The sequence below is a fragment of the Sphingomonas melonis genome, from assembly GCF_013409985.1.
Classification (GTDB): Bacteria; Pseudomonadota; Alphaproteobacteria; order Sphingomonadales; family Sphingomonadaceae; genus Sphingomonas; species Sphingomonas melonis_A.
Genome location: NZ_JACCBY010000002.1, coordinates 457,273 through 514,943, shown reverse-complemented (window position 1 = coordinate 514,943; position 57,671 = coordinate 457,273). Strand labels below are relative to the sequence as shown.

Annotated in this window: 50 protein-coding genes and 1 tRNA gene (2 of these 51 only partly in view); 25 read left to right on the top strand and 26 right to left on the bottom strand. The window is 68.8% G+C overall.

Features of this window, described 5'->3' with window-relative positions; translation table 11 throughout:
* Positions 1–1,374 carry the 5' portion of a TonB-dependent receptor gene (locus HD841_RS08980; RefSeq protein ID WP_179508522.1) on the bottom strand. It extends 1,203 nt beyond the left edge of the window, so only the first 1,374 of its 2,577 coding nucleotides appear in the window; its start codon is at positions 1,372–1,374; the stop codon falls past the left edge of the window.
* Positions 1,375–1,593: 219 nt separating this feature from the next.
* Between HD841_RS08980 and HD841_RS08975 the strand changes: the two genes are divergently transcribed.
* A complete protein-coding gene (locus HD841_RS08975) occupies positions 1,594–3,783 on the top strand; it encodes a TonB-dependent siderophore receptor (protein ID WP_257015380.1) in 2,190 nt (729 codons plus the stop codon).
* Between the two features lie 10 nt (positions 3,784–3,793).
* On the opposite strand, the gene yghU is transcribed toward HD841_RS08975, so the two are convergent.
* Entirely contained in the window at positions 3,794–4,663 is an 870-nt protein-coding gene (gene yghU, locus HD841_RS08970; protein WP_179508521.1) for a glutathione-dependent disulfide-bond oxidoreductase, read from the bottom strand.
* Between the two features lie 133 nt (positions 4,664–4,796).
* On the bottom strand, positions 4,797–5,084 hold the full coding sequence (locus HD841_RS08965) for a hypothetical protein (RefSeq protein WP_179508520.1): 288 nt from the start codon (positions 5,082–5,084) through the stop codon (positions 4,797–4,799).
* 140 nt (positions 5,085–5,224) lie between these two features.
* Between HD841_RS08965 and HD841_RS08960 the strand changes: the two genes are divergently transcribed.
* The 4 genes from HD841_RS08960 to HD841_RS08945 all read left to right on the top strand — a co-directional run bounded on the left by HD841_RS08960 (position 5,225) and on the right by HD841_RS08945 (position 10,109).
* Entirely contained in the window at positions 5,225–5,713 is a 489-nt protein-coding gene (locus tag HD841_RS08960; protein ID WP_179508519.1) for an RNA polymerase sigma factor, read from the top strand.
* Positions 5,714–5,789: 76 nt separating this feature from the next.
* A complete protein-coding gene (locus HD841_RS08955; protein ID WP_179508518.1) occupies positions 5,790–6,737 on the top strand; it encodes a FecR family protein in 948 nt (315 codons plus the stop codon).
* 103 nt (positions 6,738–6,840) lie between these two features.
* The gene (locus HD841_RS08950; RefSeq protein ID WP_179508517.1) at positions 6,841–9,354 is read left to right on the top strand and encodes a TonB-dependent receptor; all 2,514 of its coding nucleotides are present in this window, start codon (positions 6,841–6,843) and stop codon (positions 9,352–9,354) included.
* Positions 9,355–9,380: 26 nt separating this feature from the next.
* Positions 9,381–10,109 (top strand): TonB family protein, encoded by a 729-nt coding sequence (locus tag HD841_RS08945; RefSeq protein ID WP_179508516.1) that lies wholly within the window; start codon positions 9,381–9,383, stop codon positions 10,107–10,109.
* Between the two features lie 312 nt (positions 10,110–10,421).
* Here HD841_RS08945 and HD841_RS08940 read toward each other — a convergent pair whose 3' ends face one another.
* Positions 10,422–11,048, bottom strand: a complete 627-nt coding sequence (locus tag HD841_RS08940; RefSeq protein ID WP_179508515.1) for a LysE family translocator — start codon at positions 11,046–11,048, stop codon at positions 10,422–10,424.
* A gap of 140 nt (positions 11,049–11,188) precedes the next feature.
* Here HD841_RS08940 and HD841_RS08935 point away from each other — a divergent pair, with 140 nt between their 5' ends.
* Both HD841_RS08935 and HD841_RS08930 read left to right on the top strand, forming a co-directional pair.
* On the top strand, positions 11,189–12,112 hold the full coding sequence (locus HD841_RS08935; protein ID WP_179508514.1) for a LysR family transcriptional regulator: 924 nt from the start codon (positions 11,189–11,191) through the stop codon (positions 12,110–12,112).
* A 109-nt stretch (positions 12,113–12,221) separates the two neighbouring features.
* The gene (locus tag HD841_RS08930) at positions 12,222–13,274 is read left to right on the top strand and encodes an NAD(P)-dependent alcohol dehydrogenase (RefSeq protein ID WP_179508513.1); all 1,053 of its coding nucleotides are present in this window, start codon (positions 12,222–12,224) and stop codon (positions 13,272–13,274) included.
* A 66-nt stretch (positions 13,275–13,340) separates the two neighbouring features.
* Here HD841_RS08930 and HD841_RS08925 read toward each other — a convergent pair whose 3' ends face one another.
* Positions 13,341–14,552 carry an alginate export family protein gene (locus HD841_RS08925; RefSeq protein ID WP_373562990.1) on the bottom strand — a complete coding sequence of 404 codons (1,212 nt, stop codon included), beginning with the start codon at positions 14,550–14,552 and terminating at the stop codon, positions 13,341–13,343.
* Positions 14,553–14,812: 260 nt separating this feature from the next.
* On the opposite strand from HD841_RS08925, the gene HD841_RS08920 reads away from it, so the two are divergent.
* On the top strand, positions 14,813–17,239 hold the full coding sequence (locus HD841_RS08920; protein WP_373562975.1) for a TonB-dependent receptor plug domain-containing protein: 2,427 nt from the start codon (positions 14,813–14,815) through the stop codon (positions 17,237–17,239).
* Positions 17,240–17,755: 516 nt separating this feature from the next.
* Here the strand turns inward: HD841_RS08920 and HD841_RS08915 are convergent.
* Positions 17,756–19,135 (bottom strand): FAD/NAD(P)-binding protein, encoded by a 1,380-nt coding sequence (locus tag HD841_RS08915; protein ID WP_373562974.1) that lies wholly within the window; start codon positions 19,133–19,135, stop codon positions 17,756–17,758.
* Positions 19,136–19,267: 132 nt separating this feature from the next.
* Here HD841_RS08915 and HD841_RS08910 point away from each other — a divergent pair, with 132 nt between their 5' ends.
* On the top strand, positions 19,268–19,966 hold the full coding sequence (locus HD841_RS08910; protein ID WP_179508510.1) for a TetR/AcrR family transcriptional regulator: 699 nt from the start codon (positions 19,268–19,270) through the stop codon (positions 19,964–19,966).
* Between the two features lie 118 nt (positions 19,967–20,084).
* The gene (locus tag HD841_RS08905) at positions 20,085–20,690 is read left to right on the top strand and encodes an RNA polymerase sigma factor (RefSeq protein WP_179508509.1); all 606 of its coding nucleotides are present in this window, start codon (positions 20,085–20,087) and stop codon (positions 20,688–20,690) included.
* 23 nt (positions 20,691–20,713) lie between these two features.
* Here HD841_RS08905 and HD841_RS08900 read toward each other — a convergent pair whose 3' ends face one another.
* On the bottom strand, positions 20,714–23,110 hold the full coding sequence (locus tag HD841_RS08900) for a DUF3772 domain-containing protein (protein WP_257015378.1): 2,397 nt from the start codon (positions 23,108–23,110) through the stop codon (positions 20,714–20,716).
* 394 nt (positions 23,111–23,504) lie between these two features.
* Between HD841_RS08900 and HD841_RS08895 the strand changes: the two genes are divergently transcribed.
* Complete coding sequence (locus tag HD841_RS08895) at positions 23,505–24,938, top strand: MATE family efflux transporter (protein ID WP_179508508.1); 1,434 nt, start codon at positions 23,505–23,507, stop codon at positions 24,936–24,938.
* 192 nt (positions 24,939–25,130) lie between these two features.
* Here the strand turns inward: HD841_RS08895 and HD841_RS08890 are convergent, their stop codons facing one another.
* On the bottom strand, positions 25,131–26,021 hold the full coding sequence (locus tag HD841_RS08890) for a diacylglycerol/lipid kinase family protein (protein ID WP_179508507.1): 891 nt from the start codon (positions 26,019–26,021) through the stop codon (positions 25,131–25,133).
* 88 nt (positions 26,022–26,109) lie between these two features.
* Here HD841_RS08890 and hemB point away from each other — a divergent pair, with 88 nt between their 5' ends.
* Genes hemB through HD841_RS08875 form a run of 3 tightly spaced genes read left to right on the top strand, consistent with a single transcriptional unit; the run spans position 26,110 to position 29,850 of the window.
* Complete coding sequence (gene hemB / locus HD841_RS08885; protein ID WP_179508506.1) at positions 26,110–27,102, top strand: porphobilinogen synthase; 993 nt, start codon at positions 26,110–26,112, stop codon at positions 27,100–27,102.
* Positions 27,095–27,643: a GNAT family N-acetyltransferase gene (locus HD841_RS08880; RefSeq protein ID WP_179508505.1), complete on the top strand. Its 549-nt coding sequence runs from the start codon at positions 27,095–27,097 to the stop codon at positions 27,641–27,643. The genes hemB and HD841_RS08880 overlap by 8 nt, the downstream gene beginning before the upstream one ends.
* On the top strand, positions 27,640–29,850 hold the full coding sequence (locus HD841_RS08875) for a fused MFS/spermidine synthase (RefSeq protein ID WP_179508504.1): 2,211 nt from the start codon (positions 27,640–27,642) through the stop codon (positions 29,848–29,850). Before HD841_RS08880 ends, HD841_RS08875 begins: the two co-directional genes overlap by 4 nt.
* On the opposite strand, the gene HD841_RS08870 is transcribed toward HD841_RS08875, so the two are convergent.
* The gene (locus HD841_RS08870) at positions 29,847–30,344 is read right to left on the bottom strand and encodes a hypothetical protein (protein ID WP_179508503.1); all 498 of its coding nucleotides are present in this window, start codon (positions 30,342–30,344) and stop codon (positions 29,847–29,849) included. The genes HD841_RS08875 and HD841_RS08870 overlap by 4 nt on opposite strands.
* An 82-nt stretch (positions 30,345–30,426) precedes the next feature.
* Here HD841_RS08870 and HD841_RS08865 point away from each other — a divergent pair.
* Both HD841_RS08865 and HD841_RS08860 read left to right on the top strand, forming a co-directional pair.
* Positions 30,427–30,503 (top strand) — tRNA-Arg (locus HD841_RS08865).
* Between the two features lie 102 nt (positions 30,504–30,605).
* Positions 30,606–31,631, top strand: a complete 1,026-nt coding sequence (locus HD841_RS08860) for a bile acid:sodium symporter family protein (protein WP_179508502.1) — start codon at positions 30,606–30,608, stop codon at positions 31,629–31,631.
* On the opposite strand, the gene HD841_RS08855 is transcribed toward HD841_RS08860, so the two are convergent.
* The 10 genes from HD841_RS08855 to HD841_RS08810 all read right to left on the bottom strand — a co-directional run bounded on the left by HD841_RS08855 (position 31,621) and on the right by HD841_RS08810 (position 42,308).
* A complete protein-coding gene (locus tag HD841_RS08855) occupies positions 31,621–32,370 on the bottom strand; it encodes a 3'(2'),5'-bisphosphate nucleotidase CysQ (protein WP_373562973.1) in 750 nt (249 codons plus the stop codon). The two genes, HD841_RS08860 and HD841_RS08855, sit on opposite strands and share 11 nt — an antisense overlap.
* Positions 32,367–34,280 carry a sulfate adenylyltransferase subunit CysN gene (gene cysN / locus HD841_RS08850; RefSeq protein WP_179508500.1) on the bottom strand — a complete coding sequence of 638 codons (1,914 nt, stop codon included), beginning with the start codon at positions 34,278–34,280 and terminating at the stop codon, positions 32,367–32,369. Before cysN ends, HD841_RS08855 begins: the two co-directional genes overlap by 4 nt.
* 163 nt (positions 34,281–34,443) lie before the next feature.
* Positions 34,444–35,343, bottom strand: a complete 900-nt coding sequence (cysD, locus tag HD841_RS08845; protein WP_179508499.1) for a sulfate adenylyltransferase subunit CysD — start codon at positions 35,341–35,343, stop codon at positions 34,444–34,446.
* 58 nt (positions 35,344–35,401) lie between these two features.
* On the bottom strand, positions 35,402–35,620 hold the full coding sequence (locus HD841_RS08840) for a hypothetical protein (protein WP_179508498.1): 219 nt from the start codon (positions 35,618–35,620) through the stop codon (positions 35,402–35,404).
* A 77-nt stretch (positions 35,621–35,697) separates the two neighbouring features.
* Positions 35,698–36,936, bottom strand: a complete 1,239-nt coding sequence (locus HD841_RS08835; protein ID WP_179508497.1) for an N-succinylarginine dihydrolase — start codon at positions 36,934–36,936, stop codon at positions 35,698–35,700.
* A complete protein-coding gene (locus tag HD841_RS08830; RefSeq protein ID WP_179508496.1) occupies positions 36,930–37,946 on the bottom strand; it encodes an arginine N-succinyltransferase in 1,017 nt (338 codons plus the stop codon). The genes HD841_RS08835 and HD841_RS08830 overlap by 7 nt, the downstream gene beginning before the upstream one ends.
* On the bottom strand, positions 37,943–39,148 hold the full coding sequence (locus tag HD841_RS08825; protein ID WP_179508495.1) for a hydrolase: 1,206 nt from the start codon (positions 39,146–39,148) through the stop codon (positions 37,943–37,945). Before HD841_RS08825 ends, HD841_RS08830 begins: the two co-directional genes overlap by 4 nt.
* A gap of 686 nt (positions 39,149–39,834) precedes the next feature.
* Positions 39,835–40,767 (bottom strand): DUF481 domain-containing protein, encoded by a 933-nt coding sequence (locus HD841_RS08820; protein ID WP_373562972.1) that lies wholly within the window; start codon positions 40,765–40,767, stop codon positions 39,835–39,837.
* A gap of 48 nt (positions 40,768–40,815) precedes the next feature.
* Positions 40,816–41,316, bottom strand: coding sequence for an RNA pyrophosphohydrolase (locus HD841_RS08815; RefSeq protein WP_179508494.1), 501 nt, complete (start codon positions 41,314–41,316; stop codon positions 40,816–40,818).
* Entirely contained in the window at positions 41,313–42,308 is a 996-nt protein-coding gene (locus HD841_RS08810) for an alpha/beta hydrolase (protein ID WP_179508493.1), read from the bottom strand. Before HD841_RS08810 ends, HD841_RS08815 begins: the two co-directional genes overlap by 4 nt.
* Before the next feature lie 54 nt (positions 42,309–42,362).
* Here HD841_RS08810 and HD841_RS08805 point away from each other — a divergent pair, with 54 nt between their 5' ends.
* Together HD841_RS08805 and HD841_RS08800 are read left to right on the top strand one after the other, a co-directional pair.
* A complete protein-coding gene (locus HD841_RS08805; protein WP_179508492.1) occupies positions 42,363–43,259 on the top strand; it encodes a histone deacetylase family protein in 897 nt (298 codons plus the stop codon).
* A 43-nt stretch (positions 43,260–43,302) separates the two neighbouring features.
* The gene (locus HD841_RS08800) at positions 43,303–44,493 is read left to right on the top strand and encodes an SAM-dependent methyltransferase (RefSeq protein ID WP_257015376.1); all 1,191 of its coding nucleotides are present in this window, start codon (positions 43,303–43,305) and stop codon (positions 44,491–44,493) included.
* Positions 44,494–44,648: 155 nt separating this feature from the next.
* On the opposite strand, the gene HD841_RS08795 is transcribed toward HD841_RS08800, so the two are convergent.
* Together HD841_RS08795 and purF are read right to left on the bottom strand one after the other, a co-directional pair.
* Complete coding sequence (locus HD841_RS08795) at positions 44,649–45,356, bottom strand: SDR family NAD(P)-dependent oxidoreductase (protein WP_179508490.1); 708 nt, start codon at positions 45,354–45,356, stop codon at positions 44,649–44,651.
* Positions 45,357–45,359: 3 nt separating this feature from the next.
* Positions 45,360–46,817: an amidophosphoribosyltransferase gene (purF, locus tag HD841_RS08790; protein WP_179508489.1), complete on the bottom strand. Its 1,458-nt coding sequence runs from the start codon at positions 46,815–46,817 to the stop codon at positions 45,360–45,362.
* A gap of 124 nt (positions 46,818–46,941) precedes the next feature.
* Between purF and HD841_RS08785 the strand changes: the two genes are divergently transcribed.
* The gene (locus HD841_RS08785; protein WP_179508488.1) at positions 46,942–47,193 is read left to right on the top strand and encodes a DUF7218 family protein; all 252 of its coding nucleotides are present in this window, start codon (positions 46,942–46,944) and stop codon (positions 47,191–47,193) included.
* A 482-nt stretch (positions 47,194–47,675) separates the two neighbouring features.
* Here the strand turns inward: HD841_RS08785 and HD841_RS08780 are convergent, their stop codons facing one another.
* The 3 genes from HD841_RS08780 to HD841_RS08770 are packed head-to-tail and all read right to left on the bottom strand — an operon-like array spanning position 47,676 to position 51,243.
* Entirely contained in the window at positions 47,676–49,049 is a 1,374-nt protein-coding gene (locus HD841_RS08780) for a cell wall hydrolase (RefSeq protein ID WP_445013692.1), read from the bottom strand.
* A gap of 2 nt (positions 49,050–49,051) precedes the next feature.
* Positions 49,052–49,972, bottom strand: a complete 921-nt coding sequence (gene cysK, locus HD841_RS08775) for a cysteine synthase A (protein ID WP_179508487.1) — start codon at positions 49,970–49,972, stop codon at positions 49,052–49,054.
* Positions 49,969–51,243 carry an MFS transporter gene (locus HD841_RS08770; protein WP_179508486.1) on the bottom strand — a complete coding sequence of 425 codons (1,275 nt, stop codon included), beginning with the start codon at positions 51,241–51,243 and terminating at the stop codon, positions 49,969–49,971. Before HD841_RS08770 ends, cysK begins: the two co-directional genes overlap by 4 nt.
* Positions 51,244–51,836: 593 nt before the next feature.
* Here HD841_RS08770 and hisI point away from each other — a divergent pair.
* From hisI to HD841_RS08750, 4 genes are read left to right on the top strand one after another with little or no spacing between them, the layout of a single operon-like run.
* On the top strand, positions 51,837–52,196 hold the full coding sequence (gene hisI, locus HD841_RS08765) for a phosphoribosyl-AMP cyclohydrolase (protein ID WP_179508840.1): 360 nt from the start codon (positions 51,837–51,839) through the stop codon (positions 52,194–52,196).
* Positions 52,193–52,687 (top strand): hypothetical protein, encoded by a 495-nt coding sequence (locus tag HD841_RS08760; RefSeq protein ID WP_179508485.1) that lies wholly within the window; start codon positions 52,193–52,195, stop codon positions 52,685–52,687. Before hisI ends, HD841_RS08760 begins: the two co-directional genes overlap by 4 nt.
* Before the next feature lie 37 nt (positions 52,688–52,724).
* Positions 52,725–53,150: a MerR family transcriptional regulator gene (locus HD841_RS08755; protein WP_179508484.1), complete on the top strand. Its 426-nt coding sequence runs from the start codon at positions 52,725–52,727 to the stop codon at positions 53,148–53,150.
* Between the two features lie 5 nt (positions 53,151–53,155).
* Positions 53,156–54,958 (top strand): acyl-CoA dehydrogenase C-terminal domain-containing protein, encoded by a 1,803-nt coding sequence (locus tag HD841_RS08750; RefSeq protein WP_179508483.1) that lies wholly within the window; start codon positions 53,156–53,158, stop codon positions 54,956–54,958.
* A gap of 292 nt (positions 54,959–55,250) precedes the next feature.
* On the opposite strand, the gene HD841_RS08745 is transcribed toward HD841_RS08750, so the two are convergent.
* On the bottom strand, positions 55,251–55,505 hold the full coding sequence (locus HD841_RS08745; RefSeq protein ID WP_179508482.1) for a hypothetical protein: 255 nt from the start codon (positions 55,503–55,505) through the stop codon (positions 55,251–55,253).
* Complete coding sequence (locus HD841_RS08740) at positions 55,502–56,506, bottom strand: SDR family oxidoreductase (protein ID WP_179508481.1); 1,005 nt, start codon at positions 56,504–56,506, stop codon at positions 55,502–55,504. The genes HD841_RS08745 and HD841_RS08740 overlap by 4 nt, the downstream gene beginning before the upstream one ends.
* 101 nt (positions 56,507–56,607) lie before the next feature.
* On the opposite strand from HD841_RS08740, the gene HD841_RS08735 reads away from it, so the two are divergent.
* Complete coding sequence (locus tag HD841_RS08735; protein WP_179508480.1) at positions 56,608–57,189, top strand: ClpP family protease; 582 nt, start codon at positions 56,608–56,610, stop codon at positions 57,187–57,189.
* Positions 57,190–57,269: 80 nt separating this feature from the next.
* Positions 57,270–57,671 carry the 5' portion of a succinate dehydrogenase iron-sulfur subunit gene (locus HD841_RS08730; protein ID WP_163958972.1) on the top strand. Its footprint extends 384 nt past the window's final position, so only the first 402 of its 786 coding nucleotides appear in the window; the start codon lies at positions 57,270–57,272; its stop codon lies off the right edge, out of view.

Genomic DNA, 57,671 nt, shown 5'->3' with positions numbered 1-57,671 from the left:
GCCCGTTTCGAACTTCTTGGCGACCGACAGATTGATCTGGTTCGAGTAGAATTTGGAGTGGATGTCACGGTATTGCGCCTGCATCACAAGACCGGATGCAGCGTACGGGTCGTAGATCGTGTTGGTACCGGCGAGGAAATAGCGGAACGACGCGACCGGGCCGAATGCCTGAATCGCTCGGCTCAGATAATCATTCGGCCGCGGCGCGTTTGAACTCGGAAACGCATTCGCGTCGGCCGGATTGGTCGTCGAGTACAAGGCCGTGAAATCGAGCTTGCCCATCGTGAAACCGGCCTTGGCGGAGACCAGCCAGCCGTCGAACTCGGCGTCATATTGCGTGCCGACGTTGAACATCTGCATATGGCGGCCGTCGCCCAGGTCGCTTGCCTCGTTCTGCACGACGCCGGCACCATTGCGGTAGCGCAGGTTGACGTTGCGCAACGCCGGCGAGTTCAGCGTGCCGTGGAAATAGTCGATGTAGCGATCGAGCGACACCGACGGGTTGCGCGGGTCGGCGGTCGGGATCGGCAGATAGAAGACGTTGTGGTCGTTGACGTAGTTGACGCTGACGCGCAGCGAGCCGTTGTCGAGGTCGTGCTTGATGTTGGCGCGGAACTGGCCGCCCTTGTCGTTGGGGAAGCCATTGTCGCGGTAGCCGTCGTGATAGCGGACGAACCCGCCGAGCGCATAATAGGTGCGGTTGCCGAGCGGGCCGGACTGGACGAAGTCGCCGCGATACAGGCCGGTGTCGCCGAGCGTCAGCTGGGCCTTGCCGCGCATCGTATCGCGCCCTGTAACCTCGATCGCGTTGACGATCGCGCCCGAATAGCTGGCATAGACGGGCGCGGGGCCGCCGCGGACCACCTCGACGCGCTCGGTCATCAGGTCGGGCTTGAGGAGCGCGTCGCCGCGGAAGAAGACGCCGTCATTCTCGTGGAACAGCGGCAGGCCGTCCTGCTGGAAGCTGACGAAGCCGCCGTCGTTCGGCAGACCGCGGATGCGATAGATATTCTGCACCTCGCCGCCGGTGATCTCGGTCTGGAAACCCGGCAACTGGCCGATCAGGTCGGCGAAATTGACCGGGGCGATCTTCTCCATGTCGGTCTGCGTGACCGTGTTGATCGCATAGGAGGCGTCGAAGCGGCGCTGCGCGCGGGTCGATCCGGTCACGATGATGTCGCGATCCGCCGGCTCCGGCGTAGTGGCCCCGGCCTGCTCGCTCGCCGCTGTCGTCGCGGACGTGTCGCTCGGTGCCGCATCGCTGGTCTGGGGAGTCGTGGTCTGCGGCGTCTCGGTCTGGGCCCGGGCCGGGGCGGCAAAAGCCACGCAGAGCGCGGCGAGCGCCGTGCTGGTGGCGAGAACGGATTTGGACATGGATCCCCACTGATAATCTATTGATCGGCTGATCGTCGCCGCCGTTGCGGCGTGCAGCGCCCCCTTGGTCAAGGAATGTGACATTCCCGCTTAAATGTACAAAAAACTTTCCAGTCGCCGCCGCGCCTTGCCCCCAATCCGCCGCCGTGACGCGCTGTCCGCTATTGCGAATGCTTAGCATCGGAGTAGGGCGCGCCGTTTGCAGGGGGAATGGCAGGAATGAACATGTGGGGCGGCGGCCTGGTGGTCGCGGGCTTGGCGCTGGCGTCGCCGACTGCGGCAACGGCCGGAGCGGCGGCGGGCCTCGCGCCCACGGACGATCGTCCGGCGGCGGCCGACATGGGGCAGGATATCGTCGTCACCGGCCGCGCGTCGCCCGCGCCGAAGGCTTCCGACGACCGCTACAAGCCCACCCCCGATGCCTCGACGTTGCGCTCGTCGGCGGCAACGCTCGACACGCCCCAGGCGGTCAACATCGTCCCCGCGCAGGTGATCCGCGATCAGCGTCCGCGCTATCTCGACGACGTGCTCGCCAACGTCAGCGGCATCACGCAGGGCAATACGCTCGCCGCGACGCAGGATACCGTCCTGAAGCGCGGCTTCGGCGGCAACCGCGACGGATCGGTGATGCACAACGGCATGCCGCTGGTGCAGGGCAGGGGCGTCAACGCCGCCGCGCAGAGCGTCGAGGTGCTGAAGGGGCCAAGCTCGCTGCTCTACGGCATCATGGACCCGGGCGGCGTCATCAACATCGTCAGCCGCAAGCCGCTGCTCGTCGCCGGCGGGTCGGTCGCCCTGACCGGTTCGAGCTATGCCGCGGGGCGCGCCGGCCTGCAGGCGACCGCCGACCTCACCGGCGCCATCGCCGGCAACCTTGCCGGCAGGATCGTGCTGGATCATCAGGACGAGGATTATTGGCGCGTCTTCGGCACGCGTCGCGACACGTTGATCGCGCCATCGCTCGGCTGGTACGGCCGCACCACGCAGGCGGTGCTGTGGTATGAATATCGCCGCTTCGATTATCCGTTCGACCGCGGCACCGCCCTCGATCCGCGCACGCTGACGCCGCTCGCGATCCCGCGCCGCCGCCGGCTCGACGATCCCGTCAACCGCATGTGGGGCGACAGCCATCTGGTCCAGCTCGCGGTCGATCATCAGCTCGGCGGCGGCTGGGCAGCGCATCTGGCGAGCAGCTTCAACAGCGAGGATTATGACGCCGGCCAATTACGCGTGACCGGCATCGACCCGGTCAAGACGATCGTCGCGCGGAGCAACGACGCCACGCGCGGATCGCTCAGCACCGACGCCTATGTCCAGGCCTATGCCGACGGCCATTTCGGCCTGCTGGGCGCCGAGCATCACGTCATCGTCGGGGTAGAGGGCGAATATCGCCGCTACTACCGCCGCGACCTCATCCGGCAGAAGCTGGCCTCCGTCTTCAACTATCGACGCCCGGTCTATGGTCGCGTGCCGTTCCCGACTGCGGTATCCGCGCTCGACAGCGACCAGACCGACCGGCTGCACAATGTCTCGATGTTCGGACAGGACGCGATCCACCTCGGCGCGCGCTGGATCGTCACCGCCGGCGGCCGCCTGATCGGCTTCCGCCAGCGCGCCGGCAAGGGGCGGCCGTTCACGACCAACACCGATCTCGACGGCTGGGCGTTCGTGCCGCAGGCCGGGCTGGTGTGGAGGGCGGTGGATATCGTCTCGCTCTACGCCAGCTACACGCGGTCGCTGAAGCCCAATTCGACCGTCGCACCGCTCGACGGCGGCACGGTGATCACCTCCGCCATGCCGCCCGAGCGCGGCCGCTCGTTCGAGGTCGGCGCCAAGCTCGACATGCCCGATCGACTCACCGCGACCTTGGCGCTTTACGATATCGACAAGCGCAACGTGCTGGTCCGCCAGTTCGATGCGAAGACCGGCCTCACCGACTATCGCACCGCCGGCCGCGCCGCCTCGCGCGGCGTTGAGCTCGACGTGGCGGGGCAGGTGACCCGCACGCTCAGCCTGATCGGCAGCTACGCCCACACCGCCGCCCGCACCACGGAAGACCCGCAATTCGCCGGTCGCCAGCTCGCCAACGTCGCCCGCGACACCGGTTCGCTGTCGCTCGCCTATGACGTCGGTGCGCTCGCCGGCGACGACGGGCTCCGGATCGGCGGCGGCGGTCGCCACGTCGGGCGGCGGCCGGGCGACAGTGCCAACACGTTCTGGCTGCCGGCCTATACCGTCGCCGACGCCTTCGTCAGCTACGACACGCGGCTCGCCGGACGCACCGTGTCGTTCCAGTTCAACCTCAAGAACGTCTTCGACCACACCTATTATACGTCGGCGGTCAACAGCTACGGGGTGGCGATCGGCGACCCGCGTCGCGCGATCGGCACCATCCGGTTCGCCCTCTGAGCTGACCGCGTCAGTAGGCGATCGCCTCGAAATCCTTGGCGGAGTGTCGCTCGCGCAGCACGGTGCCCGGCTCGCCGGTCGCTTTGTTGACGACGCGGCCCCGCCGCACCGCATCGCGCGCGCCGATCTCGGCGTGCCAACGGGCCAGATTGGGATAGTCGTCGAGCGCCAGGAACGTGCGCGCATCGTAGATGCCGTCGAACAACCCGCCATACCAAGGGAAGATCGCCATGTCGGCGATCGTATAGGTGTCGCCGACCATGTAGCGGCGCTCGGCAAGGTGCGTGTCGAGCACGTGCAGCTGCCGCTTGGTCTCCATCGCATAGCGATCGATCGCATATTGGATGCGGAACGGCGCATAGGCATAGAAATGGCCGAAGCCGCCGCCGACGAACGGCGCTGAGCCCATCTGCCACATCAGCCAGTTCATCGTCTCGGCCCGCGCGTGCGGCTCGGTCGGCAGGAAGGCGCCGAACTTCTCGGCGAGATAGAAGAGGATCGAGCCGCTTTCGAACAGATGGATGGCGGGGTCGACTGAGCGATCGACCAGCGCGGGGATCTTCGAATTGGGGTTCACCGCGACGAAGCCGCTGCCGAACTGGTCGCCCTTGCCGATCTCGATCAGCCAGGCGTCATATTCGGCGCCCTTGTGTCCCGCCGCGAGCAATTCCTCGAGCAGGATGGTCACCTTCTGCCCGTTCGGCGTGCCCAAGGAATAAAGTTGCAGCGGATGCGGTCCGACCGGCAGGTCCTTGTCGTGCGTCGCACCGGACACCGGACGGTTGATACTGGCGAACTGGCCGCCGTTGCTCTGGTTCCAGCTCCACACCTCGGGGGGGACATAGCCGGCAGGCTGGTTCGCGGTCGCGTCGTCGCTCATCTGGATCTCCCGTTTCGCCGCCCATATTGGAACAGCGGGGGAGGGGCGCAACGCCGTCCGCTCGATCATCCCTCGCAAGGATGACGCGGGACTCGTGCCGCCGACGGTCCTTGCGAGCGTCGGCGGCCGCGGGTCAGTTGGTCTTCACCGCCACCTTGCGATCGCCGTTCGAGCTGACCGAGGTCTCGCGCACGACCTTGTGCTTGACCGTCTTGTGGCCGACCTTGACGCCGAGCACCTTCTTCGGCCGGTGCGTCTTGCGCTTGCTGGTCTCGGTTACCTTGGTCGTGGTGGTGGCGACGCCGTCATGCACCTTGGTGTCATGATCGACCTTCGTTTCGCGCACGGTCTGCGCCATGGCCGGAACGCCGCAGGTCAGGGCGAGGGCGGCGGTGGCGGCGGCGATATGCTGGAGTTTCATCTGATGTCCTTCCGAGTGCGCCCGGCACCCGCACGGGGCCGGCCGACCCGCATCAACTCCGCGGCGGTGGTTCGGTTCATTACCGTTTCGGACGCTTCTTGATTGCGCATGACTCGCAATAGCGTTACGAGCATGTCATCGTGCGTGACCTTGCTGAACTTGATGGCCGCCTGCGCCGCTTCGTCGGCCGGCTCGCGCCGCGCGAAGAGCCGGCCGACATCGTCCAGGAGGCGTGGGTGCGCGCGCTGCCGGGCCTGTGCCGTGGGCATGTCCTCGATCCCGCCGCCTATCTGTTCCGCGTCGTGCGCAGCGTCGTCATCGACCGCAGCGCCAGGCAGCGCCGCGCCGCGCAACTGCTGGTCGACGGCGGCGACCGGCTGGAGGAGGTCGCCGACTGCACCGCCTCGCCCGAAACGCAGGCGCTGGCCCGCGACCAGATCGCCCGCATCCGCGCGCTTGCCGACACCTTGCCGCCCCGCGCCCGCGAGGCGTTCCTGATGCGCCGTTTCGAGGATCTCGATCAGGCAACGATCGCGCAGCGGATGAACATCAGCCGCGGCATGGTCGAGAAGCACCTGCGCCTCGCGCTCGCCCATATCGCGCGCCACCTCGACGAATCTGATCCGTGACGGGCACGACGAGGTCGGGTTTTGCCGCGTTCGGCCGTCTGGTCTTGCAGGGAGCAGGATCGGAAGGACCGGGATCATGACGCGCCAGACGCCACGCGACGCAGCGCTCGACGACGCCGCCGCGCATTGGGTGGTCCGCGTCGATGCGGGGCCGCTGTCGCGCCGCGAGACCCGCGCCTTGGCCGCATGGCTGGCCGCGGACCCTGCGCATGCCGCGGCCTATTATCGGTTCGCGGCAGTCCTGCTGCCGGAGCGCGCCAGGCAGGTGCCGCCACGCCGCTCGCGCCGCAATGCCCGTGCTGCGCCATGGCGGCCGCGGCGTCTCGCACTTGTGGCCAGCGCCGCCGCCGCCGCGCTGGCGGTGCTGATCCCCGCCGGCGACATGCTCCGGCTGCGCATGCAGGCGGATGCAATCACCGCGACCGGCGAACGGCGCGTGATCCGGCTGCCCGATGGCTCCCGAGCCTGGCTCTCGCCACAGACCGCCCTGGCATGGCAGATGCACGCCGACCGCCGTGACATCCGCCTGTTGCGCGGCACCGCGGAGTTCGCCGTCCGTCGCGATCCCGCACGTCCCTTCGCGGTCGAGAGCGGCGCCGGCCGCGCCATCGCGCGTGGCACCGCCTTCATCGTGCGGCGCGGCACCGCCGCGACCGAGGTCGATGTCCTCCAGCATCGCGTCGAACTGCGCACCGGTCGCGGCGGGACGTTGCTGCGCGAGGGGTGGCGAGGGCGCTATGCCGCCGACGGCACGCTCGCGCCCGATGAGCGGTTCGATCGCGACGCCGCCGCCGCGCTGCTGCGTGGCCGCCTGATCGCCGACGATCAGCCGCTCGGCAGCGTGATCGAGGCGCTGCGCCCCTATCTGCATGGACGCATCCTGCTGTCGCCGGCTGCAGCGGCGCGGCGCGTCAACGGCGTCTACGATCTCGATCATCCGCAGGCGGCGCTGGCGCTGCTCACCGGATCGCTGTCGCTGCACCGCCTGGACCTCGGCGCGGTGACGATCGTCTACGCCGACTGATTTTTGCGCGCCGCAAGGTCGGGTGATCCGCCCCTCGTTCGTCTTCCGTAACGGTAATGACAATCATTAGCGTTATGGGGGTTGTATGACACGATTTGGTAGAGTGATCCGCGGGGCGTTGGTGCCGGCGGTGCTCGCGACGTCGGCGACGATGTCGGCAGGGGTGGCGCAGGCGCAGCAGGCGGCGGAACAGCCGCGCGCCTTTCATGTCGCCGCCGGGCCGCTGGCGCAGGCGATGCGCCGGTACGCCGAGCAGGCGGACGTGCAACTCTCCTATCCGGCCGAACTCGCGCGCGGCAAGCAGAGCGCCGGGGTGAGCGGCACGTTGCCGCGCGAGGAGGCGCTGGCGCGGCTGCTCGCGGGCACCGGCCTGCACGGCCGGCTCGAGGGCCGATCGCTGACATTGCTGCCTGACACGACGGCACAGGCGGATACTGACGGCGACCATGTCGCGCTCGCCACGCTCCACGTCGCCGGCGCACCGGACGATGCCGCCGGCCATGGTACCTCGGGGGCCCGGCGGGAGGAGGCGGACCGTCCGTTCCGTACCCCCGCCTCCGCCGCGTACGTCTCGCGGGACGATATCGAGCGTATCCCGCCGACCGCGCTCGGCGACATCCTCAAGACCGCGCCCGGCGTGATCTCCAGCGGCGCCAACATCGGCAACACGCTCGACATCAACATCCGCGGCCTGCAGGGCGCCAGCCGCGTCGCGATGCTGGTCGACGGCGCGCAATCGGCCAGCTCCGACTATCGCGGCTATACCGGCAGCAACAACCGGCTGTCGGTGGACCCGGAACTGATCGGCGGTATCGAGATCGACAAGGGGCCGACCGGCGGCGCGATGGGTGCTGGCTATACCGGCGGCGTGGTCAATGTCTCGACGCTGCGCGCCGACGATCTCGTGCCGGAAGGCCAGCATTATGCGCTGCGGCTGCGCGGGAGCATCGGCAGCAACACCGTGGCGCCGCCGCCAATCGGCGCAGCATGCGGCATCTTCGGCGAGAAGGATCAGACGTTCCTGCCGCGCTTCCGCGACAGCGACTGGCCGGCGTTCCGCAACCACTTCGGCAGCATCGCGCTCGGCATGCGGTCCGATCGCGTCGACATGGTCGTGGCGATCTCGCAGCGCGATCAGGGCAATTACTATTCCGGGCGCCAAGGCGAAGAGCGCGCCGGCGAATATGCGCTGGGCGAGGAGGTGCTCAACACCAGCCAGCACACCACCTCTGGCCTGATCAAGACGGTGCTGCACCTGGCGCCGGCACACAGCCTGGAGCTTGGCTATATCCGGTACGACAGCACGTACGGCGAATCCTGGGAAAGCGAACTCTTCTGGCGTTCGGGCAAGAACCAGAAGGCGGAGCAGATGGCCAAGACGGATACCTACACCGCCAAATACCATTTCAAGCCGTCCGGTCAGTCGCTGATCGATCTCACCGCGCAGGCGGCGGTGGTCGACAAGATCGAGACCAGCATCGCCTCTGACGGACCGTTCCACACCCGCAACACCGACGCCTCGATCGTCAACCGGTCCGTCGCCGAACTGCCGGGCGAGGCGGTGCTGACCACCAGCAACGGCGTGTCGATGTCGCTGGAGAGGGGGCGCGACGATGCCACCGAACCCGAGGAGCTGGTCAACCCCAACGGCGAGCGACGGATGACCAGCCTGTTCAGCGACACCAGCATCGCGGTCGCCGACTGGCTGAAGCTCGATGGTAGCGCCCGCTACCTCTATTATCATCTCCGCCGCGACCTTGCCGATGACGACCCCCGCGGCACCCCCGAGATGCGCGCCGTGCGCCGGATCGGCAGCGGCCACGGCACGACGCTGTCGGGCGCGATCACCCTGTCGCCGTTCCGCGGGATCGGCCTCTATGCCAGCTACGCCGAGGGCTTTCGCCCGGTCAGCCTGCGCGAATGGACGATGGGGATGGCAGGCCTGTATCTCGTCCCCAATCCGAACCTGCGGCCCGAACGCGCGCATAACGTCGAGATCGGCGTCAACGTCCTGCGCAACGGCCTGCTGTTCAGCGACGACCATCTGCGGCTGAAGGTGGCGCGGTTCGACAATCACAACACGGACTATGTCATCCGCACCGAGTGCAAGAAGCATGTCTGCACCGAGGGCGGCTACAAATGGTGGCGCACGCCGTACAATATCGATCACGCCGACTTCCGTGGCTATGAGGTGAGCGGCAGCTATGACACGGGGCGGCTCTTCGCCGAGGGCGCCTATACCCGCTACGATCATGTCGAATATTGCATGACGGAGGATCAGTGCGACGAGAAGCCGTTCGTCTCCGACTACCAACGCGTCTATGTCCCACCGCGCTATTCGGGCAGCGGCACGCTCGGCGTGCGCCTGTTCGACCGCGCGTTGACGCTCGGTGGCCGCGTCAACGTCTTCGGCGCACGCGTCACGACGGAGGCGGCGCGGACGTTCGACCGCGAGACGATCTGGGGCGCCTTCGTCCAGTTCCAGCCGTGGGCGACGACGCGGCTCGACCTCAGCGCGGAGAATATCGGCGACCGCTTCTACTATGACATCATGTCGACGACCTGGGTGCCCGCTTCGGGCCGGACGATCCGGCTGACGCTCACCCAGCGGTTGTGAGCGGGGCCGGCGAGGGGCGGGATCGCATGATCCCGTCCGCACCGTCACGCTACGGCGGCTGCCCCCGCTGCCGCCAGGCAGGGCGGCTGTGCACCGCGATGCTGCTGCTCGGCGTGGCGGTCGCGGTGCAGCTGCGGCTGCGCGAGCCCGACCCCGTCCGCACGCCGCCGCCGACGCTGATGCTGTTCAACATCGACGCGGCGCCACCGGCCTCTCCGCCGGTGCCCGTGCAGCCGAAGCAGGCCAAGCAGGTGACGCCACCGCATCCGGCGAGCCCGCCGGTGCGGCCGGTGGTCGCGACGTCCCTGGACGCGCCGGTGCCGGTCGTCCGCACCGTCGTGCCGGTCGCCGCCGCGATCGAGCGTGCACCGCCGACGCCGCCGTCGCCGCAACCCGCGCCGCCACCCGCCGCGCCGCCGGTCCCCGATGCGCCGCCGGCACCCGCTGCGGCGGGATCGAGCGCGACGAGCTGGGAGGGGCAGGTGCTCGCCCGCCTCGCCAAGGTGAAGGCCTATCCCGAAGCCGCCCGCCGCGCGGGGATCGAGGGCATCGTGCTGGTCCGCTTCACCGTGGTGCGCGACGGCGCGCTGCTCGGCGTCGCGCTCGCCGCCTCGTCCGGTTCGCCGATGCTCGACCATGCCGCGACCGCCGCCGTCACCCGCGCTGCGCCGTTTCCCCCGATCCCGCCGGCACGACCGGACCGGATCGAGCTGACCGTGCCGGTCAGTTTCTCGCTGTCGTCGGTGCGCAGCTAGGCGGGACATTCAAGCATAAGAGGAAACGCCTGTCTCGCCAGATCAGTCCTATCGCATAGGCACATTCGCTTGGGTCCGCCGCCTTCCAATCCCACCCCGTCACCCCGGACTCGTTCCGGGGTCCACTCTGCGGCGAGAAGAAAGGCGTGGTGCGACACCGTTCTCTCGCGGCCCGGTGGACCCCGGAACGAGTCCAGGGTGACGGGTTAGAGGAGGATGCCGATCGAACCTCACCACCGCAATTGTAGGCGGCTGCCCCCCCAAGCCGGGGAGAGGAAGTGTCATACTCCACCAGCTGAACGGCGATCCGGCCTAGGCCTTGGCGCGGAGCAGTGCCGCGCCGAAGCCGACGAAGATGAGGCCGGTGACGCGGTTGAACGCGCGCTTCACCGACGGGCGGGCGAGATGCGCCGACAGCGACCGTCCGCCCATCGCATAGACGCCGTACCAGAAGCACTCGAGCGCCGCGAAGGTCGCGACCAGGATCGCGAACTGCGGTGCCTGCGGCTGCGCGGGATTGACGAATTGCGGCAGGAAGGCGGCGGCGAACAGCAGCAGCTTGGGGTTGCTGATGCCGATCGCGAAGCCGCCGCGGAACAGCGCCGCGAGCGACACCGTGCGCGGCAGCGCGCCCGTCCCGACGTCGATCGGGGCGACATCGGCGCGCCAGGCCTTGATGCCGAGGAAGATCAGATAGGCGACGCCGGCATAGCGCAGCACCTCGAACGCGCCCGGCAGCGCGAGCAGCAAGGTCGTCAGCCCGGCGGCCGAGGCGGCAAGCACCAGCACCAGCGCGGTCAGGCAACCCGCCATCGCGGCGACGCTGCGCTTCGGCCCCAGCTCGACGCTGCGCGACAGGATGTGCAGCATGTTCGGTCCCGGCGTGCCGCACAGCAGGAACACCGCGCCGACGAACAGCCACCAGCCATGAAGCGTCACGTCATCCTCCTCGTCCGGACCCCGCGCCGCGGGTGCGGCCGCTCTGCCCCGGCGCGGCGGCGGAGGCAATGGGCCGCCCGGCTGGACGCCGCCGTCCCGTGGACCTAGGCGCGGCGCTACCGGCAACAGGGGTTTGCACCATGGCATTGCCCAATCGGGCCGATCTGGCCGACTTCACCTATGTCCTCGCGATCGCGCGACATCGCAGCTTCCGCCGTGCCGGACTCGAGCTCGGCGTCAGCGCCTCGGCGCTCAGCCACGCGCTCAAGGCGCTGGAGACGCGGCTCGGCGTGCGGCTGTTCAACCGCACCGCGCGCTCGGTGACGCCGACCGCCGCCGGCGACCAGTTGCTCGCCGCCATCGATGCGCCGTTCGCCGCGATCGGCGAGGCGGTCGAACAGCTCAACCGCTTCCGCGACGCACCCGCCGGCCACATCCGGCTGAACGTCGTCGCCGATGCCGCGCCGCTGCTGCTCGGCCCGGTGATGCCGGTGTTCATGGACCGCTATCCCGACGTGCACGTCGATATCGTCGCCAGCAACCGCATGGTCGATGTCGTCGCCGAGGGGTTCGACGCCGGCATCCGCTACGGCGGCACCGTGCCGGAGGATATGATCGCGCAGCGGCTGTCGCCGGACCTGCGCTGGGTGGTCGCGGCGTCCCCGGCCTATCTCGACCGGTTCGGCACGCCGCAGCGGCCCGAGGATCTCGTGCGGCATCGCTGCATCGGCATCCGGCTGGGCGACGACCGCATCTACCGCTGGGAGTTCGACGGCCCCGACGGCGAGACCGCGATCACCGTCGACAGCCAGATCATCGCCAACGAGACCGCGAGCATGACCGCGATGGCGGTGCACGGCGCCGGGCTCGTCTATGGCACCGAGCCGATCTTCGCGCCCCATCTGGCGAGCGGCGCGCTGCGGCTGGTGCTGACCGACCATGCCGTCGCCGGCCCCGGCTTCTGCCTCTATCATCCCGGCCGCCGCCAGATGCCGACCGGGCTGCGCCTGCTCGTCGACCTGATCCGCGAGCTGCGCCCGCTCGGCGACTGGCAGCATGGATGAAGCCGGCTCATCGTTCCATGTACCGGCGCGGCGGTGCCGTCGGCCCGGCGCGGACCCTATCTTCCGCACGACGCGCCCAAGCGGCGCTTGCAGATCAGGGGACCAACCGATGACCGTCAAAGCCTATGGCGCCACTGCCGGCGACAAGCCGCTCGCACCGCTCGCGATCGAGCGCCGTACGCCCGGCGCGCACGACGTGCAGATCGACATCGCCTATTGCGGCGTCTGCCATTCCGATTTGCATCAGGTCCGCGGGGAATGGGCCGGGACCATCTACCCCTGCGTTCCGGGGCACGAGATCGTCGGCCGGGTGAGCGCGGTCGGGGCCGAGGTCGGCAAGTTCGCCGTCGGCGATCTGGTCGGCGTCGGCTGCATGGTCGACAGTTGCCAGCATTGCCCGTCCTGCGCCGAGGGGCTCGAGCAATATTGCGAGAACGGCTTCGTCGGCACCTATAACGGCCCGACCCCCGACGCGCCCGGTCACACGCTCGGCGGCTATGCCGAGACGATCGTCGTCGACGACAAGTTCGTGCTGCGCATCAACCATCCCGAGGAGCAGCTCGCCGCGGTCGCGCCGCTGCTGTGCGCCGGCATCACCACCTATTCGCCGCTGCGCCATTGGAACGTCGGGCCGGGCAAGAAGGTCGGCATCGTCGGGATCGGCGGCCTCGGCCATATGGGCGTCAAGCTCGCGCATGCGATGGGCGCGCACGTCGTCGCCTTCACGACCTCGGAGGGCAAGCGCGAGGCCGCCCGCGCGCTCGGCGCCGACGAGGTGATCAACTCGCGCAACGCGGAAGAGGTGGCGGCGCACGCCAACAGCTTCGACTTCATCCTCGACACCGTCGCCGCGAGCCACGATCTCGACATGCTCACCAATCTGCTGAAGCGCGACGGCACGCTGACGCTGGTCGGCGTGCCAGAGCATCCGCATCCCTCGCCGTCGGTCGGCCCGCTGGTGTTCAAGCGCCGCGCGATCGCCGGTTCGCTGATCGGCGGGATCGCCGAGACGCAGGAAATGCTCGACTTCTGCGCCGAGAAGGGCGTCGTCGCGGATTTCGAGATGATCCGCATCGACCAGATCAACGACGCCTATGACCGGATGCAGCGCAGCGACGTGAAATACCGGTTCGTGATCGACAATGCGACGCTGAACGGCTGAGCCGCGGCGGCGGGCAGAGGCGAGGGGCGATGCCGCTCGTCTCCTCGCCCGCCGATGCGCGTGGGCCTACAGCGTCCAGTCCATCTGCAACCACATTTTGCGCGTGTCGGTCGCGAACCGGTCGGCGCGGTAGTCGGCGTAGCGGATGCTGGCGACCGTCCGCCCGATCTTCGCCTGCGCCAACAGGTCGATCTCGTTGCCGTAATGCCGCACCAGCCGGTCGCTCTCGAAACGGTGGTACACCGCCTGCAGGCTCACCGCCTTCAGCGCGCCGAGCTGCTTCCAGCCCCAGCCGGCGCTGCCGTAGAGATCGCGGATGCCGTCGGGCGGCGTGGTGGTGAGCTTGTCGGCCCAGCCCTGGAATTTGAAGATCGAGGCGAGCGGTGTCTGGAAGCTCGCCAGCGTCGCGCCGCGGCTGCGCCCGGTCCCGGCGCCCAGCACCTCATAGCCCGCGCCGAGCTTCGGTCCGGCCAGGTCGAGCCCGACATCCGCCAGCCAGTAATCGGCGGCATAATCGTTGGGATTGCGATGATAGTCGGACTGGCGCGCATGGCTCGCCGTCCACGCCAGCGTCGCCTTGCCGAAGCCGTGCGACCCCGCCAGCCGCGCGCCATAGGTCTGGCTCGACAGCCGGTAGCCCTGGACGACCGCCTCGTCCTGATCGACCAGATAGGCATAGCCGCTCAGCGTCCCCACCGGCGTCGCCACGCCCAGCGTCGCAAACACATTGTCGCCGCTGACCGCCTGCTGCCGCGCGCCGGCGCCGTCGATGCCCCACACCGTCCGCACCCCCCAGGCATAGGTGACGTCGGCCTTGACCCCCTTGATCGGCGTCAGCTCGGTGCGCACCGCGTCGAACGTCTGGCCGTTGTTGCGGATCGCCGCCGCGCCGACGAAGCGTTCGTCGTCGAGCTGGATGCGCTGGCGCCCGGCGGTCACGGTCAGCGCGCTGCTGCGATATTGCAGCTGCGCACGGTAGAGCGCGATGCTCTGGGGATCGCTGATCTGCGGGCGCAGCGCCGCCGACCCGGCGAGCCCGTCATAATAATCGCCGACGATCGCCAGATTGCCCTGCGCCTCGGCCAGCGCGGTCCAATGGCCTTCGCTCGCCTGGAGCCCGGCGCGGACGCGGGCGGTGACCGCGTCGGACCGGTCGGGCAGGCCGTCCTGCGCGACATGCTCGTGGCGCAGCCGCGCCTCGACCAGCGGCGTCAGCGTCTGTGCCGCGGCCGGCCCGGCCGTCGCCGCGACGACCGGCAGCAGCGACAGGAAAGAGATTGCGCGCATCGTTCGTCCGACACCCCCGTTCGGCCACGCCCCCCGCGCGCCTTCGCTCTATCCTAGCCACGTGCGCGCGCCCGCGGCCAGAGCGCCCGCGTGAAAAAATGCGGCGGGAAGGGCGCTTGCGCTTCGTTCGTCCCGCGGCACGCCTCGCCACAGCCTCACCCCCGGCAAAGTTTTTCTTCGCCCGTAACCATAGACGGGATCGGCTATGCTGCACTGCACGCGCCAGAGCGCACCGATACAAGGGGTTGACCGTGACGATTATCAGCGAACTTCTGCTCGCGGCGAGTTCCGCCGCGCTCGCGACGCAGGCCGCGCCCGCGCCGGCGCAGCAGGACCAGCCCCCCGCCGTCACCGAGCCGGCGCAGGTCGCGCCCGTCGCCGATGCCGCAACCCAATCCAATGAGGGCGACGACATCATCGTCACCGGCACCCGCACCGCCGGCCGCACCCGCCTCGACAGCATCGCGCCGGTCGACGTGCTGAGCGGCGCCAGCCTGCAGCGGCAGGGGACGACGGAGGTCGCCGCGGCGCTCGCCAATGTCGCGCCGTCGATCAACTTCCCGCGCGCGGCGGCGACCGATGCCACCGACGCGGTCCGCCCGGCGACGCTGCGCGGCCTGTCGCCTGACCAGACGCTGGTGCTGATCAACGGCGTGCGCGGTCATGCCTCCGCCTCGCTCAACACCAACGGCTCGGTCGGCCGCGGTTCGGCGGCGGTCGATCTCAACACGATTCCCGTCGCCGCGCTCGACCGGGTCGAGGTGCTGCGCGACGGCGCGTCGGCGCAATATGGCTCCGATGCGATCGCCGGCGTCGTCAATCTGCGGCTGCGTGAGGCGCGCAGCGGCGGCGGCGCCTCGGTCACCTACGGCTTCTACGATACGCAGGTCGATACCGCGCGCGGCAGCCGCCATGTCACCGGCGAGAACAACGTCACCGCCTCGGCGTGGCAGGGCATCGGCTTCGGCAGCGACGGCTTCCTGACCGTGACCGGCGAATATAACCGGCGCCAGCCGACCAACCGCGCCGATTTCGATCCGCGCGTCACCCCGACGCGGGTGACCGGCCGGTTCGGCGATCCGGCGCTGGAGCAATATACCGTCTTCGCCAATGCCGGCACCTCGCTCACCGACAGCTGGAACCTGTACGGCTGGGTCGGCTATCAGGACCGCAACGTCGAGGGCACGGCCTTCCCGCGCCTGCCCGGCGTCACCACCGGCTACAATGTGGGGACGCTGTATCCCAACGGCTTCCTGCCGATCATCAACACCAAGTCGGTCGACCTCAACTCGGCGCTCGGCCTGCGTGGCGACGTGGCGGGGTGGAACGTCGACTTCAACGTCAGCTATGGCCGCAACCGGCTGGCGTTCCGGACGCGCAACAGCGCCAATTTCGCCGCGGGCAATGCCTCTCAAACATCCTTCTTCGACGGCCGGCTGATCTACGACCAATGGGTCGCCGGGCTCGACGTCACCCGCCGGTTCGACGTGTTCCAGTCGCTCAATGTCGCCTTCGGTGTCGAGGGCCGGCGCGAAGGCTATAAGATCGAGGCGGGCGAGCCCGCCGGCCAGCCGGTGTCCCGCGTCTCGGCCGGTGCGCAGGGCTTCCCGGCGCTGACGTCGGCCAACGCACTGGAGCGTTCGCGCCGCAACGGCAGCGCCTATCTCGACCTCGAAGCGCAGCTCACCGACGCATTGCTGTTCGGCATCGCCGGCCGGTTCGAGGATTATTCGGACTTCGGCTCGACTGCCAACGGCAAGGCGTCGTTGCGCTACGACGTGGCCAAGTGGCTGGCGCTGCGCGGCACGGTATCGACCGGCTTCCGCGCACCCTCGCTCCAGCAGCAATATTTCACCTCGACCGCGTCGGTGGTGCAGAACGGCATCCCGTTCCTGACCGCCACCACCCCGTCGACCAGCGGCCTCGGCAGTGCGCTGGGCGGCGTTCCGCTCGATCCGGAGAAGTCGACCAACTTCTCGGCGGGCACGGTGATCCGCTTCGGCGGGTTCGACCTGTCGATCGACGGTTATTATATCAAGCTGCGTGACCAGTTGGCGCTGTCGGAGAACATCAACGCCGCGTTCAGCCCGGCCGTCGCCTCGCTGCTTGATCCCTATGGCGTCACCGCCGCGCGCTTCTTCATCAACGGCCTGCGCTCGAACACGCAGGGCATCGATGCCGTCGCCCATTACCGGCTGCGCACCGCGGGGGCAGGGGCGTTCGACTTCACGCTCGCCGGCAACGTCAACAAGGTCGAGATCACCGACGTGCCGACCTCGACCGCGACGCTCAACCCGGCGCCGACGCTGTTCGCGCGCAGCCGCGTGCTGACCGTCGAGCAGGGGACGCCCGGCGAGAAGCTGACGGGCACGATTGACTGGTCGCTCGACCAGCTCGGCGCGCTGGCGCGCGTGACCTATTATGGTGACGTCAACCAGCCCGGCAGCACGCCCGCCGACGACGTGCGCACCGGCCGCCACGCGATCACCGACCTCGAATTCCGCTATTCGGCGCCGCGGGGCGCGCAATTCGCGCTGGGCGTCAGCAACCTCTTCGACGTCTACCCCGATCGCACCATCCCGCGGAACAACACCACGGGGGTGATCGGCTTCCCCTATTACTCGCCGTTCGGCTTCAACGGCCGCTATCTCTACGCCCGCGCCGGCCTGAACTGGTAAGGGACGGGCGCGCCCGCTTCCGTCATCCCGGTGCGGGCGCGACCTCTGAAAAACGCCCCCGTCATGCCGGACGTGTTCCGGCATCCACCGTTCCGCAGAGGCGGAAGCTGTTGATCTCGCGACGCGGCGGGCCCCGGACCACGTCCGGGGTGACGATGCGTTCCGGGCAACATCGAGGCTTTCGCGGAGGTCTCGTGCAGGCGGGGGTGGCGGGAGCTTCGTAACCCTTCGCCATCCGGGGGCGCAGGCGGCCTAGGCCGGATCGACATTCAGGCCAATTCCTCTCCCGCCAGCGGGAGGGCGGTCGCCTGTGGCTCCGGTAATGAGGTTCGTGTCGGCATCCTCCTGGTATCCGTCACCCCGGACCCGTTCCGGGGTCCACCACGACACAAAAGATTGGAACACGTCCGGGGTGACGGGGTGGGATAAGAGGCGGCGGACTCAAGCGAACGTCCACACGATAGCCTTGCCCTGCCGGGGCAGGCGTTATCTCGGAAGCCTGAATGTCGATCCCGCCTAGAGTCCCTCGCCGCCGACCCATTGCGCATGCGCCAGCCGCCGGGCGAGCGTCCAGTTCTGCTGGCGGATATCCGGCACCGCGACGACTTCCCACAATCCGCCGCGAGTCATCGGCCCGATGCAGAACAGCTGCGGGTCGGCGCGGCCGTCGCTGCCGATCACCTGCGACTGCGCGTCGACGTCGAGGCCGATCCGCAGCGGGTCGGGCCGGATCAGTCCCTTGGCCAGCAGGTTGCGCAACAGCGGCTCGCCGGAGCGCATCAGATCGCCCTGCGGCCCGGTGCAATTGACGATCCGCGCCACCCGCGTCTCCACCTGTGCCTCCGACCCGCGCGGTCGCCAGCACAGCCGCGCGCCGCTGCCGTCCGCGGTCGCCGACACCAGCTTGCCCGCGGCGAAGGACAGTCGTCCCGCGGCGCACAGCGCGTCGATCCGCGCCGCCACCGACGGCGCGAGCCGGTGCCGGTGCACGTCCCAATAGGGGCGCAGATGGCGCAGGAAGCGGGCGCGCATCGTCGCATCCGCCGCACCCCACATCATCTGCGTGATCGGCCGCAACTCGTCGACCGCGGCGCGCCAGCCGACCGCCGCGGCGCGCTGGCGCACGTGGCGCACCAGCCGCGACAGCGTCCCCGCCGGCCGCTCGCGCAGCCCCGGCTGCGGCGGGGTGTCGGCATGCGGCCGCGGCACCAGCCCGCGCCGCGAGATCGCGGCGATCCGCCCGCCGAAGCCGGCGGCGTCGAGCAGCAGCGCCGCGTCGACCGCGGTCAGCCCGGTGCCGACCAGCACCACCGTGTCGTCGGGTCGCAGCCCTTCGGCGATGTCGCCCGCCCACGGATCGGCGCGATAGCAGCCCGTCGGCAGCGCCGCCGGATCGAGTCCCGGCGGCGTATGCGGCGGCAGGTTGCCGATCGCCAGCACCGCCACGTCCGCCGCGATCGTCCCGCCGTCGGCAAGCGACAGCGTCACGCCGCCGTCGGTCTTCGCCAGCGCCGCGACGGCGCCGTCGATCATGGTGATCCGCCCCGGATGCGCCGCCACCGCGGCATCGAGCATCTCGCGCAGGTAGGCGCCATAGGTGCGGCGCGAGACGAAGGTCTTGGCGTCGCCAAGCCCCTGCGCCTCCAGCCAGCGGACGAAATGACCGGGATCGTCGGGCAGCGCGCTCATATTGCCCGCGCGCACGTTGAGCAGATGCTCCTCGTGCGCCGCGCTATAGGCGACGCCGCGCGCCATCTGTGTCGGCCGCCGCTCGATCAGCGTCGCGCGCGGCCCGTCGTGGCGCATCAGGTTGATCGCCAGCAGCGTCCCCGAAAAGCCGCCGCCGATGATCGCGACATGATCGCCGGCTTGGATCGCGTCGGTCGTCGCTGTCACTGGCCTGTCTCCTGCAAGCCCGCCCCCTAATCGCTGGCCGCGCGGCGGGCAACGGGGCAGCGGTGGACATCGGCGGGGGCGGTGGCCATGGTGGAGCGGCACGCGGATGCGGTACGGAGCGGGATCGGACGGATGGCGACCACGGATGACGAGGGTTCGGCGAGCGCAGGCGGCGCGGCCCAGCGTCGCGCCGGCCGGCCGAGCCGCAAGGAAGCGCAGGCGATCGAGGCGCTGATCCTCGACGGTACGATCGATGCGATGCGCGACGCGCGCTATGCGACGCTGTCGATCGACGCGCTCGCCCAGGATATCGGCGTCACCAAGCAGACGATCTATCGCCGCTTCCCGAGCAAGGACGCGCTGATCGACGCGGCGATCCGCCACAAGATGGACCAGCTCCACGCCTTCGCCCGCGATACCGCCGACAGCGTCACCGAACCGATCGCGAGTCTGCGCACCTTCGCCCGCCACATGTTCGACATGATGCTCAAGCCCGAGAACGTCGGGCTGGCGATCTTCATCGATCATGCCTCCCTTACCGACCCCGCCTTCGCCCGCCGCCGCCAGAACTGGCACGTCATGCTGATGGCGCCGATGAAGAATGCGATCGCCACTGCCCAGGCGCAGGGGCTGCTCGAGGCAGGGGATGTTGAAGGGATGGCGAACATGCTGTTCGACCTGCTCGCCGGGCCGGTGAACCGCATGCGCTACAGCCTCGCTCCCGATGTCGCGCTGGAGGGGCTGTGCGAGGATCATGCCTTCGCGGCGCGGTTCGACACCTTCCTGCGACTGTACGCGCCGGTGTTGCCGACATGCTGCACCGCAAAATAAAAAGGAACCGACCAGTATTGTAATCGTTCGATACCTGCCTCTATGGGCTCGCGACGCCCGCGCCGACGCCATCCGTCCCCGCGCCCGTCCAGTCTGTCTCGTGTCGAGTGATGAACCGATGACCACCGCCGCCCTGCCGTCCGACGTGCTTACCGAACGCGGCTTCGTCGCCGCGATCGAAGCGGTGCTCCCGTCGCTGCGACGCTATGCGCGTCAGCTCAGCCGTGACCAGGGCGACGGCGACGATCTCGTGCAGGAAACGATGGCGCGCGCATGGGCCGCCCGCACCCGATTTCAGCCCGGTACCAATTTTCGCGCCTGGCTGTTCCGCATCCTGCGTAACCTCTTCCTAACCAACCGCCGCCGCGACGGCCGCAGCGTGTCTTGGAATCCTGATATCGACGACGACCGGCTGGTGACGCCCGCCGATCAGGAATCGGGTGTCATGCTCGCCGACCTCGACGCGGCGCTCGACAGCATCACGCCGGGCCAGGCCGAGGCGCTCGTCCTCGTCACGCAGGAGGGCCTGTCCTATGAGGAAGCCGCCGTGCGTCTCGGCGTGCCGATGGGCACGGTGCGCAGCCGCGTCTTCCGGGCCCGCGCCGCGGTGATCGATCGTCTCGCCGGCACCACCCCGGTCCCGGCGATGCTCCCGCCGCCGCCCGCTGCAATGGGCGAGGGCTATCGTCGCTGGAAGCACGCCGGCACCGGCATGATCGGCTAAGCCACGCGCGGCTGGCTGGCGGCTCAGCTCGCCGGCGTGTCGCCGAGCTGCGGCGGCAGCGTCACCCATTCCACCCGCTGCGGCACGGTGCCCAGCTCGATCCCCTCGTCGCGCATCCGCCGCAGCAGCGTCAGCAGCACGTTGCTGCGCGCCTCGCCGGTGCTGCGCGGGCTGGCGACATGCGCAAGGCAGTTGAACAGGATGCGGCCGTCGCCGATGCCGTCGATCAGCACCGCCGGCGCCGGCGCGTCGAGCACCATCTCCTCGGCCGCGAACGTCTCCAGCACGATCGCGCGCACCCGATCGGCATCGCTGCTGATCGGCACCGAGAAGTGGATCTGGATGCGCCCCATCGGCCCGGCCAGCGTCTTGTTGAGCACCGACTTGGTGATCAGCTCGGAATTCGGCACGATCAGCGTCGAATGGTCCGCCAATTCGATCTCCGTCGAGCGCACGCTGATCCGCTTGACGTCGCCCTCGTCGGTGCCGACGCGGATGAGGTCGCCGATCTTGATCGGCCGCTCGGCGAGCAGGATCAGCCCCGACACGAAGTTCGACGTGATCGCCTGCAGGCCGAACCCGATGCCGACCGACAGCGCCGACAGCAGCAGCGCGATCCGCTCCATCCCGATGCCGAGCGAGGCGAGCGACCACACCACCGCCAGCGCGATCGCCAGATAGCGCGCGACCAGCCGGATCGAATTGCGTACGCTGCTGTCGAGGTCGGTGCTCGGCAGATAGCGATGGTCGAGCCAGCCGGTGAACTGCCGCACCAGGAACAGCCCCAGCGCGAGCACCGCGACGAAGCGGATGATCGTTCCCGGCGAGATCGCGATGCCGCCGACCTCGACACCGCGCGCGAGCCCGCTGACCCGGTCGAGGAACGAGCCGAAGCCGGCACCGAACGGATAGAGCAGCAGCCCCAGCGCCACCACGATCACCGCCAGCCGCAATATCGCCGACAGCAGCACGCCGAATTGGTCGACCGCGCTGCCGCTGATCCCCATGCCGTGGCGCAGCGTCAGGCCGATGCGGCTGTCGCGCTGGAACAGGCTGGTCGCGACATCGTCGATCACCACCATCAGCAGATAGGTGCTGACGCCGAGCAGCGTCGCCCACAGCACCGCCTGCACAACGGTGATCGCCAGCCCGATATAGCCGATCAGCAGCGCCAGGGCTGCGCCCGCGACCACCAGCCAGAGCGCCAGCGTGATCGCGCCGACGCCGGCGCTCGCCGCGGCCTCCGCCTCGCTTTCGCCATCCGCGGCCTCCGCTGCGCGCAGCCGGCCGATGATGATCAGCGTGCTCGCGATCAGCACCAGATGAACGATCACCTCGACCACCTGCGTGCCGAGCAGCGCGGTCGGGCTCATCCCGGCGGTGCGGTTGACGGAATCGACGAGGATGACGACGAAGGTCAGCGTCGCGAACGCCCAGGCGACGGGCCGCAGCGCCGTCGCTGCCGCATCGGTCAGCGTCACCACCCGCCACGACGGCTGCCGCGCCATCAGGAAGGCGGCGCCGACCGCGGCGGTGAGCCCGCTGAACGCCGCCGCGATCACCAGCGCATCGGCGAGCGCGTTCCACGACGGTGCGAGCAGCGACGACCAGCGCAATCCCTGGACGAACAGGAAGGCGGCGGCCATCGGCATCGTCGTGCCGACCAGCACCCGCCACAAGGCGTTGGCCGAGCGCCGCACGCGATGCCCCGGCGCATCGGCGATCAGGTAACGCTGGCCGATACGGCGGAGGAATTGCCGCACCGGGATCAGCATCACCAGCGCAAGGAGGCTGCCGAGCAGCGCACCGAGCGGGAAGCCGCTGCGCAGCCCGCTGTCGATCTGGTTCCATTCGCGGCCGAGGAAGGTCGACAGGCGGCGCGTGTCGCGCGGCAACGCCGCGAAGATGTCGCCCCAGAAATGCGGCGACAGTGGGGAGGGCGCGCGCACCGCGATCCGCTGGTTGATCTCCTCGGCCTGGGTCTCGTCGATCTCGGTGACGAGCTGTCCGGCCTCGACCGCGACGAGCTGGCCACGCTTGACCTTCGAATCGAGCGAGCTGCGCGCCTGGGCGAGCGCGCGGCGCTCGGCCCGGATATCGGGCGCCTCGACCACGCCGGGGGCGGGGGCACCGAGGCCGGCGATCCGCGCATCGACCAGCGCCAATTGGGACCGCAACTGTTCGGCGGCATCGCGCGCATCGCTTTGCGCGCTGAGCGCCTGATCGCGCAGCTGGGCACGCGTCTCGCGATCGACCTTGCCGTCGAGCGCCTTGTCGACGCCATCGAGCGCCGCCTCGGCAGCGGCGAGCTGCTTGCTGGCGGCCTCTACCGGCGAGGTCTGGGCACCGGCGGGCGCCGTGATTGCGCAGGCGATCAGCACCATCAGCACCACCCACCATCGCCGCGCAGCTGCCACCATGCCATCGCTCCCGTCCGAACCTGCCCGGCTGGTTAGGGACAGTTGCCCGACAAAGCGAGTATCCTCGCGTGACAGCGAGGGGCGGGGCGCATGCGATTGGCCGCGCGGAACGAGGCGAGCCGCTACTCCGCGTCGTACTCGCCAAGCCGGGCTCCATTCCCGGCGAAGGCCGAAGCCGATAGTAACGAAGCATGAGCAAGGCGCACATCGCGCGCGGCATCGGAAGGCAGTGCCGAGCGCGGCAAAAACCCTCAGCGATTGCTATCAGGCCTGCCTTCCCCACGGCAAGCTCAAGCGCCTCGCGATCGTCGGCGTCATCACCACCTTCGCGGACGCGTCGATATCGCGTAAGGGGCCTCCCTCGCCGGCGCGCGAGACCAGGGGGGCATCACGAATGGCGAGACCGCAACGCGACCTGACCTCGGGCCCGATCGGCAAGACGCTGCTGCTGTTCGCGCTGCCCACGCTGGGATCGAGCGTGCTCCAGTCGATCAACGGCTCGATCAATGCGATCTGGATCGGCCAGTTGCTTGGCGAACGCGCGCTCGCCGCCACGACCAACGCTGGCCTCGTCATGTTCCTGCTGGTGTCGGCGGTGTTCGGCTTCGGCATGGCGGCGACGATCCTGATCGGCCAGGCGATGGGTCGGCGCGATATCGACGCGGTCCGGCGCGTCGTCGGCACCGCGCACGGACTGTTCGCGATCCTGTCGCTGCTCGTCGTCGCGGTCGGCTGGCTGGCCGCTCCGGCGATCCTCACCGCGCTGCGTACGCCGGCGGACGCCTATCCGTTGGCGCTTGCCTATCTGCGCGTCATCTTCGTCGCCATGCCGACCAGCTTCCTGGCGGTGCTGCTCAGCATGGTGCTGCGCGGCGCGGGCGATTCGGTGACCCCGCTCAAGTTCATGGCGCTGGGGTCGGTGATCGACGTGCTGCTCAACCCGGTGCTGATCCGCGGCATGGGGCCGGTCCCGGCGCTCGGCATCGCCGGCTCGGCGACCGCGACCTTCATCGCCAACACGGTCTCGTTCGCCGGGCTGCTCGCCTATGTCTACCGGCGCGACCTCGTCGTGCGACTGCGCGGCGCCGAGTGGCGCTATCTCGTTCCCGATCCTGCGCTGCTGCGGCCGATCGTCGCCAAGGGCGTGCCGATGGGTTTGCAGATGCTGGTTGCGACCGGCTCGGCGCTGGCGATGATCGGGCTGGTCAACGGCTATGGCACCACGACCACTGCCGCTTATGGCGCGGCGAGCCAGTTGTGGACCTATATCCAGATGCCGGCGATGTCGGTCGGTGCGGCGGTGAGCGCGATGGTCGCGCAGAATATCGGTGCCGGGCGTTGGGATCGCGTTGCGCGGATCACGCGATCGGGGCTGCTGCTCAACCTCGCGATGACGGCGGCCTTGATCGTCGCGGTGGCGGTGCTCGACCGCGCTGCGTTGGGATTGTTCCTCGGCAGCGATGCCGGCTCGATCGATCTCGCGGCGCATATCAACATCATCGGCTCGGCGAGCTTCCTGCTGTTCGGCGTGTCGATGGTGCTCTCGGCGACGGTGCGCGCCAACGGCGCGGTGGTCGGGCCGCTGCTGATCCTCGCGGTGGCGCTGTTCCCGATCCGGCTCGGCCTCGCCTATGCCTTGCAGCCGAGCTGGGGCGCCGATGCGATCTGGTGGAGCTTCCCGGCAGGATCGGCAGCGTCGATGGTGATGACGATCGCTTATTATCGCTACGGCAACTGGCGCAAAGGCGAGTTGATGCCGGTTACCGAGGGCGAGGAGCACGCCAAGGCTGCCACCGAACCGACCGCCAAGCAGATGCCGGTGGGATGATTCTCGCGAAGACGCGACGCGGAAGGAATTGCGCGCAGAGGCGCAGAGGACGCGGAGGGCTTAGGTAGCAATCGCTCGCTTTAGCCTCCCCGTTTAATTCTGGTCATCCACGGGGAACTCCATTGCACGATAAGCGAATCCCTTTGCGTACTTTTGCCTGCCCGTAAAAAGCTTTTGCTTCTTCGCGTGAACTCAGCCCGCCGCCGCAGCCGGCACCATCACCTCGATCACGCCCGGCGCCACCTGTGCCGTGACCGGCGTATACGCCAGCACCTCGCCGTCGATCGAGATCGGTAGCGACGGCTTGGTCTCGATGCGCAGCGACTTGCCCGAGAAGGTCACCGTATCCTGATGGCGCGATTCGTGGCCGAAGAAGCTCGCCGCCCAATTCTTCACCAGCGTCCGTTTGTAGCGGCCGGTCACCGCCTGGACGACGATCTCGCCCGAGTTGATCGAGGCTTCGTCGACCAGCCAAGTGCCGCCATGATACGGGCCGTTGGAGATACGCACCTCGACGACGCGCATCGTCTTGGCCTCGGTGCCGTCGTCCACCGTCAGGATGAACGGCTTGAAGCGCGCGAACTGCCAGCTTGCCCAGCCGAGATAGCCGATGCGGCCCAGGACCTTCTTCAACCCGTGCGGCACGGTCTCGGCGATCTGCGGGCTGATCCCCATCGCCGCGCAATTGGCGAAATAGTCGCCGTCGATCTTGCCGAGGTCGATGCGCTTGGGAACACCGGTCCGGATCGCCTCGATCGCGCCCTCGATATCGAGCGGCAGGCCGAGCGTGCGCGCGAAGCTGTTCGCGGTGCCGAGCGGCAGCACGCCGAGCACGACGTTCTGGCCGACGAGCAGGTCGACCAGGCCGCTGATCGTGCCGTCGCCGCCGCCCAGGATGACGAGCTGCGGCTTCTTGGCAAGCGCGTTGCGGACCGTTTCGACCAGGTCATCGGGATTCTCCACGGCATGGGCGTCCACCGGATAGGGAAGGCCGCTCAACGCCTTGCATGCTCTTTCGAACAAGGCTTGGCCCCGGCGCGACTTGGCGTTGACGATCAGCGCGGCAGACGTGAACTGGGTCATGAGGTTCCGATCGGTTACGGGTGCGCAACGCTTGGCAAGCGCGCCGCGATCCCTCAAAGCCGCCTTACCTCGTCAAACAGGATGCGTCATGACTGCTGCCTATCCCGCGCTTCGTCTGCGCCGTACCCGTGCAAGCGGTTGGAGCCGCCGTCTTCATGCCGAGACCGTGTTGACCCCGGCCGACCTGATCTGGCCGATGTTCATCGTCGAGGGCGAGGACGTCGAGCAGCCGATCGAGAGTTTGCCGGGCGTGTCGCGCTGGTCGGTCGATGGCATCGTCGCGCGGGCGAAGGAGGCGCACGGCCTCGGCATCCCCTGCGTGGCGCTGTTCCCGTTCACGCCCGCGCACCTCAAGACCGACGACGGGCGCGAGGCGCTCAACCCCGACAATCTGATGTGCCGGGCGATTCGTGCGATCAAGGATGCGGTGCCGGAGGTCGGCGTGCTGACCGATGTCGCGCTCGATCCCTATACCAGCCACGGCCACGACGGGCTGGTCGATGCGGCGGGCTATGTCGTCAACGACTCGACCGCCGACCTGTTGATCCAGCAGGCGCTCAACCAGGCGCGCGCCGGCGCCGACATCATCGCGCCGTCCGACATGATGGACGGCCGCATCGGCATGATCCGCAGCGCGCTGGAAGGCGAGGGCGCGCATAACGTCCAGATCATGAGCTATGCCGCGAAATACGCCAGCGGCTTCTACGGCCCGTTTCGCGACGCGGTCGGCAGTCGCGGGCTGCTGAAGGGCGACAAGAAGACCTATCAGATGGATGCCTCCAACGCCGAGGAGGCGCTCCGCGAGGTCGCGCTCGATCTCGCCGAGGGCGCGGACAGCGTGATGGTCAAGCCGGGATTGCCGTATCTCGACATCATCGTGCGGGTGAAGACGCGCTTCGAGGTGCCGGTGTTCGCCTATCAGGTGTCGGGCGAATATGCGATGCTGGAGGCCTCGGTCGCGGCGGGGGCGGGCGAGCGTGACGCGTTGGTGCTGGAGACGCTGATGGCGTTCAAGCGCGCCGGCTGTTCGGGCGTGCTCACCTATCATGCGGCGCATGCGGCGCGACTGCTGAATGGCTGATTTCCGGATCGAGACCGAACGGCTGATCCTGCGCGGATGGCGTGACGACGACCGCGCGGCGTTCGCGGCGATCAACCGCGATCCCGAGGTCATGCGCTATCTCGACGGCCCGATCGACGCGGCGGCGAGCGATGCGATGATCGACCGCCAGATCGCCGGCCAGGCGGCTTCGGGCCATTGCCTGTGGGCGGTTGAGCGGCGCGATGACGCGCGGTTGCTCGGTTATTGCGGTCTGCGTGTCGGCGGTCCGCCCGGCACCGGCGTGGCGGACGAACTGGAGATCGGCTGGCGCTTCGCGCGCGCGGCATGGGGGCAGGGCTATGCGCGCGAGGCTGCGGCGGCGAGCCTCACCTGGGGCTTCGCCAACACGGATCGCGCGCGGATCGCGGCGTGGACGGTGCCGGCGAACACCGCCTCCTGGGGGCTGATGCGGCGGCTCGGCATGAGCGCGCGTCCCGACCTCGACTTCGCGCATCCCAAATTCGCCGCGGATCATCCGCTGTCCCGACATATCGTCTATGTGATCGAACGGAGCGCATGACCGCATCATCGCCGGCCGCCACGCGCGCCTGCCGGATCACCTTCGTCGTCACGATCCTCACCGGATCGTTCCTGCTCTTCCTCGTCCAGCCGATGGTCGCGCGGATGGCGCTGCCGCGGCTCGGCGGCGCGCCGGCGGTGTGGAATTCGGCGATGCTCGTCTACCAGACGCTGCTGCTTGGCGGTTATGCCTATGCGCACGCGCTGGCGCGGGTGCGGCCTTGGTTGCAGGCGGCGATCCATGTCGCGGTGCTGCTGATCGGCGCGGCGTGGCTGCCGATCGGACTCGCGCTGACCGGCAGCCACGCCGGCGTCACGCCGGCCCTGTGGGTGCCCTGGCTGCTCGGCGCCTCGATCGGGCCGCTGTTCTTCGCCGTCTCCGCGCAGGCGCCGTTGGTGCAACGCTGGTTCAGCATCGCCAGCCGTGAAGGCGATCCCTATGCCCTCTACGCCGCCTCCAACCTCGGCAGTTTTGGCGGGCTGATCGCCTATCCTTTGGTTGTCGAGCCGCTGCTCGCGCTGCGCCAGCAGAGCTGGTTGTGGAGCGGCGGCTATCTGCTGCTCATCGTGCTGGTGATCGCCTGCGCCGTTCGCCTGCCGCGCGGTGCGGGTGCCGACGTGGCACGGCCGACCAGCGAACCGGCGACGCCGCGGCGGGTGTTGCACTGGATCGCGCTGGCGCTGGTGCCGTCGGGGCTGATGCTCGCGACCTCGACCTATATCACCACCGACATCGTCGCGATGCCGCTGCTCTGGGTGCTGCCGCTCGGCCTCTACCTGCTCAGCTTCACCATCGCCTTTGCCGCCAATCGCGAGATCGCCGACCTGCTCACCCGGATCGCGCCGATCACCATCCTGATGTTCGGCGGCGTGATGATCGGCGGCTTCAACGAATCGCCGCTGGTCAATCTCGGCATCGCGCTGACGCTGCTGTTCATGGTGTCGGTGGCGCTGCACACGCAGATGTACCGGCTGCGACCCGAGCCCGACCGGCTGACCGGTTTCTATCTGGCGATGGCGTTCGGCGGCGCGCTTGGCGGGATCTTCGCGGGGCTGGTCGCACCGGTGGTGTTCGACTGGACCTACGAATATCCGATCCTGATCTTCGCGGCGGGACTGCTCGTGCCGCAGGTGTTCCTGACCCACGGCATCCGCAGCCTGTGGACGACGCCGGCCAAGCGACGGCTGGCCTATGCCGGCGTGGTGGCGGCGCTGGTGCTGCTCGCGACGCTGACCTTCCGCGGCCCGGCGGAGCTGTTCGGCGAGGGGCATCAGGGGCTGACCTTCATCGGCATAGCCGTGATCGGCGTGATCTCGGTCGGCGCGCGGCTGTCCTATGCGCTGATCCTGGCGGTGACGCTGGTGATCTTCGGCGGCTGGCGTGCGGTCGAGCTGTCGCTGGAGCATGGCGCGCGCACGCGCAGCTATTTCGGCGTCTACACGATCCGCGATACGCGCGGCGTGCGCGAACTCGATCACGGTACCACGGTGCACGGCATCCAGTTCACCGGCAGCCCGGTGCTCGAACGCCTGCCGACCACCTATTATGCGGCGCCCTCCGGCATCGGCCGCGCCATGGCGGCGCTCGACCGGCTCTATGGTCCGACGGCGCGCGTCGGCATTGTCGGTCTCGGCACCGGCACGCTCGCCTGCTACGCGCAGCCGGCGCAGCGCTGGCGCTTCTACGAGATCGACCCGGCGGTGGTGCGCATCGCCCGCGATACCGGCCAGTTCACCTACCTCAAGGACTGCCTGCCGCGGCCGGACATCCGCATCGGCGATGCCCGCATCAGCCTTGAGGCCGACCGGCCGGCCAGCCTCGACCTGCTCGCGCTCGATGCCTTTTCATCGGACGCGATCCCGATGCACCTGATGACGCGCGAGGCGTTCGCCGATTACGCGCATGTGCTGCAACCCAGGGGGCTGCTGCTCGTCCACGTCTCCAACCGCTTCCTCGACCTCGAGCCCGTCGTCGCGGCGGCAGCGCAGGCGGGCGGGTGGCAGGCGGCGAAGCTCTATTACCAGCCGGCGCAGCGCACGCCGTTGGCCTCGGCCAGCCAGTGGATCGCGCTGTCGCGGGACCCGGCGACGATCCGCACGCTGGCGGCAGCGGAGCCGCGCTGGGTGCCGTTGGTGCCGCGGGCGGGCTTCGAAGCCTGGACCGACGATTATTCGACGATCCTGCCTTTGCTCAAATGGCGCCGTTAGGCGGCGGGCAGGGTCGCCTGTAGCCGGTCGATCGTGCCGCTCTGCCGGTCTGCCTCGGCCACCACGCGCGCGCGCAGCGTCGCAAGCGTGGGATAGGCGGGCGCCAGTGCGGCGGCGCGATCCGTCGCGGCCTGATCGATGTCGGTGAGCAACGCAGAGGTCTGCGCACGCCAGTCGTCGAGCCCGGCCAGCGCCGATTGCGCGTCGAGCCACGCGTCGCTGCCAACGCCCTTGCCGCGCGCGCGCGCCGCGGCGGTCTCGGCCTTTGCGGCATCGGCGCCGAAGCCCTTGGATACCGCGTCGAGCGTGCCCTGCCACGTCGCGATGCGCGCATCCAGGGCTGGGTCGGGCTTGGCTTCGGCGATCGTCACCTCGGGTTCGGCAAAGCCCAGCTTCTCCACCGCGCGCGGCGCCAGCGACGGATAGCGCGTCCTATCCTGCGCACAGCCCCCAAGCGGGAGGAGCAGGAGCGCGAGCAGGGGGGCGGTTTTCATGCCATCGGTCTATGCGGTCGCAGAAAATGGCGCAACGCACTTGCGCGGTTCGAAACGTCTGCTATCAGCGCGCCTCCAATGTGCGCCCGTAGCTCAGCTGGATAGAGCATCAGACTACGAATCTGAGGGTCGGACGTTCGAATCGTTCCGGGCGCACCAGGATCTCCCCCGCGGACCAGCGATGGTCCGGCGGGGGTTTTCATATCCGCTTTCCATCATCGCGGGGTGGCAGGGCCGCGGCAGCTGGCCTAAGCGCCTGTGATGCTGCGTGCGATCCTGTCCCTGTTCGAACCCTTCATCCTGATGCTGCTCGGCACCGTGGTGCTCGCCAGCGTTTTGCCCGCCCGCGGCCCGTGGGCGGACGTCGCCGCCGGTGCTGCGGATGTTGGGATTGTGTTGTTGTTCTTTTTGCATGGTGCAAAACTGTCTCGCGACGCGATCTGGGAAGGGGCGCGAAACTGGCGGTTGCACCTCGCCGTGTTCGCCACGACGTTCCTGGTGTTCCCGCTGCTCGGCATCGGGCTGGAACAGGTGCCGGGGCTCGCCGGACCCGTTGCGGTCGGGATGCTGTTCCTCACGCTGCTGCCGTCGACGGTGCAGTCGTCGATCGCCTTTACCGCGATCGCACGCGGCAATGTCGCCGCGGCGGTGTGCAGCGCGTCCTTCTCGAACCTCATCGGCATCGTGCTGACGCCGGCGCTGGTCGCCCTGCTGATCGGCAGTGGCGTCGAGGGGCAGGGCGGCGGCATCTCGCTGTCGGCGGTCGAATCGATCGTCGGGCAGCTGCTCGTGCCGTTCCTCGCCGGGCATCTGCTGCGGCCGTGGATCGGCGGTCTCGTCGCGCGGCAGAAGCGGCTGCTGACGATCGTCGACCGCGGCTCGATCCTGCTCGTCGTCTACAGCGCCTTCGGCGCCGCCGTGGTCGAGGGGCTGTGGAGCCGCGTGTCGCCGGCCGACCTGCTGCTGATCGGCGTCCTGTGTTCGGTGCTGCTGGCGGTGGTGCTCGTGTTCACCTGGGTCGCCGGCAGGGCGCTGGGCTTCAGCCGCGAGGATGCCATCGTGCTGCTGTTCTGCGGCTCGAAGAAGAGCCTTGCCTCGGGCGTGCCGATGGCGGGGGTGCTGTTTCCGGCGGCGCAGGTCGGTGCGGTGCTGCTGCCGGTGATGCTGTTCCACCAGATCCAGCTGATCGCCTGCGCGGTGATCGCCCGCCGCTACGCGAATGCGGCGAGCCTGGCCGAGGCGAAGGCCGAGGCCGGGGCCGAAGCCGGGGCCGCGGTCACGCCGTAGCGGCAGCGACCGCAGCGAGCACCTGGTCGGCGAGTTCCGGCCGGCAGATGAGCAGGTCGGGCAGCAGCGGGTTCTCGCAATTGTAGACCAAAGGACTGCCGTCGATGCGCGAGGCGTGCAGGCCGGCCGCCAGCGCGACCGCGGCGGGAGCGCAATTGTCCCACTCATATTGACCGCCGTCGTGCAGGTAGATGTCGGCGCGGCCATCGACCACCGCCATCGCCTTGACCCCGGCCGAGCCCATGCCGACGCGGGTCGTCGCGAGCGCACGCCCGACGCGCTCGACCATGTCGGTGGCACGGGTGCGGCTGACCACCATCCGCGGCGCCGCGGCGCTGCGCAGCTGCGTGCAGCGTGCCTCGGCAGTGGTGTAGACGCGGCCGGTCGTCGGCACCGCGACGGCACCCACCGTCGGGCGACCGCCGATCGCGAGGCCGATATGCACCGCCCAATCGTCCAGCCCCTCGGCATAATCGCGCGTGCCGTCGAGCGGATCGACGATCCACACCCGCTCCGCGGCGCAGCGGGCCCGATCGTCGATCGACTCTTCGGACAGGATGAAGTCGTCCGGCCGCGCGGCGCGGAGCCGGTCGAGGATCAGCACATTCGCTTCGCGATCACCGATGTCGCCGAGCGCCTTGCCCGACACGTCGCCGCGGTCGCGAAGCGCGAGCAGCAGCGCGCCCGCTTCCTCGGCGATGCTGCGTGCCAGTTCGACATCGGTGACCGGGGCGCTCACAATTCGAAACTCCATACGCCGAGCACATGTTCGACGATCCGTTCGGCGGCAGCCTCGGCGCTTTCGCGGCGCGTGTCGATATGGATGTCGGGACGCTCGGGCGGCTCGTAGGGGCTGGAGATGCCGGTGAAATGCGCGATCTCGCCGGCACGCGCCTTGGCATAGAGGCCCTTGGGGTCGCGGGCCTCCGCCTCGGCCAGCGGCGTATCGACGAAGATCTCGACGAATTCGCCCGCGGGCAGCAGCTTGCGCACCAGATCGCGTTCGGCCCGGAACGGCGAGATGAAGGCGGTGAGCACGATCAGTCCGGCGTCGGTCATTAATTTGGCGACCTCACCGACACGGCGGATGTTCTCGATCCGGTCGGCATCGCTGAACCCCAGGTCCTTGTTGAGGCCGTGACGGACGTTGTCGCCATCGAGCAGGAAGCTATGGCGCCCCAGCGCGTGGAGCTTCTTCTCGACGAGATTGGCGATCGTCGACTTGCCCGAGCCCGACAGGCCGGTGAACCACAGGAGGCGCGGCGACTGGCCCTTCTGACGGGCATGCGCCTCGCGGGTGATGTCGACCGACTGCCAGTGGACGTTCTGCGCCCGGCGCAGCGCATGGTGGATCAGGCCGGCAGCGACGGTGGCGTTGGTTTCGCGATCGATCAGGATGAAGCCGCCGAGCGTGTGGCTATGCTCGTAGGGCGCGAAGACGAGCGGTGCGTCGGTGAACACCTCCGCCACGCCGATATCGTTGAGTTCGAGCGTCTTGGCGGAAAGGTGCGCCTGCGTGTTGACGTCGACGACATAAGCGGGCGGCTGCACCGTGGCGCCGACCGTGCGCGTGCCTAGCTTGAGCCAATAGCCGCGCCCGGGCACCAGCGCGGTGTCGGCGAGCCAGATGACCGTCGCCTCGAACTGGTTGGCGGCCTCCAGCGGGGCGTCGGCCGCAGCGATGACGTCGCCGCGCGAGCAATCCACCTCATCGGCGAGCACCAGCGTCACCGCCTCGCCGGCACCGGCTTCGTCGCGGTCGCCGTCGAACGTGACGATACGCGCGACCCGGGACGTCTTGCCCGAAGGAACGATGCGCACGGGATCGCCGACATGGATGCGACCCGCCGCGATTGTCCCCGCGAACCCGCGAAAGTCGAGGTCGGGGCGGTTGACCCACTGGACCGGCAGGCGGAACGGCGCGCCGCCCGCCGCATCGGCCTCGACCGGCACCGTCTCCAGATGCGGCAGCAGCGCCGGACCGTCGTACCACGGCATTGCGTCGGAGCGGGTCGTGATGTTGGCGCCGGTCAGCCCCGAAAGCGGGATGGCGGTGAAGCCGGTGATGCCGATGCTGTGCGCGAAGGCGCTGTAATCGGCGACGATCTCCTCGAACCGGGATCGATCGTGACCGACGAGATCCATCTTGTTCACCGCGAGTACGATGTGACGGATGCCGATCAGATGCGCCAGAAAGGAATGCCGCCGCGTCTGCGTCAGCACGCCCTTGCGCGCGTCGATCAGGATCACGGCGAGGTCCGCGGTCGATGCGCCGGTGACCATGTTGCGGGTATATTGTTCGTGGCCCGGCGTGTCGGCGACGATGAACTTGCGCTTGTCGGTCGCGAAGAAGCGATAGGCGACGTCGATCGTGATGCCCTGTTCGCGCTCGGCGGCGAGGCCGTCGACGAGCAAGGCGAAGTCGATATTCTGCCCCTGCGTACCGAGGCGCTTGCTGTCCGCTTCGAGCTGGCTGAGCTGGTCTTCGAAGATCGTCTTCGAATCGTAGAGCAGGCGGCCGATGAGCGTCGACTTGCCGTCGTCCACCGAACCGCAGGTGATGAAGCGCAGCATCGACTTGTGCGCGTGGCCGTCGAGATAGGCGTGGATGTCCGCCGCGATGAGCGCGTCAGGAGTGTAGGCGGTCATGCGATCACTGCCTCCCTCGCGACGCGGGGGCGGAGGCGCGCGCAGCGCAGCCGGGTGGAGGGGGCGGTGCCGGAAATGCCGGGCTTGCCGTATCCTCCCCCTCCGTCGGTGCTTCGCACCGCCACCTCCCCCTGGCGGGGGAGGAATGTGTGAGCAATACGCATCAGAAATACCCCTCGCGCTTCTTCTTTTCCATGCTCGCGGCCTGATCGTGGTCGATCGCGCGGCCCTGGCGTTCGGAGGTGGTGGTGAGCAGCATCTCCTGGATCACCGCCGGCAGCGTCGCGGCCTCGCTCTCCACCGCGCCGGTCAGCGGATAGCAGCCGAGCGTGCGGAAACGGATCGAGCGTTCGACCGGCACTTCGCCCGGCAGCAGGCGGAAGCGGTCGTCATCGACCATCAGCAGCATGCCGTCGCGCTCCACGGTCGGGCGCGGCGCGGCGAAATAGAGCGGGACGATCTCGATCCCCTGATCGAGGATGTATTGCCAGATATCGAGTTCAGTCCAGTTGGACAGCGGGAAGACGCGGATGCTCTCACCGCGGTGGATGCGCGCGTTGTACAGGTTCCACAATTCGGGGCGCTGTGCCTTGGGGTCCCAGCCCTGGCTGGCCGAGCGGAAGGAGAAAATCCGCTCCTTGGCGCGGCTCTTCTCCTCGTCGCGCCGCGCACCGCCGAAGGCGACGTCATAGCCGCCCGCCTTCAGCGCCTGTTTTAGCCCCTCCGTCTTCCACAAATCGGTATGGCGGCTGCCGTGATCGAACGGATTGATGCCGGCGGCGAGCGCGTCGGGATTGGTGTGGACGATCAGCTCCATCCCGGCCGCTGCCGCCGCACGATCGCGCAGATCGTACATCGCGCGAAATTTCCACGTCGTATCAACATGAAGCAGAGGGAAGGGCGGCCTTGCCGGGAAGAAAGCCTTGCGCGCGAGGTGCAGCATCACTGCCGAATCCTTGCCGACCGAATAGAGCATCACCGGCCGTTCGGCCTCGGCGACGACTTCGCGCATGATGTGAATGCTTTCGGCTTCAAGCCGTTGTAAATGGGTCAGCCCGCTCATCCGCGTTGAGATAAGCATCCCGCGCCGGGAAGCGACGAACTTATCCTATTAGGCGGCCCTAGTCCGACTGCCGCCGCTCGACCGAATCGAGCAGCACGCCGCCCACCATGAACACCGCGATCGGGCAGCAGGCAAACAGCAGCCAGCCGCCGTAGCCCGGATAATGCTGAAGGTAGTGGATGCCGCGCTCCACCGCGCCGAGGCCAAGGCCGTAGATGACGAGGAAGGCCTCGAACTTGGTCTTGATGGTGAAGAGGCGTTTGATCCGGGTCCACATGCGCCTGCTTTAAGCAAGCACCGGGCCAATGGCGGAAATCCGCCATTTCCCGGGCTCGCGACAGGGTTAACTGTCAATTAACCCGACAGGCCCAGCGCCTCCCACAGGCGATCGTGCGCGGCCTCGATATCGCGGACGAGCGCGGGCTCGCCGAGCGCGCCGGGATCGATCGCCTCCGGCCACCAGCGTTGCACGATGGCGCCGATGGCGTCGAGCCTGGCCGCGTCGACCAGGAAGCGCGGATCGATCATGGCGGGATCGGCGACGACGCGCAGCCGCAGGCAGGCGGGGCCGCCGCCGTTCGCCATCGACTGGGTGACGTCGACCGTCTCGACGCGGCGGATCGGGCCGTTGCCCGCCTGATGCCGTTCGAGCCAGTTCCAGACCGCTTTGTTGCCCCTCGCTTCCTTGGGGACCACCAGCGTCGGACCGTCGGCGGTCGTCACCAGCTGCGCGTTGAAGAGGTAGGAGGCGATCGCGTCGGCGAGGCTGACCTCGTGTGCCGGGACCTCGACGATCTCCACCTCGGGGAGCAGGCGGCGCAGGTCGGCGTAGAACCGGTCCTTGTCGGCGAAGGCCTGTTCGTGCGCGAACAGCACGCGTTCATTGGCGACCGCGACGACGTCATTGTGGAAGGCGCCGGCGGCGACCGCCTCCGCCGATTGTTGAACGAACAGGGTCCGTGCGGGGTCGAGCCGGTGGGCACGGGCGATCGCGGCGCTCGCCTGCAGATGCTGGCGCGCCGGGAAATGACCGCCGGCGACGGTATAGACGAACACTTCCACGCCGGGCGTGTCGTGCGACGCGGCGAGCCGCATATGGTTGGCCGCGCCCTCGTCCCCGAACGGGGCCGGGATCGGCCCGTGCACCGCGAACGCGTCGTGCGCGAAGGCGATGCGCAGCTGCGCCAGCGTCTCGGGCCATTCGTGGCTGCGATGCGGCATCGTCATCAGGTTGGCGACGGTCAGATGGCAGCGGCCGTCAGCGGTGTCCGGGCCGGGCGAGACCGTCGCGGCATTGGCGGCCCACATCGCCGAGGCGGACATCGCCTGCGCCTGCAACAGCGGCGAGGCGGCGTCATAGCTGGTCGAGAGCGTCTCGAGCCAGGCGCGGTCGGGCCGGCGGTGCGGCAGCAGCACGCCCTGCGTCAGCCCGAGGGCGAGGCTGGCGCGCATCTTGTCGAGCCCCTGCAACGCCGCCGCGCGCGGCTGCGACACCTGACCGGCATGCGCGGTGGCGGCGAGATTGCCGACGGAGAGGCCGGCATAATTGTGGCTCGGTCCGACGATGCCGTCGAAATTGATCTCGATCACCACCGCGGCACCTGCAACACCTCGTCCCCCTCGCGCACGCCGAGCACCTCGGCGCAGGCGCGCGACAAGGCGATGCCGCCGTCGATATGGCGGACCATGCCGAACGCGCAGCGGAAGTCCGCCAGTCGCCCGACGGCGACCAGCGATTCGTCGCCGTCATCGCCATCGATCGCGACGATCCGCCGCTCGCGCGCCTGTTCGACCGTCTTCACCCGATCGGTGCGGGCGGTCATCGTCGGCCCGCCGTCGAAGATGTCGACATAATGTTCGTAGCTGAACCCCTCGTTCTCCAGCATCCGCATCGCGGCGCGGCCGCTGGGATGCGGCAGGCCGATCGCAGAGCGCGCCGCTTCGGAGAGCATCGCGGTATAGATGGGATGCTTGGGCATCAGGTCGGCGATCATCTGGTGACCGTTGATCGCGTTGAACTGGTCGGCGTCCTGGAAATTCATCCCGAAGAACCGCCCCGCCAGCCCGTCCCAGAAGGGCGAGCCGCCCGCCTCGTCGATCACGCCGCGCAATTCGGCGAGGATGCGGTCGGCGAAGCGGGCGCGATGCGCGCGGATGAACAGATAGCGGCTGCGCGCGAGCAGCAGGCCGAGTCCGCCGGCGCGCTCGCCGGGATGGAGGAACAGCCCGCCGACTTCGCACGATCCCTCCAGATCGGTGGTCAGCGCCAGCATCTCGGCGCGGAAGGTGCGCGCCAGTTCCTTGCTGTGCTGGGCCAGCGTGCCGAGGCGATAGCTGTAGAAGGGATGCTGCTGCCCGACCTGGGTGAACAGCTGGCAGGTGCCGCGCACCTCGCCGGTCGCGGCATTCTCCAGCATCAGCACGAACAGTTCGTCGGCGAGCGGCCCGTCCGTCCGGGCGAAGGCGGCGCCGGCCCGCTCCAGCTTGCCGCGCAGCGCCTTGCGATCAGGCGGCAGGTTGGTGAAGCCGCCGCCGGTGAGCTTCGCCATTTCGTAGAGATGCTGCAGGTCGTCGGCACGCGCCGCCCTGATCCGGAAGGTCATGCATGGCCCTTTCGCATGATGCGGTGGATGGTGAGCGCCGACAGCGCCGCGCGCTCGGCAAGGCTGTCGACGATCATGAATTCGTCCGCCGAATGGATCGCGCCGCCGCGCACGCCCATCGTGTCGACGACGGGCACGCCGGCGGCGGCGATATTGTTGCCGTCGCACACGCCGCCGGTCGCGCGCCAGCCGATCGCGATGCCCAGATCGCTCCCCACGTGGGCGACGAGGCCGAACAGGCGCTGCGCGCCGGCATCCACCGGCTTGGGCGGGCGGTTGAAGCCGCCATGGACGGTGATGGCGACATCGTGCGCCGCCGCGACGTCGGCGACGGCCGCGTCGATCGCCGCACGGGCGCGGGCGATCTCGGCGGCGGCGGCCGGGCGGAAGTTGATGCGCAGGACGGCAAGATCGGGGACGACGTTGTTCGGGCCGCCACCGTCGATACGCGCCGGATTGACGGCGAGCCCGGGCGCGCGGGCCTCCGCCAGCCGCACCGCGAGCGCGGCGGCGGCGACGATGGCGTTGCGGCCGTCGTCGGGATTGCGCCCGGCATGTGCGCTGCGGCCGCGCACGACGATCGAGAAATTGCCGGTGCCGCCGCGCGCGCCGGCGAGCGTGCCGTCGGGCAGCGCGGGTTCGTAGGTCAGCGCCGCCACCTTGCCCCGCGCGGCGCGGGCGAGCAACGCCGCGGACGACAGCGACCCGGTCTCCTCGTCGGAATTGATGACCACTTCGTAGCCGAGCCGCGCGTCGCCGGACGCCTCCACAGCCCGGAGCGCGGCGAGCATCACCGCCAGCCCGCCCTTCATGTCGGCCGTGCCGGGGCCGTTGATCGTGCCGTCGGCACGGTGGGTCAGCGTCTGGAAGGGATGATCGGCGGGATAGACGGTATCCATATGGCCGGTGAACAGCATCTGCACCGGCGCCGCCGGCCGGACGCAGAGATGGAGGTGGCGGCCGTGCGCGATGGCCGAGACGCGGCCGTCGGCGCCGACAGCTTCGGCGGCTTCCGGCTCGACCAGCGCGATCTCACCGGGCAGCACCGCGAAGGCGTCGGCGAGGAGGTCGGCCATGCGCGCGACGCCGGCGAGGTTGCGCGTCCCGCTGTTGACCGCCGCCCAGCGTTCGACCTGATCCAGCATCCCGGCCTGGTCGATCGCCTCGACCAGCGCCATTTCGTCGTCCGGCAATCCTCTCATCCCCGAACGTTAGCCCAAGGGCGGGGCGGGGGGAACCGGTGTGAGGCGCGAGGCGCGTGCGGTATCGGGGCGGTGCGCCGCGTTCCATGCTCTTCGGCGCACGCCGTACCCCCCGTGGGGCACGACAATCGTATATGGCTGGGCGGATGGGGGCCGATGGGCTTTTCGTTCGATGCGTCACCCCGGACGTGTTCCGGGGTCCACCCAGCCGCAAGAGAATGGTGTCGACTTAAGCCGTTCTCCCCGCCGCAGAGTGGACCCCGGAACAGGTCCGGGGTGACGGGGTGGGATGACGAGGCGGCGGACCCAAGCGAACGTCCACACGAAAGATTTGCCCTGCCGGGGCCGGCGCCATCTCCGGAGCTTGAATGTCGATCCCGCCTATGCCGGATCGACATTCGAAGCCTGGAGGAAATTCCTCCCCCTGGGCGGGCTATCACGTAGGAACGTGTCTGAGCCGGTCGCTTCCAACCCCATTCCGTCACCCCGGACGTGTTCCGGGGTCCACTTTGCGGCGGGGAGAAGGGTGTGATCCGACATCATTCTCTTGCGGATGGGTGGACCCCGGAACGAGTCCGGGGTGACGGCTATGATGAGGAAAGCGATCGAACCTCACCACCTCACCACCTCACCACCCCAGCCATAGGCAATGGCCCGTGCCCTGAGGGAGTGAAAGTCGATCCCGCCTAGAAGCTGTACACCAGCGATGCCCGGCTCGTCGTGTCGGTTGAGAGCGAGCCGATCGGCGGCATGCTTTCATATTGGACGTTGTACGACAGCGCGGCGGAGAGCGGCCCGATCAGCTTGGCGTTGACCGAGGTCGTGCCGCTCAGCGTCGAGTTCGAACTCTGCACATAAGCGGAGGCATTCTGCGTCACCGACAGGCCGGGCAGCAGGCGCCAGTTGAACGCCAACGTGCCGCGGGCCGCGATATTGCTCTGCTCGGTCTCGTCGGTGAACGACGTCTGGCGGAAGGCCGGGCCGAGTTCGATGTCGAGACGGATCGCCGAGGTCTTGATCGCGCTGTAGCCGACGCCGGTCGACGCTGAATAGCGATGGTAGAAGCCGAGGAAGCGATCCTCTTCATATTGCGCCGCGCCGTAGAGATAGACGCGGTCCTTGATCTTGTAGTTCGGTTCGTAGCTGGCGAGATAATGTTCGCGCGTCGTGATCCCGGCGTTCTCCTGATAGTCCGCCTGGATGTGGAACTTGTGCCGCCATTGCAGCCCCTCGCGGGTCAGGTCGAGCACCGCCGAGCCGCCCTTGCTGTCGGTGTTGCCGGTGGTGATGTAGCCGCCAAGCTCGGCGCGGCCGCTCCACAGGTCGAACATGCTCGCCTGGCGGATCGTCGTCTGCCGGGCCTGGGCGCGGTCGTTGCGCCATTGCTGCGCGATCGCGAGCACCGCGTCCGCGCTCGCGGGGTCGGCGAGGCGCGCATATTTGACCACCACCGACACGTCGCCGTCGTTGCCGCTCTCGATCGCGGCGTCGAGCATCGAGCGGATCGCGGCGGGGATCGGTACCTTGCTGTCGTCGGGCTCGCCGTCCACCGGCGCATTGGCGAGCAGCAGCGGGGCGAGGATCAGCATCAGGATCGGAGACAGCAGGACAGGGCGCACATTGCGCGCTCTACCCGCTGAGTCCGTTGAGAAAACCCCCAAAACAGATCAGTCCGTTTGCCGTGCGCCGAGATGAGGCCGGAACGCGGCGAGCACGGCCTCGTACAAGCCGCGTTTGAACGGCACGATCATCGCCGGCAGATCGTCGGGATCGCTCCACCGCCAGGCGCGGAATTCGGGATGCGGCGTGTCGATCCGCACGTCGCCATCCTCGCCCAGGAAGCGGAACAGGAACCAGCGCTGCCGCTGGCCGCGCCACTTGCCCTTCCACACCTTGCCGACGAGATCGTCGGGCAGATCGTAGAAGAATTCCTCCGGCGCCTCGGTGATCAGCGCGACCTTGTCGGGCGCGATGCCGGTTTCCTCGCCGAGTTCGCGGATCGCGGCAGCATAGGCATCCTCGCCCGGGTCGATCCCCCCCTGGGGCATCTGCCAGGCTTCCAGCGTCGTATCGATCCGCTGGCCGACGAAGACCTTGCCCTCCCGGTTGACCAGCATGACGCCGGCGCAGGGGCGGTAGGGCAGGCGGGCATTGGCGTCGTTGCTCATCGGCCGGCCGCCTGTGCCATGACGCGCGCGCCCTCGGCCTCGACGATCACGTCCTTCAACGCGGCGAGATAGCCCGCGACATCGCCGCAGGCGGAGGGGATCGCCTTTCGGAAGACGGCGAAGGCATGGATCATCCCGGTCGCCTCGCGGAAGACGGTCGGCACGCCCGCCCGGATCAGCGCGGCGGCATAGCCGCGGCCCTGATCGCGCAACGGGTCGAGCCCGGCGGTGACGATCACCGCCGGGGGCAGTCCGTCCAGCCTTGCGCGGATCGGCGCGCCGCGCGGGTCGGCGGGGTCGGCGCCATAGGCTTGATCGTAATAGAGCATCGCGTCCCGCGTCAGCAGATAGCCGCTGGCGAAATGGTCGAACGAGGGATAGTCGCTGGCGACATCGCCGCCGGCATCGGTGACGGGATAGATCGGCGCCTGCACGATCACCGGCACCGCCGCGGGCTCGTCGCGCAGGTCCATGGCGGCGACGATCGCCAACCCGCCGCCCGCGCTGTCGCCGCACAGGATCAGGCTGGTGACGCTGCGGTCGAGCGCCGCCGGGCTTTCCGCCACCCAGCGCGCCGCCGCCTCGCAATCGTCGGGGGCGGCCGGCCAGCGATGCTCGGGCGCGAGGCGATAGTCGACGGCGATCACCGGCACGTCGAGCACGCGGGCGATCTCCGCGCAGATGCCGGCATGCGTATCGAGGTCACCGACGACGAAGCCGCCGCCGTGGAAATAGACGAGCGCCGGCCCCGGCATGCGCGTCGCGCGCGCGTCGAACAGCCGCGCCGGAATGCTGCCGGCCGGGCCGGGGATCGCCAGGTCGCGGATCACCGCCAGTTCGCCGATCGGCAGATCGGTGACCGAGCGAGTCGCGCGAAACGCCTCGCGCGCCTCGGCCGGCGGCATCTCGTGACGAGCAGGTCCCGGCAAAGCGTTGAGATAGTCGAGGAAACTCCGCACGTCCGGGCGGACGTAGGGGGGCGTGTCGGTCATGCGTCTCTCCGCGGGCAGCTTGGGGAACGGCGGCCGCATCCCCAATTACCGATCGTGATCCCGATCGTCCATCATCCCGCCTATGTCGCGCCCGCGCCGGCGCGCTCCACCTACCGCTGGAACAAGAACGGCCTGATCCGCGACCTGCTGCTCGCCGAGGGCGCACGGGTGGCGTGGCACGAGCCCGAGCCGATGCCGCTGCACTGGCTGGAGGCTGTGCACGACCCCGGCTATGTCGCCGAGGTCCTGGCCGCCGAAGTGCCGCCGCTGAAGACCCGCCGGATCGGCTTTCCGGTGACGCCCGAGGTCGCGGCGCGAGCGCAGGCGGTGCCGGGCGGGACGTGGCTGGCGGCGCATCTCGCGCTCGAACACGGATTTGCGGCCAATACCGCGGGCGGCAGTCATCACGCGCTTGCCGATACCGGTGCGGGCTATTGCGTGTTCAACGACCTCGCGCTGGCCGCGGTGCGGCTGATCGAGGAGGGGACGGTGGAGCGACTCGTCGTCGTCGACTGCGACGTGCATCAGGGCGACGGCACCGCCGCGCTGCTCGCCGGCCGGCCGGAGATCGCCACCTATTCGATCCACGCCGAGAAGAACTTCCCGGCCCGCAAGGCGCGCTCGACGCTGGACGTCGGGCTCGCCGACGGGATCGGCGACGACGCCTATCTCGCCGCCCTGGCCGCGACGCTCGCCCCGTTCCTCGCCGAGCACCGGCCGCAGTTGGTCCTGTACCAGGCGGGGGTCGATCCCTTCGCGGGCGACCGGCTCGGCCGGTTGTCGCTGACGCTCGACGGGCTGGCGCAGCGCGAGCGGACGATCGCGCGCCTGACCCGCGGCATCCCGCTCGCGAGCACCGTCGGCGGCGGCTATGGCGACGATGCGCTCGCAATCGCCCGGCGTCATGTCGCGGCGATCCTGACGCTCGGCGAGGCGGTTGCGGCGCACTGATCCCTTTCGCAATCGGCCAAGCTGCGGCATGAGCGCCCGCGACATGGCTGCGGACACATTTCAGACACGCGCGCTCGCCCCGATCTTCCACCGCTTCCTCGACCGGATCGATGCCGGACTGGCGAGCGGCGGGATCGAGGCGCGGCTGCCCGACGGCACCCACCGGCTGCTCGGCGGGCGCAGGCCGGGGCCGGTGCCGATCGTCACCCTCCACCGCTGGCGGGCGCTCGTCCGGCTGGCGACGGGCGGCTCGGTCGGCTGGTATCGCGCGTGGCGCGACGGCGACTGGTCGAGCCCCGATCCGGTGCCACTGTTCGACCTGTTCATGCGCAACCGCGTCGAACTGGCCGGGGTGGCGCGGGCGAGCGGCTGGTCGAAGCTGCTGCTGCGCGGGTGGCACCGGCTGCGGCGCAACGACAAACAGGGCGCGCGGCGCAACATCGCCGACCATTACGACCTCGGCAACGATTTCTACCGCGAATGGCTCGACCCCAGCCTGACCTATTCGAGCGGGATGTTCGAGCGCGGCGACACGCTGGAGGACGCGCAGGCGCGCAAGCTCGCTGCGATCCTGGCGCGTACCGGCACCGCGCCGGGCGAGACGATCCTGGAGATCGGCTGCGGCTGGGGCTCGTTCGCCGCCACTGCGGCGGCGGGCGGGCGGCGGGTCCATGCGCTGACGCTGTCGACCGAGCAGAAGGCGGCGGTCGACGCGCGCGGCCTGCCCGGCGTGACGGTGGCGCTGACCGACTATCGCGATGTCGAGGGCCGGTTCGACGCGGTCGCCAGTATCGAGATGGTCGAGGCGGTCGGGCAGGATTACTGGCCGGCCTATTGCGATACGCTGGCGCGGGTGCTCAAGCCCGGCGGGCGCGCGGCGCTGCAATATATCAGCATCGCCGACGACGTGTTCGAGCGCTATGCGAGCAGCGTCGATTTCATCCAGCGCTATATCTTTCCCGGCGGCATGCTGCTGTCCGAGAGCCGGTTCCGCGCGCTGTGCGAGGCGCGGGGGCTGGCGTGGACCGATCCGCACAGCTTCGGGCTCGATTATGCGCAGACGCTGCGCCACTGGCGCGAGCGGTTCGAGAATGCCGACAAGGCCGGGCGCCTGCCCGAACGGCTCGACGCGCGCTTCCGCGATCTGTGGCGCTATTACCTGATGTATTGCGAGGGCGGCTTCCGCGGCCGCGGCATCGACGTCGCACAGGTGACGCTGGTGAAGCGCACATAAGTCCTCCCCCGAAAGGGGGAGGTGGCGCCGCGAAGCGGTGACGGAGGGGGAGGACAGGGGAGCAGCTTCGATAACCGCTGCCGCCGTTTCCTCCCCCTCCACCATTCGGCTGGCGCCGAATGGTCCCCCTCCCCCTGGCGGGGGAGGGATTAAAGTTACCCCACGCGTTCGCGGTGGCCTGGCTCGAAGCCGGCGATCGCCAGTGCGACGATCCGCTCCGCCACGACCTCCGGCGGCTTGACCGATTCGGGCGCCTCGCCCGGATAGGCGCGGGCGCGCATCTTCGTCCGGGTCGCGCCGGGGTCAACGATCGCGGTGCGGATCTTGCTGATGTCCGCGGTCTCGTCGCCATAGGCGCCGAGCAGCGTCTCGAACGCCGCCTTCGACGCGCCATAGGCGCCCCAATAGGCACGCGGGTTGCGGCCGACGCTGGAGGTCAGCCCGATCACCTTGCCCGCCGCCGCCTTGCGCAGCATCGGGTCGAACGCCTGGATCATCGCCACCTGCGCGCTGACGTTGAGCGTCAGCACCTGCGCCAGTTCCTTGGCGTCGATCGCCGGCACCGCGGCGAGGCTGCCGAGCATCGCCGCGTTGAGCACCAGCACGTCGAGCGCCTGCCAGCGCTCGCCCACCGCCGCGGCGAGCCGCGCGATGCTGTCGGTCTGCGTCAGGTCGAGCGGCGCAATCGTCGCCGAGCCGCCGGCGTCGAAGATCGTCTCCTCGACCGCCTCCAGGTCCCTGGCGGTGCGCGCGGTCAGCACGACATGCGCGCCGGCCGCGGCGAGCGCGATGGCGGTCGCGGCGCCGATGCCGCGGCTCGCGCCGGTGACCAGCGCGAGTTGGTTCGCAAGCGGCTGGCCCATGCGTTAGTTGACCCGCTCCGCAAGCATCGCGAACTGGTCGACCGCGACGCTGTCGTCCTGGTCGGTCAGCGTCGTCGGATAGTCTCCGGTGAAGCAGGCATCGCAATATTTCGGCCGGATGTCGGCGCGCTTCGCCTCGCCCAGCGCCTTGTACAGGCCGTCGATCGACACGAACGACAGGCTGTCGGCATGGATGAAGTCGGTCATGCCGCCGAGGTCGAGCTTGGCGGCGAGCAATTTGGCGCGCTCGGGCGTGTCGACGCCGTAGAAGCAGCTATGCCGCGTCGGCGGGCTGGCGATGCGCATATGCACCTCGGCCGCGCCGGCATCGCGCATCATCTGCACGATCTTGAGGCTGGTGGTGCCGCGCACGATCGAATCGTCGACGAGGATGATCCTCTTGCCCTTGATCAGCGCGCGATTGGCGTTGTGCTTGAGCTTGACGCCGAGGTGGCGGACCTTGTCGCCCGGCTGGATGAAGGTGCGGCCGACATAATGCGAGCGGATGATGCCGAGCTCGAACGGAATGCCCGATTGCTGCGCATAGCCGATCGCCGCCGGCACGCCCGAATCGGGCACCGGGATGACAAGGTCGGCCTCGACCGGCGTCTCGATCGCGAGCTGCGCGCCGATTTCCTTGCGGACGGAATAGACCGACTGGTCGCCGGCGATCGAATCGGGGCGGCTGAAATAGACCCATTCGAAGATGCACGGCCGCGGCGCCATCGGCGCGAACGGGCGTATCGAGCGGATCTCGCCATTCTGGACGATGACCAGCTCGCCCGGCTCGACCTGACGTTCGAAGGTGGCGCCGCAGACGTCGAGCGCCACCGTTTCGGAGGCGAAGATCACTGCGCCGTCGAGCTTGCCCATCACCAGCGGCCGGATACCGAGCGGATCGCGGCAGGCGATCATGCCTTCGGGGGTCATCACGACGAGGCTGTAGGCGCCCTCGATCTGCTTCAAAGCATCGATGAAGCGGTCGAGCAGGGTGCGGTAGTTGGACGTCGCGACGAGATGGATGATCGTCTCGGTATCGCTGGTCGACTGGAAGATCGAGCCGCGCCGGATCAGCTCGCGCCGCAGCTTCATCGCATTGGAAATGTTGCCGTTATGCGCGACGGCGAAGCCGCCGCTGGCCAGTTCGGCATAGAGCGGCTGGACGTTGCGCAGCGCAGTCTCGCCGGTCGTCGAATAGCGGACGTGGCCGACCGCATAGTCGCCGGGCAAGGCGCGGATCACGTCGTCGCGATCGAAATTGCCGGCGACATGGCCCATGGCGCGATGGGTGTGGAAGTGATGGCCGTCGAAGCTGCTGATGCCAGCCGCCTCCTGGCCGCGGTGCTGGAGCGCGTGCAGGCCGAGCGCGACGAGCGCCGCGGCGCTGTCGCTGCCGGATACACCGAATACGCCGCACTCTTCGCGCAGCTTGTCGTCTTCAAACGGATGGGTCGTCAGCATGGTGGCGGGGGCTCACATCGTGCGGGTGGCCATATAGGAGCGCATTCCGCGTTTGTCGCGTATTTGTAATGCGCAAATCGAACCGATTGTCGCGAGGTGCGTTCCGGGCGCGAAAGGACAGGCGATGGCGAAGGATCACGGCGCACAGGTCAAGGACGACGCGCTCTACGAGGAACTGCGCAAGCAGGGCAATTCCAAGGAGAAGGCGGCGCGGATCGCCAATGCGAAGGCGGCCGGCACGCTCGATCATCCCGGCGGGAAACTGGAGGACCGCAGCAAGGCGGACCTGCTGAAGGAGGCGCGGGAGATCGGCATCGAGGGGCGCTCGAAGATGGACAAGGCGGCGCTGGTGAAGGCGATCCGCGGGCATGGATAGGCGTCGTGGCGCGGAACCGTGCTGCAACCACCCGTCACCCCGGACTTGTTCCGGGGGCCACCGGGCCGCAGGGGAACGGTATCCCCTCAAGCCGCGCTCCTCGCCGCGGAGTGGACCCCGGAACGAGTCCGGGGTGACGGGGTGGGTGGGTAGAGCGTCGATGAGACATACCGCTCGCTCGCCAGCGGCAGGTGGCGCGCGGCAGACGAAGCCAAGGGGAAGGCGGACGCCGGCCGTTTCGCGGTAGTGGCGTCCGGCACCTCGCCACGCGGCACCGTATCCCCTTGCGCCGCACGCTGCTCAGTCCCGCTACCGGCAGCGTGGCGCGGTACTGCGCCTCGACCACCCGTCACCCCGGACTTGTTCCGGGGTCCACCGGGCCGCAGCGGAACGGTATCCCCTCAAGCCGTGCTCCTCGCCGCGGAGTGGATCCCGGAACAAGTCCGGGGTGACGGGGTGGGTGGGTAGAGCGTCGACGAAACCTAGCGCTCGCTCGCCAGCGGCAGGTGGCGCGCGGCAGACGAAGCCGAGGGGAAGGCGGACGCCGGGCGTTTCGCGGCAGGGGCGTCCGGCACCTCGCCACGCGCCACCGTATCGCCCTTGCGCCGCACGCCGCCCAGTTCCGCCACCGGCGTCGCCGTCGGCACCGGCGTCACCGTGGCGACCGGCATGGCCGTCAGCAGCACCTGCTGCTTCATGCACTGGCGCCGGTCCGGTCGTGGATATTTGCTGCAATTCCACAGCGTCCGCTCCAACCCGGCGTCGCGGTCGCGGATATAGCTGAACGCCATCGCCGCGACCTGATCCGCGGTCAGCGGCGCGCTCGTCGGCGTCTTCGCCGCATCGCTCCACGCCGAGAAGCGGCACGCCTTGCGCTCGCCGCACGCCTTGGCGGCGATCGTCGGGTATAATTCCGGCTGCACGCCCCAGGGCAAAGTGACGAAGAAACTGTCGCCGTCGGCGGCCGAGGCGGTGAACGGCGCGGTCTCGCCCGCCACGCCATCCGGCGCGACCAGCCCGAGCGCTGCCGACGCCTCGAGCAGCGCCGCGTCCGCTTCGGCCAGCGCACCGCCCAGCTTGTGCGCGTCGGACAGCGGCGCGAGCTGCGCGATCACTGGTTCGCCGGAGCTCACCTGCCGGTTGAAGGCGGCGGGCGTGCCCCACCAGCCCGTCCACCGGAAGAACAGGTGGCTGTGCACCGCGACGACCTTGTCGAGGCTCGCCTGCCAATAAGGCACAACCCAGTCGGTATGATAGTGCGTGGCATAGCCGACCGGGCGATAGACCGCGCCACCCAGCGCCATTGTCGCGACCTCGCGCGCGCGCCGCCAGGCGTCGGCGGTCGGCGTCCAGCGGGTCAGCGCGTGATCGCAGGCGAAGCTGAACTGGCAGCCGGTGCTGCGCTCCTGCCCCTCGAAGATCACGCCGCAGACGGTCTTGGGAAAGGCGGGATGGCGCAGCCGGTTGAGCACCACCTGCGCGACCGCGCGTTCGCCCTCGCTATCGTCGCCGGCCTCGTAGAGCACGCCCGCCGCCAGACAGTCGGTGGCGCGGGCGCGATCCTCGGCGCTGCCGGCGAAGCGGAACGGCCGCGCCGCGGGGTTGGGCAGATCGGAGAAGGGGACGCTGGCGTTGAACGCCCTGGCGTCCTCGGGCGTCAGGTCGATGAACGCCACCGGCTCGACCGGCGGCAGCTCGGCGGCGGGCACGACCCGGCGTTGCAGCACGACGCGCTTGTGCGGCTGCGGAATCGCGGGCGGATGGGTGACGACGAGGGCGGGGACGGCGACTGCGACAAACGCGGTCGCCGCCAGCACCGCGCGCAGCCACAACGGGCTGCGCGCCACGGGCGTGATGGTCACTGTTCGGGCAGGAAGTCCGGCACCGACAGATACCGCTCGCCGGTATCATAGTTGAAGCCGAGCACGCGCACGCCGTCGGGCAGGTCGGGCAGCTTCTGGAGGATCGCGGCGAGCGTCGCGCCCGAGGAGATGCCGACGAGAATGCCCTCTTCGGCCGCGGAACGGCGCGCCATGTCCTTGGCGACCGCGGCGTCGACCTCGATCACCCCGTCCAGCGCCTGGGTGTGCAGGTTGCGCGGGATGAAGCCGGCGCCGATCCCCTGGATCGGGTGCGGCCCCGGCTGGCCGCCGGCGATGACCGGCGAGGCGGCGGGCTCGACCGCGAAGACCTTGAGGTTGGGCCAATGCGTCTTGAGCGTCTCGGCGACGCCGGTGATATGGCCGCCGGTGCCGACGCCGGTGATGATCACGTCGATCGGCGAATCGCGGAAGTCGTTGAGGATCTCCTGCGCCGTCGTGCGGACGTGGACGTCGATGTTGGCGCCGTTTTCGAACTGCTGCGGCATCCACGCGCCGGGCGTCTGGTGGACCAGCTCGATCGCGCGTTCGATCGCGCCCTTCATCCCCTTCTCGCGCGGGGTGAGGTCGAAGGTTGCGCCGTAAGCGAGCATCAGGCGCCGCCGTTCGAGCGACATCGATTCGGGCATGACGAGGACGAGCTTGTAGCCCTTCACCGCCGCGACCATCGCGAGGCCGACGCCGGTGTTGCCGCTGGTCGGCTCGATGATCGTGCCGCCGGGTTTCAGGTCGCCATTGGCTTCCGCCGCCTCGACCATCGCCAGCGCGATGCGGTCCTTGATCGATCCGCCGGGATTGGCGCGTTCGGACTTGATCCAGACTTCCGAGTCCGGGAACAGCTTGGCGACGCGGATGTGCGGCGTGTTGCCGATCGTGTCCAGGATGGTGTTGGCCTTCATGGCTTGGCTTCTCCGTGCTGCGGTTCGATCTGTAACATGTCGGGCGGGTCGAAGGTCCGTGCGGCGCGCAGTTCGGGGAAGAGCCGCGACCACAGAACGGTGACGACGATCGCCGCGATGCCGCCGAAGGCGACCGCGCCGACCGGGCCGAGCAGCGACGCCATCAGCCCGCTTTCCGCCTCGCCAAGCTCGTTCGACGCCGAGATGGTGAGCTGCGAAACCGCGCTCACCCGGCCGCGCATTGCATCGGGTGTGTGGAGCTGGATCAGCGACTGGCGGACGTAGACCGACACCATGTCCGCGCCGCCCGCGACGATGAGGGCGGCAAGGCTGAGCGGGAAGGAGGTCGACAGGCCGAAGGTGAGCACGGCCAGCGCGAAGATGACCACCGCGATCAGCATCTTGGTGCCGACATTGCTGTCCATCGGCCGGAACGAGAACCATAAGGCGGTCACCGCGGCGCCGATGCCCATGCCGGCAGCGAGCACGCCCAGCCCCTGCGCGCCGACATGCAGGATGTCGCGGGCGTAGATCGGCAACAGCGCAGTGGCACCGGCGAGCAGCACGACGAACAGGTCGAGCGTGATCGTCGCCAGCACCAGCCGGTTGTTGCGGACGTAATGGAAGCCGTCGAGGATGCGGGCGAGCGGCCGCTTGTCGGTCTGCGCGGGCGGCTGCGGCACCGGGCCGATCAGGAACATCGTCGCGAGCGCCAGCACGAACAGCCCGGTCACCGTCGCATAAGCGACGTCCGGATGGATCGCGTAGAGCAGGCCGCCGACGCTCGGCCCGGCGATCGAACCGACCTGCCAGGCGATCGACGAGATCGCGATCGCGGTCGGCAGGCTCTCGCGCGGCACCAGATTGGGGGCGAGCGCCGAATAGGCCGGTCCGGTGAACGCGCGTGCGACGCCGATCAGCACCGCGGCGAAGAACAGCGCCGGCAGGGTCAGGTCGCCGAAATAGGTCAGCACGCCGAGGAAGGCCGCGACCAGCGCGATCAGGGCGGTCGTCGCGCGGACGATCCAGCGCCGGTCGACGCTGTCGGCGACGAGGCCGGTGACGGGCGTCAGCAGGAACAGCGGCACGAACTGCGCCGCGCCGATCATGCCGAGCAGGAACGCGGCCTGCCGCACGTCCATCGTCTCGCGGGCGAGGCCATAGACCTGCCAGCCAATGACGATCGCCAGCGCGGTCTGCGCTATCGTCCCCGACAGGCGCGACAGCCAGTAGCTGCGGAAGTTGGCGATGCGGAAGGGATGGGTGGCCATTGATGCGCAGCTTTGCCGCGTGCGCAACGCAAGGGCAACATAGTTGCGCTTGATCGGGGTTCGGTTCGAAGAGCGGGGGCAGCCGGGATCCACTCCGCGGCGGGGAGAAGGGCTCGGTCCGACCCCATTCCCCTGCGGCCGGGTGGACCCCGGAACGCGTCCGGGTTGACCAGGCTGACGAGGAAGTCGATCGAACCTCACCATCTCAGCCATACGCAGTTCGGGGCGAGACGGGGTGACGACGCCCACCCGGTCGTCCTCTTCGCGGAGGAGGGGCCCCATACACGCTGACGGTGCGACGCAAGCCCGACCTGCGCGTATGGATCCCCGCCTTCGCGGGGATGACCTGTTTGAGGTTCGCGGGTGGATCCCCGCCTTCGCGAGGATGACCTGTGTGGGGTTCGCGGGGGTGCCACTTGTGGAGGCAAACGCGCCCGACGCTCGCTCGGAAGAGCTTCGGCGAGGGCCGGGTGACCGATGCGGCCAAGCAGCGCAAGACCAGTTGCGCGGGGGCGCGCCGGTTGTCCGGTTCGGGCGGGCCGGACGGCTTTCCGATGGATGACGCCGCCTTCACAGCCGCTATACGGGCCGACATGGCCGACCCCCGCGAAACCGAACTCGTCCTCGATCCCAAATACGACGCCGCCGGGCTGATCACCGCGGTCGTCACCACCCGCGGCGGCGCGCTGCTGATGGTCGCGCATATGAATGCCGAGGCGCTGGCCGCAACGCAGGCGAGCGGCGAGGCGACCTTTTGGTCGCGCAGCCGCGGGCGGTTGTGGAAGAAGGGCGAAACCTCCGGCAACGTGCTGCGCGTCGTCGAGATGCGGATCGACTGCGACCAGGATGCTGTGTGGGTCATCGCCGATCCCGCCGGCCCGGCCTGCCACACCGGCGCGACGAGCTGCTTCTATCGCCGGATCGACGGCGACCGGTTGCAGGCGATCGAATGAGGCGGGTGCTGCTGGCGGCGCTGTTGCTCGCCGGCTGCGGGTCGCCGCAACCGGCGCCGCAGGACACGCCGGGCAGCCGGCTGGAACGCGCCGCTTTGCGGGCCGGACTCGTCGTCGATCCCGCGCAGGCGAGCATCGCCGGCTCCTGGGCGGCCGATACCGACCGGCTCTGCATCGTTCCCGCCGACCGCGACAGCTTCCGGATCGGCGCGCTGATCGACTATGGCGAGGGGCAGGGCTGCGCCGCCGCCGGCACCGCGCGCCGTCGCGGCGAGACGGTGGCGGTGACCTTCGGCGCCTGCCGCTTCGACGCGCGCTTCGACGGCGACCGCATCGTCTTTCCCGCGACGCTGCCGGCGGCGTGCGACCGCTTCTGCACCGGCCGCGCCTCGCTCGACTCGCTCACCGTGAACCGGCTGAGCGGCGCGGTGGCGGAGGCGGCGACGCTGCGGACGCCGTCGGGAAAACGTCTGTGCGCGACGGGTGCGTAGGTTGACGTTGACGTAAACGTGATCTAACGGTCATGCCATGGCCTCGTCACCCGCTTATGCCGTGATCGAACATCGCCACGATCGCGAGAATTTCACGATATCCGACCTTTGCGAGGAGTTCGGCGTCACCGCGCGGGCGTTGCGCTTCTACGAGGACGAGGGGCTGATCGCCCCCGAACGACGCGGGACGCAGCGCATCTATTCGCATCGCGACCGCGCGCGGCTCGCCTGGATCCTGCGTGGCAAGCGCGTCGGCTTCAGCCTGGGCGAGATCCGCGAGATGATCGACCTCTACGATCTCGACGACGGCCGCCGCCTCCAGCGGCAGGTGTCGATCGACCGCTGCCGCGCGCGGATCGAGCTGCTCGAACGCCAGAAGCAGGACATCGACGCCGCCATCGCCGAGCTCACCGAATTCGTGGCGGTCGTCGAGGCCGTCCATATCGCCGACACACAAGGATAATCCGGATGCCCCAGTATACGCCCCCCGTCCGCGACACGCGCTTCATCCTCGAACACGTCGTCGGCCTGCAGAATTACGCGAACCTGCCCGGCTTCGACGCCGCCACCCCCGACGTGGTCGAGGCGGTGCTGGAGGAGGGCGGCCGCTTCGTCGCCGAAGTGCTGTTCCCGCTCAACCAGTCGGGCGATCTCGAAGGCTGCACCCGCCACGAGGACGGCAGCGTCACCACGCCGGCCGGCTTCAAGGAGGCGTACAACCAATATGTCGAGAGCGGCTGGGCGACGCTCGGCAATGCGCCCGAATATGGCGGGCAGGGCATGCCGCACGTCGTCTCGATCGCCTTCCAGGAATATATGATCTCGTCGAACATGGCCTTTGCCATGTACCCCGGCCTGACCCATGGCGCGATCGCCGCGCTGGTCGCCAAGGGCAGCCCCGAGCAGCAGCAGATGTACGTCCCCAAGATGGTGTCGGGCGAGTGGGGCGGCACGATGAACCTCACCGAGCCGCAGTGCGGCACCGACCTCGGCCTGATCCGCACCAAGGCGGAGCCGCAGGCGGACGGCTCCTATGCGATCACCGGTACCAAGATCTTCATCTCGGCCGGCGAGCACGACCTGACCGACAATATCATCCACCTCGTGCTGGCCAAGACGCCGGGCGCGCCGGACAGTTCGAAGGGCATCTCGCTGTTCGTGGTGCCCAAGGTGCTGGTCAACGACGACGGCAGCCTCGGCGAGCGCAACGCGGTCACCTGCGGCTCGATCGAGCACAAGATGGGCATCCACGCCAATTCGACCTGCGTGATGAACTATGACGGCGCCAAGGGCTGGCTGGTCGGCGAGGAGATGAAAGGCCTCGCCGCGATGTTCATCATGATGAATGCGGCGCGGCTCGGCGTTGGGTTGCAGGGGCTCGGCATCGCCGAGGTCGCCTATCAGAACGCCGTCCAATATGCCGAGGATCGCCGTCAGGGCCGCGCGCTCACCGGCCCCAAGGAGCCGAACGAGAAGGCGGACACGCTGTTCGTCCATCCCGACATCCGCCGCATGCTGATGGAGGCCAAGGCGTGGACCGAGGGGCTGCGCGCGCTGTGCCTGTGGGGCGCGTTGCAGGTCGACCTGGAGCATCATGCCGGCACCGAGGAGGAGCGCGAGATGGCGGGCGACCTGATCGGCCTGCTCACCCCGGTGATCAAGGGCGTCGGCACCGACAAGGGCTATGAGGTCGCGACCAATGCGCAGCAGGTCTATGGCGGCCACGGCTATATCGCCGAATGGGGCATGGAACAGTATGTCCGTGATGCCCGGATCGCGATGATCTACGAAGGCACCAACGGCGTGCAGGCGATGGATCTGGTCGGCCGCAAGCTGGCGCTGAAGGGCGGCCGTGCGGTGCAGGCGTTGTTCAAGATCGTCGGCGAGGAGACCGCGGCGGCCGAGGGGGTCGAGGCGACCGCGGTGATCGCCACCGCGCTCAAGAAGGCGCTGGGCGAGCTGCAGGCGGCGACGATGTGGTTCATGGCCAACGGCATGAAGAACCCCGAAAACGTCGGCGCGGGTGCGGTGCCGTACATGCATCTGATGGGCATCGTCGCCACCGGCCTGATGTGGCTGCGCATGGCGAAGGCCGCCGCCGAGCTGAAGGCGACGGGTGAGGGCGATGCGGCGTTCCTCGACGCCAAGCTGGTCACCGCGCGCTTCTTCGCCGAGCGGATCGCCCCCGACGCCGGCGCGCTGCGCCGCAAGATCGAAGGCGGCGCGGAAAGCCTGATGGCGCTGCCTCCCGAGATGTTCCGGGCGGCCTGATGGTCGTTGCCCCTCCTCGCGTCGGCGGGGAGGGGCATATCGGTGCGCTGGCCGGTGCGGCAGAGTTAGGATATCTGACCCATATCTAAGCGCGCCGGGTTCCAAGCCCGCCCCGTCACCCCAGACGTGTTCCGGGGTCCACTCTGCGGCGAGGAGGAGGGCTTGTTTCCGCGCCATTCTCTTGCGGCTGGGTGGACCCCGGAACGAGTCCGGGGTGACGGATCTGACGAGGACGCCGGCGGGATCCCATCATCGTAGCCATGTGCGATGGCCATGCCCCATGCGGGAGGGCCTAGGCGGCGCTTTCTCCTTCGGGCTTCAGCTGCGCGGCGAGCGCCCGGATCGCCTGTCCGGTGAAGACGGCGACGCGTTCGCCATCCACCTCGACCGCGCGCTCCGGTCGCAGCACCGCATCGTTCTGCAACCCGTTGTCGAGCGCGAGCCACGCGCGCACCGCGTCGGCGAGGTTGGTGACCTCCGGAACCTCGTTGCCGCCGCGATCGACGTTGGCGAGGACCGCGCTCATCTGCCATTCGATATCGCTCATGCCGCATCCTTTCGTCCGTAGAGGAACGCTCCGATCGCCGCCGCGGCGACCGCCGCCAGAGCCGTCGTCATTTCAGAATGCTTGGCCGCTGCCGTGTACAGGCTGGTCTTGCGCGCGGCGGGATGCTCGCCCGAATGGGCGCGGCCGGTGTCGGCGCTGGTGAACAGGTTGCTGGGCGCGGGCTGTTCCTTCTTCGGGTCGACGAACATCGCAGCGAGCGGGGCGATCCGGTCGAACAGCTTGGGAAAGTGCGCCGCGAACAGCGCCTGGGCGCGCCCGGCGCCGCCGACGGTGATGTCGCGCTTGGCATGCGTCGCGCAGAACAGGATCGCGTCGGCCACCAGTTCGGGCGCGTAGACCGGCGGCGGGATCTGCGCCTCGCCGGGCTCGTGATTGGCGGCATGCTGCGCGATCGGCGTGTCGATCCCCGACGGCTTCACCAGCGTCACCTGTATCGGCACGCCGTCGCTCGCCAGTTCCATGCGCAGCCCGTCGACATAGGCTTTGACCGCATGTTTGGTCGCCGCATATGCGGCCATGATCGGCGTCGGCATGTCCGCCGCGATCGAGCCGACGGTGATCAGCGTGCCCCGCGATTCCGTCAGATACGGAATGGCGGCGAGGCAGCCGTGCACCGTGCCGAAATAATTGGTGCGGAACAGCTGGCGATGCTCGTCATCGGGCAGCGCGACGAGCTTGCCGTAGATCGAGGTGCCGGCATCGTTGACCCAGGTGTCGATCCGTCCGAACCGCTGGTTGGCATGCGCCGCCGCGGCGCGCACCGCATCGGCGTCGCCGACATCGGCGGCGTAGGCATCCGCGGTGCCGCCGGCCGCGACGATCTCCCTGACCGCGTCGCGCAGCGCGGTTTCGTCGCGCGCGACCAGGACCACCTTGGCGCCGCGCTCCGCCGCCATCCGCGCCGTGACGAGACCGATGCCGGAACTGGCGCCGGTGATCACGATCACCTGGTCGGCGAGGGGCTTACGTGCTGGTTTCATGGCAGGATCTTTCGCTGGGTCGCACGCCAAGCGCCCCAGCACCGTGGCGGTTCCGAGCGGTTGGGCGGGAACCTTGCCAAGCCACGACGGTTCGCCGCGCCATGACCGACTCCGAACGCGCCAACGTGGCCAGCAAATATCCCTTGCTCGCCTTCCCGCATGTCCAGCTCCACGGCACCGTGGACGACATGATGTACGCGCGTTTCAAGACGCAGCTCGCCGAGGCGCCGCAGGATGGCCCGCTCGTCGTGTCGATCACCACGCTTGGCGGCGACCCGGAGATGGGGCGGGCGATGGGCGACGACATCCAGCTGCTGCGCGATTATACCGGCCGTGAGACGCTGTTCCTCGGCAAGGTCGCGGTCTATTCCGCCGGCGCGACGTTCATGGCGGCCTTTCCGGTCGAGAAGCGGTTCCTGACCCGCGGCACCCGGCTGATGCTCCACGAGCGGCTGATGACCAGCACCGTCCAGCTTGCCGGCCCGCTCACCACCTTGCCCGCCGTGCTCAAGGCGAAGCTCCACGAGATCGAGGAATCGATCAAGATCCAGGAAGAGGGCTTTCGCGAGATCGTCCGCGGTTCGTCGGTCACGCTCGACGAGCTGCGCAGCAAGGCGCCGTCCAACTGGTATATCGAGGCCGAGGAGGCGCGCCAGCGTGGCCTCGTTCTTGATGTGATCTGATCGCGACCTATCTCTCGGGGGTTGCACTCGCCGGACGAAAGGCATAGCCGCAACGCAGCATATAGAGGAGCGTTGCGGCGATGGCCGAGTTCACCCTGCCCAAGAACAGCAAGGTCAAGGCGAAGGGCAAGGTCCATAAAGCGACCGGTGACGCGAAGCGCATCAAGACCTTCAAGGTCTATCGCTACGACCCCGATACCGCCGAGAACCCGCGCTACGACACGTTCGAGATCAACCTCGACGAATGCGGCCCGATGGTGCTCGACGCGCTGATCAAGATGAAGGCCGAGCAGGATTCGTCGCTGACATTCCGCCGCTCGTGCCGCGAGGGCATCTGCGGCTCGTGTTCGATGAACATCGACGGTCGCAACGGCCTCGCCTGCACCACCGCGATCGAGGACGTGAAGGGCGAGGTGAAGATCACGCCGCTGCCGGCGATGGACGTCATCAAGGATCTCGTTCCCGACTTCACGCACTTCTAC

Bases quoted from the DNA above. Each gene is read 5' to 3' on its own strand.
- HD841_RS08975 (WP_257015380.1), top strand. From the start codon at position 1,594: ATGAACATGTGGGGCGGCGGCCTGGTGGTCGCGGGCTTGGCGCTGGCG.
- yghU (WP_179508521.1), bottom strand. From the start codon at position 4,663: ATGAGCGACGACGCGACCGCGAACCAGCCTGCCGGCTATGTCCCCCCC.
- HD841_RS08965 (WP_179508520.1), bottom strand. From the start codon at position 5,084: ATGAAACTCCAGCATATCGCCGCCGCCACCGCCGCCCTCGCCCTGACC.
- HD841_RS08955 (WP_179508518.1), top strand. From the start codon at position 5,790: ATGACGCGCCAGACGCCACGCGACGCAGCGCTCGACGACGCCGCCGCG.
- HD841_RS08945 (WP_179508516.1), top strand. From the start codon at position 9,381: ATGATCCCGTCCGCACCGTCACGCTACGGCGGCTGCCCCCGCTGCCGC.
- HD841_RS08935 (WP_179508514.1), top strand. From the start codon at position 11,189: ATGGCATTGCCCAATCGGGCCGATCTGGCCGACTTCACCTATGTCCTC.
- HD841_RS08930 (WP_179508513.1), top strand. From the start codon at position 12,222: ATGACCGTCAAAGCCTATGGCGCCACTGCCGGCGACAAGCCGCTCGCA.
- HD841_RS08910 (WP_179508510.1), top strand. From the start codon at position 19,268: ATGGCGACCACGGATGACGAGGGTTCGGCGAGCGCAGGCGGCGCGGCC.
- HD841_RS08905 (WP_179508509.1), top strand. From the start codon at position 20,085: ATGACCACCGCCGCCCTGCCGTCCGACGTGCTTACCGAACGCGGCTTC.
- HD841_RS08900 (WP_257015378.1), bottom strand. From the start codon at position 23,110: ATGGTGGCAGCTGCGCGGCGATGGTGGGTGGTGCTGATGGTGCTGATC.
- HD841_RS08895 (WP_179508508.1), top strand. From the start codon at position 23,505: ATGGCGAGACCGCAACGCGACCTGACCTCGGGCCCGATCGGCAAGACG.
- HD841_RS08890 (WP_179508507.1), bottom strand. From the start codon at position 26,021: ATGACCCAGTTCACGTCTGCCGCGCTGATCGTCAACGCCAAGTCGCGC.
- hemB (WP_179508506.1), top strand. From the start codon at position 26,110: ATGACTGCTGCCTATCCCGCGCTTCGTCTGCGCCGTACCCGTGCAAGC.
- HD841_RS08880 (WP_179508505.1), top strand. From the start codon at position 27,095: ATGGCTGATTTCCGGATCGAGACCGAACGGCTGATCCTGCGCGGATGG.
- HD841_RS08875 (WP_179508504.1), top strand. From the start codon at position 27,640: ATGACCGCATCATCGCCGGCCGCCACGCGCGCCTGCCGGATCACCTTC.
- HD841_RS08870 (WP_179508503.1), bottom strand. From the start codon at position 30,344: ATGAAAACCGCCCCCCTGCTCGCGCTCCTGCTCCTCCCGCTTGGGGGC.
- HD841_RS08860 (WP_179508502.1), top strand. From the start codon at position 30,606: ATGCTGCGTGCGATCCTGTCCCTGTTCGAACCCTTCATCCTGATGCTG.
- cysN (WP_179508500.1), bottom strand. From the start codon at position 34,280: ATGACCGCCTACACTCCTGACGCGCTCATCGCGGCGGACATCCACGCC.
- cysD (WP_179508499.1), bottom strand. From the start codon at position 35,343: ATGAGCGGGCTGACCCATTTACAACGGCTTGAAGCCGAAAGCATTCAC.
- HD841_RS08840 (WP_179508498.1), bottom strand. From the start codon at position 35,620: ATGTGGACCCGGATCAAACGCCTCTTCACCATCAAGACCAAGTTCGAG.
- HD841_RS08830 (WP_179508496.1), bottom strand. From the start codon at position 37,946: ATGACCTTCCGGATCAGGGCGGCGCGTGCCGACGACCTGCAGCATCTC.
- HD841_RS08825 (WP_179508495.1), bottom strand. From the start codon at position 39,148: ATGAGAGGATTGCCGGACGACGAAATGGCGCTGGTCGAGGCGATCGAC.
- HD841_RS08815 (WP_179508494.1), bottom strand. From the start codon at position 41,316: ATGAGCAACGACGCCAATGCCCGCCTGCCCTACCGCCCCTGCGCCGGC.
- HD841_RS08810 (WP_179508493.1), bottom strand. From the start codon at position 42,308: ATGACCGACACGCCCCCCTACGTCCGCCCGGACGTGCGGAGTTTCCTC.
- HD841_RS08800 (WP_257015376.1), top strand. From the start codon at position 43,303: ATGGCTGCGGACACATTTCAGACACGCGCGCTCGCCCCGATCTTCCAC.
- HD841_RS08795 (WP_179508490.1), bottom strand. From the start codon at position 45,356: ATGGGCCAGCCGCTTGCGAACCAACTCGCGCTGGTCACCGGCGCGAGC.
- purF (WP_179508489.1), bottom strand. From the start codon at position 46,817: ATGCTGACGACCCATCCGTTTGAAGACGACAAGCTGCGCGAAGAGTGC.
- HD841_RS08785 (WP_179508488.1), top strand. From the start codon at position 46,942: ATGGCGAAGGATCACGGCGCACAGGTCAAGGACGACGCGCTCTACGAG.
- cysK (WP_179508487.1), bottom strand. From the start codon at position 49,972: ATGAAGGCCAACACCATCCTGGACACGATCGGCAACACGCCGCACATC.
- HD841_RS08770 (WP_179508486.1), bottom strand. From the start codon at position 51,243: ATGGCCACCCATCCCTTCCGCATCGCCAACTTCCGCAGCTACTGGCTG.
- hisI (WP_179508840.1), top strand. From the start codon at position 51,837: ATGGCCGACCCCCGCGAAACCGAACTCGTCCTCGATCCCAAATACGAC.
- HD841_RS08760 (WP_179508485.1), top strand. From the start codon at position 52,193: ATGAGGCGGGTGCTGCTGGCGGCGCTGTTGCTCGCCGGCTGCGGGTCG.
- HD841_RS08755 (WP_179508484.1), top strand. From the start codon at position 52,725: ATGGCCTCGTCACCCGCTTATGCCGTGATCGAACATCGCCACGATCGC.
- HD841_RS08750 (WP_179508483.1), top strand. From the start codon at position 53,156: ATGCCCCAGTATACGCCCCCCGTCCGCGACACGCGCTTCATCCTCGAA.
- HD841_RS08745 (WP_179508482.1), bottom strand. From the start codon at position 55,505: ATGAGCGATATCGAATGGCAGATGAGCGCGGTCCTCGCCAACGTCGAT.
- HD841_RS08740 (WP_179508481.1), bottom strand. From the start codon at position 56,506: ATGAAACCAGCACGTAAGCCCCTCGCCGACCAGGTGATCGTGATCACC.
- HD841_RS08735 (WP_179508480.1), top strand. From the start codon at position 56,608: ATGACCGACTCCGAACGCGCCAACGTGGCCAGCAAATATCCCTTGCTC.